The organism is Parapedobacter defluvii, from assembly GCF_014642075.1.
Lineage (GTDB): Bacteria > Bacteroidota > Bacteroidia > Sphingobacteriales > Sphingobacteriaceae > Parapedobacter > Parapedobacter defluvii.
The window spans coordinates 113515-170991 of the sequence record NZ_BMIK01000009.1 but is presented as its reverse complement, the minus strand read 5'-3'; the positions used below and the strand labels follow the sequence as shown (position 1 = coordinate 170991).

The 57477-nt window shown below is 47.3% G+C and carries 58 protein-coding genes; 28 read left to right on the top strand and 30 right to left on the bottom strand.

Annotated features, from left to right (window positions below; all coding sequences use genetic code 11):
- Positions 1-151 precede the first annotated feature (151 nt).
- Both IEX60_RS14245 and IEX60_RS14240 read left to right on the top strand, forming a co-directional pair.
- The gene (locus tag IEX60_RS14245) at positions 152-664 is read left to right on the top strand and encodes an RNA polymerase sigma factor (RefSeq protein ID WP_188751752.1); all 513 of its coding nucleotides are present in this window, start codon (positions 152-154) and stop codon (positions 662-664) included.
- A 14-nt stretch (positions 665-678) separates the two neighbouring features.
- The gene (locus IEX60_RS14240) at positions 679-1767 is read left to right on the top strand and encodes an AI-2E family transporter (RefSeq protein ID WP_188751750.1); all 1089 of its coding nucleotides are present in this window, start codon (positions 679-681) and stop codon (positions 1765-1767) included.
- Here the strand turns inward: IEX60_RS14240 and IEX60_RS14235 are convergent.
- The 8 genes from IEX60_RS14235 to IEX60_RS14200 form a co-directional block, all read right to left on the bottom strand.
- Positions 1748-2764 (bottom strand): DNA topoisomerase IB, encoded by a 1017-nt coding sequence (locus tag IEX60_RS14235; protein WP_188751748.1) that lies wholly within the window; start codon positions 2762-2764, stop codon positions 1748-1750. The two genes, IEX60_RS14240 and IEX60_RS14235, sit on opposite strands and share 20 nt — an antisense overlap.
- 12 nt (positions 2765-2776) lie before the next feature.
- Entirely contained in the window at positions 2777-2974 is a 198-nt protein-coding gene (locus tag IEX60_RS14230) for a hypothetical protein (RefSeq protein ID WP_188751746.1), read from the bottom strand.
- Between the two features lie 157 nt (positions 2975-3131).
- Positions 3132-3506: a response regulator gene (locus IEX60_RS14225; RefSeq protein ID WP_188751744.1), complete on the bottom strand. Its 375-nt coding sequence runs from the start codon at positions 3504-3506 to the stop codon at positions 3132-3134.
- 195 nt (positions 3507-3701) lie between these two features.
- Positions 3702-3950: a hypothetical protein gene (locus IEX60_RS14220; protein ID WP_188751742.1), complete on the bottom strand. Its 249-nt coding sequence runs from the start codon at positions 3948-3950 to the stop codon at positions 3702-3704.
- A gap of 135 nt (positions 3951-4085) precedes the next feature.
- The gene (locus IEX60_RS14215; RefSeq protein WP_188751740.1) at positions 4086-5291 is read right to left on the bottom strand and encodes a Gfo/Idh/MocA family protein; all 1206 of its coding nucleotides are present in this window, start codon (positions 5289-5291) and stop codon (positions 4086-4088) included.
- Positions 5279-6157, bottom strand: a complete 879-nt coding sequence (locus IEX60_RS14210; RefSeq protein WP_188751738.1) for a 3-keto-disaccharide hydrolase — start codon at positions 6155-6157, stop codon at positions 5279-5281. Before IEX60_RS14210 ends, IEX60_RS14215 begins: the two co-directional genes overlap by 13 nt.
- 16 nt (positions 6158-6173) lie before the next feature.
- Positions 6174-9047 carry a PVC-type heme-binding CxxCH protein gene (locus IEX60_RS14205; RefSeq protein ID WP_188751736.1) on the bottom strand — a complete coding sequence of 958 codons (2874 nt, stop codon included), beginning with the start codon at positions 9045-9047 and terminating at the stop codon, positions 6174-6176.
- A 60-nt stretch (positions 9048-9107) separates the two neighbouring features.
- Positions 9108-9977: a sugar phosphate isomerase/epimerase family protein gene (locus tag IEX60_RS14200; protein ID WP_188751734.1), complete on the bottom strand. Its 870-nt coding sequence runs from the start codon at positions 9975-9977 to the stop codon at positions 9108-9110.
- 267 nt (positions 9978-10244) lie between these two features.
- Here IEX60_RS14200 and IEX60_RS14195 point away from each other — a divergent pair, with 267 nt between their 5' ends.
- Positions 10245-11135, top strand: coding sequence for an AraC family transcriptional regulator (locus IEX60_RS14195; protein ID WP_188751732.1), 891 nt, complete (start codon positions 10245-10247; stop codon positions 11133-11135).
- Here IEX60_RS14195 and IEX60_RS14190 read toward each other — a convergent pair.
- From IEX60_RS14190 to IEX60_RS14165, 6 genes are read right to left on the bottom strand one after another with little or no spacing between them, the layout of a single operon-like run.
- A complete protein-coding gene (locus IEX60_RS14190; protein WP_188751730.1) occupies positions 11132-11773 on the bottom strand; it encodes a 3-keto-disaccharide hydrolase in 642 nt (213 codons plus the stop codon). The genes IEX60_RS14195 and IEX60_RS14190 overlap by 4 nt on opposite strands.
- Before the next feature lie 21 nt (positions 11774-11794).
- On the bottom strand, positions 11795-12757 hold the full coding sequence (locus tag IEX60_RS14185; protein ID WP_188751728.1) for a phosphotriesterase family protein: 963 nt from the start codon (positions 12755-12757) through the stop codon (positions 11795-11797).
- A gap of 10 nt (positions 12758-12767) precedes the next feature.
- On the bottom strand, positions 12768-14141 hold the full coding sequence (locus IEX60_RS14180; protein ID WP_188751726.1) for an FAD-dependent oxidoreductase: 1374 nt from the start codon (positions 14139-14141) through the stop codon (positions 12768-12770).
- 9 nt (positions 14142-14150) lie between these two features.
- Positions 14151-14951 carry a sugar isomerase domain-containing protein gene (locus tag IEX60_RS14175; protein WP_188751724.1) on the bottom strand — a complete coding sequence of 267 codons (801 nt, stop codon included), beginning with the start codon at positions 14949-14951 and terminating at the stop codon, positions 14151-14153.
- Positions 14952-14976: 25 nt separating this feature from the next.
- On the bottom strand, positions 14977-15924 hold the full coding sequence (locus tag IEX60_RS14170) for an ROK family protein (RefSeq protein WP_188751722.1): 948 nt from the start codon (positions 15922-15924) through the stop codon (positions 14977-14979).
- Between the two features lie 2 nt (positions 15925-15926).
- Positions 15927-16751, bottom strand: coding sequence for an SDR family NAD(P)-dependent oxidoreductase (locus IEX60_RS14165; RefSeq protein WP_188751720.1), 825 nt, complete (start codon positions 16749-16751; stop codon positions 15927-15929).
- Positions 16752-16947: 196 nt separating this feature from the next.
- Here IEX60_RS14165 and IEX60_RS14160 point away from each other — a divergent pair, with 196 nt between their 5' ends.
- The 11 genes from IEX60_RS14160 (at position 16948) to IEX60_RS14110 (ending at position 25938) form a co-directional block, all read left to right on the top strand.
- Positions 16948-17838 (top strand): SDR family oxidoreductase, encoded by an 891-nt coding sequence (locus tag IEX60_RS14160; protein WP_188751718.1) that lies wholly within the window; start codon positions 16948-16950, stop codon positions 17836-17838.
- Positions 17839-17879: 41 nt separating this feature from the next.
- The gene (locus IEX60_RS14155) at positions 17880-18074 is read left to right on the top strand and encodes a hypothetical protein (RefSeq protein ID WP_188751716.1); all 195 of its coding nucleotides are present in this window, start codon (positions 17880-17882) and stop codon (positions 18072-18074) included.
- A gap of 111 nt (positions 18075-18185) precedes the next feature.
- On the top strand, positions 18186-19529 hold the full coding sequence (gene purB / locus IEX60_RS14150) for an adenylosuccinate lyase (protein WP_188751714.1): 1344 nt from the start codon (positions 18186-18188) through the stop codon (positions 19527-19529).
- Positions 19530-19595: 66 nt separating this feature from the next.
- A complete protein-coding gene (locus IEX60_RS14145) occupies positions 19596-20150 on the top strand; it encodes a NifU family protein (protein WP_188751712.1) in 555 nt (184 codons plus the stop codon).
- A gap of 3 nt (positions 20151-20153) precedes the next feature.
- Entirely contained in the window at positions 20154-20831 is a 678-nt protein-coding gene (locus tag IEX60_RS14140) for an arylesterase (RefSeq protein WP_188751710.1), read from the top strand.
- 57 nt (positions 20832-20888) lie between these two features.
- Positions 20889-21734 carry a transketolase gene (locus IEX60_RS14135; protein WP_188751708.1) on the top strand — a complete coding sequence of 282 codons (846 nt, stop codon included), beginning with the start codon at positions 20889-20891 and terminating at the stop codon, positions 21732-21734.
- 246 nt (positions 21735-21980) lie between these two features.
- Positions 21981-22934: a transketolase family protein gene (locus IEX60_RS14130; RefSeq protein WP_188751707.1), complete on the top strand. Its 954-nt coding sequence runs from the start codon at positions 21981-21983 to the stop codon at positions 22932-22934.
- 29 nt (positions 22935-22963) lie between these two features.
- Positions 22964-23509 (top strand): RNA polymerase sigma factor, encoded by a 546-nt coding sequence (locus IEX60_RS14125; RefSeq protein ID WP_188751827.1) that lies wholly within the window; start codon positions 22964-22966, stop codon positions 23507-23509.
- Positions 23510-23542: 33 nt separating this feature from the next.
- Positions 23543-24256, top strand: a complete 714-nt coding sequence (locus IEX60_RS14120) for a hypothetical protein (RefSeq protein ID WP_188751705.1) — start codon at positions 23543-23545, stop codon at positions 24254-24256.
- A gap of 2 nt (positions 24257-24258) precedes the next feature.
- Positions 24259-24729, top strand: a complete 471-nt coding sequence (locus IEX60_RS14115; protein ID WP_188751703.1) for a hypothetical protein — start codon at positions 24259-24261, stop codon at positions 24727-24729.
- 12 nt (positions 24730-24741) lie between these two features.
- A complete protein-coding gene (locus IEX60_RS14110) occupies positions 24742-25938 on the top strand; it encodes an aspartate aminotransferase family protein (RefSeq protein ID WP_188751700.1) in 1197 nt (398 codons plus the stop codon).
- A gap of 3 nt (positions 25939-25941) precedes the next feature.
- Here the strand turns inward: IEX60_RS14110 and IEX60_RS14105 are convergent, their stop codons facing one another.
- On the bottom strand, positions 25942-27129 hold the full coding sequence (locus IEX60_RS14105; protein ID WP_188751698.1) for a class I SAM-dependent rRNA methyltransferase: 1188 nt from the start codon (positions 27127-27129) through the stop codon (positions 25942-25944).
- 145 nt (positions 27130-27274) lie between these two features.
- Between IEX60_RS14105 and IEX60_RS14100 the strand changes: the two genes are divergently transcribed.
- From IEX60_RS14100 to IEX60_RS14090, 3 genes are read left to right on the top strand one after another with little or no spacing between them, the layout of a single operon-like run.
- Positions 27275-27811 carry an RNA polymerase sigma factor gene (locus tag IEX60_RS14100; RefSeq protein WP_188751696.1) on the top strand — a complete coding sequence of 179 codons (537 nt, stop codon included), beginning with the start codon at positions 27275-27277 and terminating at the stop codon, positions 27809-27811.
- A gap of 20 nt (positions 27812-27831) precedes the next feature.
- On the top strand, positions 27832-28386 hold the full coding sequence (locus tag IEX60_RS14095) for a hypothetical protein (protein ID WP_188751694.1): 555 nt from the start codon (positions 27832-27834) through the stop codon (positions 28384-28386).
- Positions 28373-29434, top strand: coding sequence for a hypothetical protein (locus IEX60_RS14090; RefSeq protein WP_188751692.1), 1062 nt, complete (start codon positions 28373-28375; stop codon positions 29432-29434). The genes IEX60_RS14095 and IEX60_RS14090 overlap by 14 nt, the downstream gene beginning before the upstream one ends.
- A gap of 17 nt (positions 29435-29451) precedes the next feature.
- Here the strand turns inward: IEX60_RS14090 and IEX60_RS14085 are convergent, their stop codons facing one another.
- On the bottom strand, positions 29452-30423 hold the full coding sequence (locus IEX60_RS14085; protein WP_188751691.1) for a DUF8457 domain-containing protein: 972 nt from the start codon (positions 30421-30423) through the stop codon (positions 29452-29454).
- A gap of 135 nt (positions 30424-30558) precedes the next feature.
- On the opposite strand from IEX60_RS14085, the gene IEX60_RS14080 reads away from it, so the two are divergent.
- Positions 30559-31143, top strand: coding sequence for a thymidine kinase (locus IEX60_RS14080; protein ID WP_188751689.1), 585 nt, complete (start codon positions 30559-30561; stop codon positions 31141-31143).
- 161 nt (positions 31144-31304) lie between these two features.
- Here IEX60_RS14080 and IEX60_RS14075 read toward each other — a convergent pair whose 3' ends face one another.
- The 7 genes from IEX60_RS14075 to IEX60_RS14045 all read right to left on the bottom strand — a co-directional run bounded on the left by IEX60_RS14075 (position 31305) and on the right by IEX60_RS14045 (position 41384).
- Positions 31305-31820 (bottom strand): glutathione peroxidase, encoded by a 516-nt coding sequence (locus IEX60_RS14075; RefSeq protein WP_188751687.1) that lies wholly within the window; start codon positions 31818-31820, stop codon positions 31305-31307.
- Between the two features lie 103 nt (positions 31821-31923).
- A complete protein-coding gene (locus IEX60_RS14070; RefSeq protein ID WP_188751685.1) occupies positions 31924-32790 on the bottom strand; it encodes an N-acetylglucosamine kinase in 867 nt (288 codons plus the stop codon).
- A 72-nt stretch (positions 32791-32862) separates the two neighbouring features.
- Positions 32863-34164, bottom strand: a complete 1302-nt coding sequence (locus IEX60_RS14065) for a TolC family protein (protein WP_188751683.1) — start codon at positions 34162-34164, stop codon at positions 32863-32865.
- A 2-nt stretch (positions 34165-34166) separates the two neighbouring features.
- Positions 34167-37277, bottom strand: coding sequence for an efflux RND transporter permease subunit (locus tag IEX60_RS14060; protein WP_188751682.1), 3111 nt, complete (start codon positions 37275-37277; stop codon positions 34167-34169).
- A gap of 11 nt (positions 37278-37288) precedes the next feature.
- The gene (locus IEX60_RS14055) at positions 37289-38353 is read right to left on the bottom strand and encodes an efflux RND transporter periplasmic adaptor subunit (RefSeq protein ID WP_188751680.1); all 1065 of its coding nucleotides are present in this window, start codon (positions 38351-38353) and stop codon (positions 37289-37291) included.
- A gap of 196 nt (positions 38354-38549) precedes the next feature.
- Entirely contained in the window at positions 38550-39872 is a 1323-nt protein-coding gene (locus tag IEX60_RS14050; protein WP_229717569.1) for a gluconate:H+ symporter, read from the bottom strand.
- Between the two features lie 24 nt (positions 39873-39896).
- Complete coding sequence (locus tag IEX60_RS14045; RefSeq protein ID WP_188751678.1) at positions 39897-41384, bottom strand: gluconokinase; 1488 nt, start codon at positions 41382-41384, stop codon at positions 39897-39899.
- Between the two features lie 114 nt (positions 41385-41498).
- Between IEX60_RS14045 and IEX60_RS14040 the strand changes: the two genes are divergently transcribed.
- Positions 41499-42032 carry a hypothetical protein gene (locus IEX60_RS14040; protein ID WP_188751676.1) on the top strand — a complete coding sequence of 178 codons (534 nt, stop codon included), beginning with the start codon at positions 41499-41501 and terminating at the stop codon, positions 42030-42032.
- Here IEX60_RS14040 and tamL read toward each other — a convergent pair.
- Positions 42029-44338: a translocation and assembly module lipoprotein TamL gene (gene tamL / locus IEX60_RS14035; RefSeq protein WP_229717568.1), complete on the bottom strand. Its 2310-nt coding sequence runs from the start codon at positions 44336-44338 to the stop codon at positions 42029-42031. The two genes, IEX60_RS14040 and tamL, sit on opposite strands and share 4 nt — an antisense overlap.
- Before the next feature lie 44 nt (positions 44339-44382).
- On the opposite strand from tamL, the gene IEX60_RS14030 reads away from it, so the two are divergent.
- The 6 genes from IEX60_RS14030 (at position 44383) to IEX60_RS14005 (ending at position 48478) form a co-directional block, all read left to right on the top strand.
- Positions 44383-45138 (top strand): TrmH family RNA methyltransferase, encoded by a 756-nt coding sequence (locus IEX60_RS14030; RefSeq protein ID WP_188751672.1) that lies wholly within the window; start codon positions 44383-44385, stop codon positions 45136-45138.
- A 49-nt stretch (positions 45139-45187) separates the two neighbouring features.
- A complete protein-coding gene (locus tag IEX60_RS14025; RefSeq protein WP_188751670.1) occupies positions 45188-45976 on the top strand; it encodes an SDR family NAD(P)-dependent oxidoreductase in 789 nt (262 codons plus the stop codon).
- Positions 45973-46947 carry an NAD-dependent epimerase/dehydratase family protein gene (locus IEX60_RS14020; protein ID WP_188751668.1) on the top strand — a complete coding sequence of 325 codons (975 nt, stop codon included), beginning with the start codon at positions 45973-45975 and terminating at the stop codon, positions 46945-46947. The genes IEX60_RS14025 and IEX60_RS14020 overlap by 4 nt, the downstream gene beginning before the upstream one ends.
- Before the next feature lie 36 nt (positions 46948-46983).
- Positions 46984-47523 (top strand): hypothetical protein, encoded by a 540-nt coding sequence (locus IEX60_RS14015; RefSeq protein WP_188751666.1) that lies wholly within the window; start codon positions 46984-46986, stop codon positions 47521-47523.
- A gap of 87 nt (positions 47524-47610) precedes the next feature.
- Positions 47611-48135, top strand: coding sequence for a 2-amino-4-hydroxy-6-hydroxymethyldihydropteridine diphosphokinase (folK, locus tag IEX60_RS14010; RefSeq protein WP_188751665.1), 525 nt, complete (start codon positions 47611-47613; stop codon positions 48133-48135).
- Positions 48116-48478 carry an Hpt domain-containing protein gene (locus tag IEX60_RS14005; RefSeq protein WP_188751663.1) on the top strand — a complete coding sequence of 121 codons (363 nt, stop codon included), beginning with the start codon at positions 48116-48118 and terminating at the stop codon, positions 48476-48478. Before folK ends, IEX60_RS14005 begins: the two co-directional genes overlap by 20 nt.
- A 6-nt stretch (positions 48479-48484) precedes the next feature.
- Here the strand turns inward: IEX60_RS14005 and purS are convergent, their stop codons facing one another.
- The 3 genes from purS to rho are packed head-to-tail and all read right to left on the bottom strand — an operon-like array spanning position 48485 to position 50992.
- Positions 48485-48739 carry a phosphoribosylformylglycinamidine synthase subunit PurS gene (purS, locus tag IEX60_RS14000; protein ID WP_188751661.1) on the bottom strand — a complete coding sequence of 85 codons (255 nt, stop codon included), beginning with the start codon at positions 48737-48739 and terminating at the stop codon, positions 48485-48487.
- A gap of 15 nt (positions 48740-48754) precedes the next feature.
- Positions 48755-49441, bottom strand: a complete 687-nt coding sequence (gene pssA, locus IEX60_RS13995; RefSeq protein ID WP_188751659.1) for a CDP-diacylglycerol--serine O-phosphatidyltransferase — start codon at positions 49439-49441, stop codon at positions 48755-48757.
- Between the two features lie 45 nt (positions 49442-49486).
- Positions 49487-50992 (bottom strand): transcription termination factor Rho, encoded by a 1506-nt coding sequence (gene rho, locus IEX60_RS13990; RefSeq protein ID WP_188751657.1) that lies wholly within the window; start codon positions 50990-50992, stop codon positions 49487-49489.
- A gap of 540 nt (positions 50993-51532) precedes the next feature.
- Between rho and IEX60_RS13985 the strand changes: the two genes are divergently transcribed.
- The gene (locus IEX60_RS13985) at positions 51533-52393 is read left to right on the top strand and encodes a BadF/BadG/BcrA/BcrD ATPase family protein (protein ID WP_188751656.1); all 861 of its coding nucleotides are present in this window, start codon (positions 51533-51535) and stop codon (positions 52391-52393) included.
- Between the two features lie 30 nt (positions 52394-52423).
- Here the strand turns inward: IEX60_RS13985 and IEX60_RS13980 are convergent, their stop codons facing one another.
- From IEX60_RS13980 to IEX60_RS13970, 3 genes are all read right to left on the bottom strand, one after another.
- Positions 52424-53110, bottom strand: a complete 687-nt coding sequence (locus tag IEX60_RS13980; RefSeq protein WP_188751655.1) for a metal-dependent hydrolase — start codon at positions 53108-53110, stop codon at positions 52424-52426.
- Positions 53111-53223: 113 nt separating this feature from the next.
- Positions 53224-53529 carry a YbaB/EbfC family nucleoid-associated protein gene (locus tag IEX60_RS13975; RefSeq protein ID WP_188751654.1) on the bottom strand — a complete coding sequence of 102 codons (306 nt, stop codon included), beginning with the start codon at positions 53527-53529 and terminating at the stop codon, positions 53224-53226.
- 102 nt (positions 53530-53631) lie between these two features.
- Positions 53632-54540, bottom strand: a complete 909-nt coding sequence (locus IEX60_RS13970; RefSeq protein ID WP_188751653.1) for a hypothetical protein — start codon at positions 54538-54540, stop codon at positions 53632-53634.
- Between the two features lie 135 nt (positions 54541-54675).
- On the opposite strand from IEX60_RS13970, the gene IEX60_RS13965 reads away from it, so the two are divergent.
- Both IEX60_RS13965 and IEX60_RS13960 read left to right on the top strand, forming a co-directional pair.
- Positions 54676-56823: a TonB-dependent receptor gene (locus IEX60_RS13965; protein WP_188751652.1), complete on the top strand. Its 2148-nt coding sequence runs from the start codon at positions 54676-54678 to the stop codon at positions 56821-56823.
- Between the two features lie 13 nt (positions 56824-56836).
- Entirely contained in the window at positions 56837-57472 is a 636-nt protein-coding gene (locus IEX60_RS13960) for a hypothetical protein (RefSeq protein ID WP_188751651.1), read from the top strand.
- The last annotated feature ends 5 nt before the right edge of the window (positions 57473-57477 follow it).

Genomic DNA, 57477 nt, shown 5'->3' with positions numbered 1-57477 from the left:
GAAAACAACGTTACTAAACAGACAATCCGATATTTGCCTGGTTTGATAGGATAACTATCCGAATACTTAATATCAGTCGGCTTGTGCAGGCTTAGGGGTGAACTGGCTGAGAAATGAGGATATAAACTATAAACGATAAATTCTATAGATTATGAATAAGATCGAATTTAACACCAAAGTCGTACAAGAAGTAAGCTCCCTGAGCAGTTATGCGTTTTATTTTACACGCGATGAGGAAAATGCCAATGATCTCGTGCAGGACACTGTTCTAAAAGCATTTTCTTACTACAATAAATTTAAAGACGACACAAACTTGCAAGCGTGGCTCTATACCATACTGAAAAACACATTTATTAACTATTACCGGAGAAAAGTTAAGACCAACGCCATCATTCTCAAATCGGACACGATCTCTTCTTCTGATTTATACAAAAGTTCATTGCGCAACGGTGCAGAGAGCAAATTTGTCATGGAAGATATTGAAGGCGCTCTTTCCAAATTGGCCGAAGAATATTATTATCCGTTTTCAATGTACTATGAAGGTTATAAATACCATGAAATCGCCGAATATTTCCAGATTCCGATAGGCACCGTGAAAACCCGGATACATGTAGCCAGGCAGCAACTGAAAAAAAAGCTCAAACCTTACGCAATCGGTAAATAAGTGTGCAGCTATGTATGCAAGCTAAGATCACGCGTATTGCAAACATTGTAACCATTGCGACTTTATCAGTCGTTGCCCTCTATTTTGCTGCGTCCTTTCTTATTCCGGTGGTTCTCGCAGCGTTGCTTGCGATGCTATTGGTTACCGTCAGTGATAGGTTAGAAAAAATCGGCATCAACCGTGCAATAGCAGCGCTTATTCCCGTTTTGTTGTTTGTATGTATAGCCGTCGTACTTGGCTTCATCCTATCGTGGCAAATCAATCGTCTTGCTGAAGATTTTCTGGAGACAAAGACTCAAATAACTGCTAAAATTGACATCATACGTAAATGGATCAGCGATACGATCGGAATTGATCCGGATATACAAAATAGCATGTTGCAAGAGCAGGAAAAAAAAGCATCCACCTGGGCGGGCACCTTATTTTTTAACATCATTGACACGGTAAGCAGTGTGATCGTCAACGCTATTTTAGTCGTTGTTTACACCTATTTACTCCTTTTCTATAGGTCGCACTTAAAAAGATTTGCACTGCACATTGTCCCGAAGGATAAAAGACAACACGCCGATGCAATTATCCGTAAATCTGTAACGGTATCGGGCCGTTATCTGATTGGCCTTTTTAACATGATCGCTATCTTATGGATTATGTATGGCATCGGCTTCACGTTGCTGGGACTTGAGGGAGCGCTATTCTTCGCGATCATCTGCGGACTTTTAGAGATCGTTCCTTTCTTTGGTAATTTCGTGGGGAATCTTATCGTCATTATTTCCGTATTAGCCCAAGGGGGTGATGGCCGTATGGTACTGGGAATTATATTCGTATACCTTACCGTACAGTTTTTACAGACGTATATACTTGAACCGCTTGTCGTGGGGCAGCAGGTAAACATTAACCCCCTATTTACCATTATGGCACTGGTAGCAGGTGAATTAATTTGGGGCATTGCCGGCATGGCACTTGCAATCCCCGTCATCGGTATTGTCAAGATAGCATGTGATCACATTCCATCGCTTCAACCATGGGGCACCCTATTGGGGCCAGCCCACTCAAAAGGAAATAAGACCTCACTTTTACGTCTTTTTAAGAGGATCTCCCGGTGACACACCGCAGGAAAGCCAATAGTTGCCTTTCAGCTGCCCTATCCGTTCGGATATTCCGGCCTGCCCGGCTATTTTCCAAATAAGGAAGTAATGAGCCGTCCTCAAAGGCGCTCACCAATCGATCAGGCACATAGTATTGCTTGCAAACCGTACGTGTATTACCCAGACGTTGGGATACGCTATCCAACACCGATAGGATATGAGGTTTGCAATCCTTCTCTCCAATGCCATCGATGCGTTCCGCAAACAACCTTAGCGCCCAAAGGCCAGCATACCACGTACGGTAATCCTTCGAGGAAAATTCAGGATTTGTATAATTTTGGATATAACGGTTGATATCAGCGGCTTTCAGCCGGATGACTTGCTTTTCTTCATTGATATACTGAAATAAATAAGGCCGGGGAAGGTTACGCAGCAGGATTAGCTGTTCGACCAGATCTTTATGGTCAACACTTATCTTCTGCTTAACTCCCTTTTTACCCCGGAATTGAAAAACGGCGGTTTCTCCCGATATCTTCAGATGCTTCTTTTTCAGTGTGGTTAAGCCGTGACTGCCATATTTACGGCGATATTGCTCATTACCGACGCGCATCAGCGTTTCTTCCATGGCCCGCAAAGCTAAGGCAATCACTTTGACTTTGTCAAACGTTTGGCGCCGTAAGTCCTTTGCAATCTGTTTTCTGAATGATGGCAAGGCTTCGCCAAAGGCAACCATACGCATCAGTTTTTCCTGTTGCTTTTCTGCGGTCCACTCCGGATGATAAAGATATTGCTTCCGGCCGTCTTCATCGATCCCTGTGACCTGCAGATGGCCACGCTTACTCGGACTGATCCAAACGTTTTTCCAAGCAGGGGGTATAACCAACGCCCGGAAGCGCTGCAGTTTGCGGGCATCCGTAATCCGCACGCCCCTAACATCCAAGTAACAAAATCCCCTTCCATGCTTTACACGCCGGTAGCCGGGCACGACATCTGGCAAGTATCGAAGCTTCGTCAAATCTGCCCTATCTTAGCCACCTTGACGTTCCTTCTCCGTTTGGTTTTGTGTCCAACTGAAAAGCAAAGCCATTTTTAGATTTTCAAGCATCCTGAAACCCACGGTCTCATTGCTGTTTTCCTCGCTGGCGCGATTTCCCTGATCCTTACCGTCTGCCCGGTAAAACGTTGGCAAAACTGCCTCTCCCCGATTTAACTTTATTCTTTTCATTCGCGAATAATTATTGATTCATTATTGTTACTTCAATGGTATCAGTGAAATCGCTTCGCTAAGTTAGTTTTTAATGGCCTCATGTAACCTACATTTTCATTGGCACCCATTGCTTTCAGTGGTGATAAAGCTCGCGTTTACCCTCGGCTTCCGCAGGTTACATCGCGGGATCACCTTTTGGATAATAATCGTTCACCGCATCGATAACATCGTAAATTTCAAACGGCTTACGAATATAAGCGTTGGCACCGCAATGCTGGGCTATATCGTCAATCTCCCTGACAGCCGAAATCATAATAATGGGTATATTGGCGGTCTCCTCATTCGACCGAAGTTCCCGGCATAGGTTACTGCCCCAACACCAACTTAACCCCTCGTCCATTAGTATCAGCCCGATATCGTTGCTCTTTAATAATTTGTACATAGATTTCCCGCTGTCGGTGATTACTTCATATTCCTCATATTGCATAATTTCTGCAACAATGTCTGCCATATCAGGGTCATCCTCAATGTATAAAATTTTCTTTTTCATCAAGTATTTATAAATCCGTGGTTAATTTTTTCAACTCATTTTCGCCTTTTGTTGAAACATGCCATAAGTTACAGAACGACTGGATCAATTGTAAGTGATTATCAGCTGAAATTAAAAAAGCTTAGCCAAATTTAAAAGGAATACAACTACCCCTTCTAATTGTTTGATTTTTTTTATTTTTTTATTGAGTTGCCGTTATTTCTTCTTCGTGATGCCTTTTTGCAGCCTGTTACCACCTCCTGGTTTTGAGTTTCCCCGCTCACTGCCCGTTCCCTCCGGTACCGTGTTAAGCTGTTCATCCTGAGGATCAATTCCGGCTTCATAGTCCTTCTGCTCTTTTTTATCCTTTAGATCACGGCGTACACGAATTAAGCCTTCACCCTTTTTATCGTTCAGTCGGTCACTGTTGGCAGAAACCTGTGCACTCTCTTTTTTTATTGCCATTGTTTTACGTGGATTGATGATACTTTGCTTATAGTACAATTGCAGCACTTAAAAGTTTCATAAAACGGCTTTCATAAAAATACCCGGCCGTAGCCAGGTATCGGACAAGTATATTCGCCTGTTGCTGATTAACACCTACCGATCATCGGCAGGCTTTTCTTGTTCAACAATATCACCTGTTAGTTTATTCTTCAAGATAACTTTTACCGTACCATAGTGGGTCAATTCCTCTTTAATTAAATAATGGTGTTCGTCATAATCCCTGAACAGATTATCTTTTTCAACGGATGTCTTACCCCGCCACACGTCCAGCACCACCGGCTCCCACTTTTTTGACCGTACTGACTGATAGGCAGCATCCATCACGGCATTCACGATATATCCATCGTAAAATGTTTCGCCGGGCTCCGTACCCCGTTCCATCGAATCGAACATATCGGTAAACATATGCCGATATCCCAGCTCATGTACTTCATCGCCGACAGGGAATAGCCATCCTTCGTTGCTTTCGGCTTTTTCGGCCACATAGGTATTGCCTTCGCCCGAACTGTACATTTCGAAGCCGGTGCGAAGAAAATTATTGATCCATACCGTCCCCGCAGATCCCATTACTTCGTCCCGCAGATCCAGTCCCCCACGGAATGTCCAGCTCACCTCAAACTGACTAACAGCTCCATTTTCAAAACGCACCAATCCGATTGCATTATCTTCCGCATCGATGGGTTTTACCAGCGTGTCTGCCCAGCACATTACTTCAAGTGGGCGAATATCTTTACCAATGTAGCCCCGGCCGATTTCAATGCAATGACAGGCCAAATCAATGATGGCACCTCCGCCAGCGGTTTCCTTGTCCCAAAACCAATCGCTATGTGGCCCAGGATGTGCTTCGCGCGACCGGGTCCATAGAATCTTCCCCAGCGCACCGCTTGCCACATCCGATATGGCTTTCCTCGTTTTAGGAGTATACAAGAGATCCTCCAAATACCCGTGAAAAATACCGGCATTCTCAACCGCGCGTAACATCCTAAGAGCTTCAGCAGCGTTTCTGCCAAGCGGCTTGGTACAGAGAACGGCCTTCTTTGCACGCACACATGCTTCTACCGCTGCCTCGTGCAGGTGATTGGGCAAAGCAATGATGACCGCGTCGGCTTCGGGATCGTTGACTACGTCTTCGATAGAAGTGCTATAGCGGGGAACCCCATAGTCCCGGACTAGCTTTTCAGCGCTCTCCGCCCTTCGCGCATACACCGTGCAGATTCGATCTTTGCTTCTGAGTGACTGGATGGAATCTGCATAAAACCGGGCGATGAAACCCGCTCCCAATAACGCTAGTTGTGCCATAGTTTACCTCCTTCCAATGAACTGGTGGACGGGATTTCCCTGATCCAAATATTGCGAAAACTTATCTCGCTGCCATGCTCCTGTAATTCGATAGCTGCTTTGCCATGCGGTTCATAATGCGGAATGCCAATATATTGGATTGTTCCCTGGATTTCAAAGTGATTTAATATCAATACCCCGTTATGGACAACGGTCACATAAGCGGGTTGCACCACGGTCCCATTATAGCGGAAACGAGGTGCGGTATAGTATATGTCAAACGTGTTCCACTCCCCGTTTTTCCTACTTGCATTTACGTGCGGAATAGCTTGTTTATACACACTTCCCGTCTGGCCATTCGAATAAAGCGATGTTCCGCTATTGTAGGAATCGAAAATCTGGATTTCATATCGACCCTGCAAAAATATACCACTGTTACCGGAATTGGTGGGATGTTCACGGTCCGTGGCGTCCGTCGGAAGCATAAATTCAATATGTAGTTGGCAATCGCCGAACTGCTGTCGTGTTTTCAGGTTTCCCGTTCCCCGTTTGACCTTCAATACATGATCACGTACCTCCCATTGACATTCAGAGCCGTCTTTTGCCATGACCCAATTCTTTTCGTCGCCATCCATACCAAATAACACAATGGCATCGGAAGGTGGTTTCATACCTTCTCCCGGGACGACGCTAGGAGGAACCGGCTCCCAAATTTCCGTAGCTTCCGGTTGCGAGAAATCCTTGATTGTATCTGCGGCCTCATTTATGGAAATGTGCTGGGCGTAGCCCCAGCAGCTCCAAAATGCCAAAACCACCAAAAGTACTGCTCGCCTTATGGGAGCGCTTCCATTGCTCCGCACCGACCAAAAAATCGCGTAATGGACCATTATATTAAGTTTTTAATTAGTCATTCAGCTCTTTGTCATTCATTGATAAGTAGGCACTGATATCTGCCGCATCCTGCGGTGTCAAGGGTATATAGCTGGGCGGTGGCATGATACTCGTATTGAGATGCCGCCTTCCGGCCACAGCTTCACCGTCTATGACATATTGCTTGCCGTAAGGATCCATGATGGTCACCACCGGGCCATCCGACAGCATCAACCCATAAAGTGCCGCCCCGTTCTTCAACAGCACCAGGTACGGTTCGGAACCGAATGCCACGGCAGCTGCAGGGTTTATAATCCCGTCCAGTATTGCCCTGCGGTCAAAGCGGGTATGGATGTTGGACAGATCAGGTCCGATTTCCCGGCCGATGGAACCTATTTTGTGGCATACAATGCAGTTTGCAACGAACAGTGTCTTTCCCCGCTCCGCATCCGCGGGCAACCCCGCCACTTCTTCCAGGTCGTAAGAACCGGTATCATCTGCACCGAAATAATGGGCGGCAAGGGCTCTGAAATTCCGGTCGTCATCTGCCAGTACCCGGTCCCTTAACTCCGCCTTCAATGAATCCGGCAGCAACCCTGCAGCGGCGAGTTCGATCAGGTAGAGTTTACCCGTTTTGCTGGTTGCCAGTTGCAGTGCCGCTTTCCGCTTATCATTCGGGCTCCCGCTGTCATCCCGGTATTGATTGTAATACCCCAGTGCTTCGGGCTGTGCGTCCAGCAGTTTATCCAGCGGTGATTCCCAATCCCCCAGATAGGGCCTCCAGTCATTGGTTTTCCGGAACTGCAGCCACCATTGTGCTGAACCGGCGATGTCCTGATCGGCTGACGCAAGCAACCCGCGCATGGATACCGCCGCCTCCCGGGTGGGGATGAAACCAAGGGCTACGACCGCCTTTTTCCGGACGTCCAGATCAAGCTTTTCATTTAATGCCCGTTGCTTCAATGCGTCCGCCGCCTCGTCGGGATGCAGTTCCCATACGATCGCTGCAAAAGCTTTCGACCAGTTCTCTGGTTCGGGGTTTCCCGCGCGGCGCAACAGCGCCGCGTATGCTTCGCTTTCTTTGCCTTCCATTGCGACTCCCAGTGCATTCAGATAGAAACGGTCCTCGCCGTCGAAGCCGTCGACCAGCTTCATGATCACGGGACTGCTTTGTTCAAAAGGTATATCCCGGATCGCAATGGCTGCCTCCCTTCTCACGGCGGGCGAGGGGTCATCCGCTATCCTATCGGCGTACGCCAGTAAATGACCGCTGTCGACCTGCCTCAGTACCCGCAGCGCCGTTATCCGGATCTGCGGGTCATGGTCTCCCAGCAATCCGACGATTTTATCGATACCCTCCCGGCCTAGTTGGCCCAAGAGCCAGACGGTACGGGCACGGTGATAGGGGTTTTCCGATTCCAATAGTTTCATCAGTTCAGGCAGGATTTCCGATCCCTGCGCCTTCAGCTGTTCGAATCCCTGATTCCGAACATTAATCGCCGGGTTCAGGAAGGCAGCAATCTGGCCGGAAGTCTGATCCAGGTCGATTTTCGGGGTAATCAGTTTCTTATTTTTGGGTGCAATCCGGTAGATACGCCCATAACCGACGGAATCCATCATCTGGTGCCCGCCCACGATGGGGTCATACCAATCTGCCACATAGATGGCCCCGTCCGTTCCGATGGCTACGTCGCTTGGCCGGAACCACTTTTTCGTATTTTCGTCGACATTGTTCCAACGGTAAAATTCGTCGTCCACACCGGTGGAAGAGATGAACGGGCTTCCGTCCGAAAGGTCATAACCTGCACCTTCCGGCGTGGGGTAATACCCGAAAATCGCGTTTCTTCCCGCATCGGCACTGAGCAATATGCCCCGGTAAGCCTTACCGAGCGCATCGCTTTCGTTGACCACGATTCCCGTGGGGGCACCGGGGCCGTAAATCTTTCCCACCGGCATGACACCCGGGTCTTCCTGATGCCAATGGGCGGTCTGTATGGTCTGACCAGGTCTTCTTTCTGCCCGCCAGGTCCGTACGCCGGTCTCACTGAAAAAACCGGCATTACCCCCCTCCATGATCCAGCTGGTCCGGCAGGCATCCACCTCATCGTCGTTGTCGCTCTGCCACATATTACCGTACGAATCAACCGCCACCTCATACGAATTGCGGAAATTATGGCCCAATACTTCCAGACCCGTACCGTCCGGATTGATCCGGAATACCAATCCCCCGGTCCATATCCTGCCATCATCGCTCCGCTGGGCGGGTGTATTTTCTCCGTTGTACGGCGATCCACCGGTGTACACACTCCCCGCACGGAGTGTCCACCCGTTTTTATCCGTAACTACGTGGGGCCCCGCATTACCCACGGCGAAATACCATTTGCCGTCGGGTCCGGCCACACCGGTATGCAGGCCGTGATCGTGGTCGAGACCGCCGAATCCAGTCAGGAATACCTCCTTATGATCCGGCCTGTCGTCCCCGTCTTCATCTGTATACACAATCACGGAGGGCGAACACGATACAATCACTTTGTTTCCGATAACCGATATACCCAGCGGCGATACAATATCCTTATCCTGGATGAATACCTTCGAGCTATCCGCAATACCGTCCCCGTCAGTATCTTCCAGGATCATTACGCGGTCTCCGGCGGCATGGGTAAGGTGTCTGGCTGAATCATTATTGAAATTACGGTAGTTTACCGCTTCGGTTATCCATATCCTTCCCCGGATATCCACATCCATATTCGTCGGGTTGTAAAACATCGAGGATTCAGCCCAGACCGTCGCTTCCAGATCGTCCGCAACGAACAGTTTGGCTTCCGTCTGTGGCGCATTTCCCTGTTGGCAGGCGGCCCAGGCCCCTATTAGAAAGATTCCTATAAGGCTTATATAAATTCTATTCATTACCGTTGAACCGTTTGTTTGTTCTATCCTATGCAACTTTTGTTGAATGGAATCCGTTTGTCAGCCGAATACTGACCGGATGTATCGGGTATTTGCCAAATAAGCCTCGTTCACATCCATTCCGGCAGGCACCCCTCCCTCCAGGACAACCCACCCCCCATAGCCAATCCCGTCCAGTGCATGCCGCACTTTCTTAAAATCAATTTTTCCCTGCCCGAGCAGGGCCCCGTTTTCTTTGGCGTGGACTTCGCAAATATATTCGCTGCCCAGCTGTTTCATTTCGTGGTAGATATCGTATCCCATTTCGGTAGCGTTTGCCACATCGTAATATACACGTACATGTGAGGAGCCGACCTCACCGATGATAGCCAGCAGTTCATCGGCGCTCAGCCACGATTCGATGCCCAATATGACATCCTCTTTCTCGGCCAGCGGTGCAACTTTCTTCAGCCGCCTGATCACTTCTGCAATGCCCGCCCCGTCTCCCCGGATGTCACCTTTGCCGAAAAATGCGAGCAGCACAACCCGGCACCCCAACGCTTTCGCAGCGTAAATACTGCCACGTACCCATTCCTCGGTCTCGGGTTCAGATTTATAAGGAACGTTGTTGAGTTCACCGATAGCAAGACTGGATATTTTGACCCCATGGGCAGCAACGGCCTCCAGGTAAGCTTGCTGCACAACCTTGCGCCGCAGGTGCATTCCGTTTTGAACCGTTCCCAAACTCACCTGTACACCGTCCAGCCCCAGTATACCGGCCAGTTCGAGCGCACCCGTATCGCACTGCTTGCCGATCGACCAGTCACACGCCCCGATGCGGTACCGCCGTTTGTTGCCGGTCCCAAACCCGGGCCACGGAACATTCACCGCAGCGAGGACCGCCCACGCAGCAAACCCTTTCAGTACAGTCCTTCTATCATAGATATTCATGCTGTTCAACATTTTCCTGTATGATGGCTTCCGATCGGCCGTCTTATTCAATTGGTTCCCTGAAGTCAAATATAGGCAGGCCTCAAATTTCGTTTTGATACTTTTTGATCGGTTCATGCAAATATTTTGACTTAAACCTGCAGATTATTAGCAAAAGTGGTATTTTAGTGAAAGAAAGAGGAGTTTACTAACCAACATCAATTATAACACGGCTATCGTGCTACCCGCTGAAAAAGGGAAAGATACTGACAATTACAAGCATTTCTCATGAAACCGAGGCAAGAAAAATTGATTTTAGATCCGAAGTACTCGTTTGTTCTGCAAAAGGATGTCTATCCGTATTATCCAACTCCCTGGCATTGTCATCCTGAATATGAATTGGTGCTTGTCGTAAAAAGTACGGGCAAGCGAACCGTGGGAAATCATGAAGAGCCTTTTTTTGACGGTGATTTGGTGCTATTGGGCCCCAATCTGCCACATTGTTATCAAAATGATCCTGCTTACTATGAAAACAATCCATCGCTTACCGCTGAAGCGATTGTCATTCATTTCAACGAAGATTTCCTGGGAAAGGAATTCTTCAATATTCCCGAAATGTCACCGGTTAGAAAACTTTTCCACAAGTCACAGTGCGGCTTGAAAATCATCGGCGAAACCCGGCAGCGCGTGGCAGACATGATGCACGAAATGTTCAACTTAAACGGATACAAACGAATATTGCAGCTGCTGAGCATTCTTGAAATTTTAGCACTGAGCGAAGAGGCCGTTGCATTGGCAAGTCCGGGCTATGTGCAGCAGCATACGGTGGCCGACAACGACCGGATGACCAAGGTTCATGAATACATCATGGCAAATTTCCGTAAGAACATCGGGCTTGCAGATGTAGCCAAGGTTGCCAATATGTCCGTCCCTACGTTTTGCCGTTTCTTCAAGTCCTGCACGCGGAAGGCATTCTCAAGTTTTCTCAACGAAATCAGGATCGGCTACGCCTGCAAACTGTTAGTGGAAGAGAATTACAATATTTCGCAGATCTGCTATGAGAGCGGGTTTAACAATATGTCCAACTTCAACAGGCAATTTAAGCGAATAACGGATAAGTCTCCGTTGCAATATAAACAGGATGCGCTTTCCGATGTCGCTTACCTCACCAGCGCCTAAGGGTTTAAGTCGTCGGGGTTTTCCATGATCAGGATGTCCTTGAACCGGACGTCCATGTCCATGTTTCCATGCAATTGTAATCCGATCAAGCCACTCGTCCTTCCCGGGTCATCGTGAAGCTCGGCCGTTTTATAACCATTGAGGAAAACCGCCAGGTCTCGTCCCTTGCAAACGATCACCATTTCATTCCATTCATCGGGTTTATACCATTTTTTGACATCTTCGGGTGTAGGCTGTACCACCCAGTTCCGTCCCCCGGTTTCGTATAATCCACCCGCATCTTTTTCCGGATCTATTTCTGCCTGAAGTCCGTAGACGTGGACGGGATCATCAACCTCCTCAACCCGGAAATACACACCGCTGTTGCCTTCGATGGCCTTGTAAACTACTTTTAATTTAAAATCGTCGTATATACCATCGTGCAGCAAAATCCCGTGAAGGGGTTCGTCGGCAGAACTTTTACCCACAATACATCCATCTTCCACCTGCCAGGTTCCTCCGGGAGAAGCATGCCAACCGTCCAGATTTTGATGGTTGAAAAGCGGCTGCCAATCGGTAGAGGTATGGTCATTTTGTGGGCCGCAAGAATACATAGCCAACAGAAAGATACAAGAAACAAAAATAGACAGTTTTTCCATGGTGTTCTTTATTATTTCCATTCAATGATTTGCAAATGTGTAAAGCGCTGCGGGATTCCGGATAAATATCCGTTCATAATACCGGCTTAATCCCATTGACTCTAAATCCCTCTTAAAAGTAGTTAACAAAAAATCAAGTCCCGGCGCGCCTCCATAGGATTTCCAATAGCTATGCTTGGCAGCATCCATTCCCATGGTAATCTGATCGGGAAAATCCCCGAGTAATGCTTCCAGCAGCTGATAGGTCCAATTGGCTTCTTCCTTTTTCCACCGGAATGCGCTGTCATATTCCACACAGACACCGGTTTCCAGGAGTGCGTTATGGTAGCCAACATCCGGATAGCGGTCTACATGAGAAATTACCACATGCCTTAGATCGGCCCCCAATTTTTCGAATAGTTTTACCTGCTCGATCGCATGCTTACCAGCATTTGTGTGCGTCAGGATGGGCACTCCGGTCTCCCGATGTGTATTAACCACTGCGTGGAATATTTTTTCCTGGTGTGCCGTGATGTTTTCGTCTCCCGTAGCTAGCTTAATCATCCCCGCTTTATAGGGAGTGCGATCCACATATGGGCCGTTGTAATCGTGCGCATCGATACCCAACGTCACGTCTTCGATAAAAAGCTGTGTAAGTTGATTTTCGGTATACACATACCGCCAGTGATTGGGCGGGTAATACATTTCCAAATGGATACCGGTGGCGGCGATGATGTGCACGCCGGTATTGCGCGATACCGTTGCCATCTTATGGATGTTCCTGCCGCAATTGGCGGGCATGGTATCCACCATGGCCCGGCCTCCGGCTGCATAAAAAGCCAATAATTCCTCGGAGATCCGATCGGTATCGTTAAGCAGAAACAGGGGATTCTGCAGCGTAGGAAAACTTTCCTCGATCACAATGTGCTCATGGGAATAGGTAAGACCCAGGTTTTGGGGCGCTATATCCCCCATTACCGTCCGGACAAAAGTTTGTGCCTTCATCTGTCAGTCCTTATTTATTGTTTGCCCAACCGTGCCGGCTGGTATCGGCGATCCGTTTGGGCACCTCGAGGATAGCCCCTATCTCGGTCAGCCTGTCATGCAGCATGGTTATATTCATTTCATCGGCAGCGATATCCCGGTCGAGGGTGATTGCCGCTGCCAACCCTGCTGCTTGCCCCATGGACATCGTCTGTGCCATGGACCGACAGGAAGCATGTGCATCGTGCGTGGCCGAAAAACATCGCCCGACCACCCAGGCTTGTTCACTGCCGCGTGGCACAATTGTGCCGTAAGGCACACCGTATACACCATCGTTCGGAATGTATTGCCAATACGTTTCATCTGCTCCCTGATCCCCTTTTCGGTGGTCTTCAATGGGAGCGCCGCACAGAAAAATACGGTCGTGCGGAATATCTCCGGCCATACAGTCCGCTTTGGTAAGACGGGCCTCTCCATACACCCGTCGCGTTTCGCGGACACCGATCTGATGAGACAGCCCAATGATCTGGGCGGCCCCATAACCCGGAATTTCGTTCCTGAAAAAATCCTCGTAGTTAAACGCTTGTTTTCTTCCGGTTATTTCGGCACGTGTCAATTCCGCAGCATCCAATGCATGCAAATCAGATACTTTTACTGCAACCGTCGACACACATCCTTGCTGGCACATTTCATGCACCGATCCTTCCTTCCGCGGTAATGCATATTTCCCCGATTCATACGCCGCTTTCATCCGTTCGTTCAACAGTTGCTTGCCACCCGCTTTTTTAAACGTATCCAGGTCGACGTTGCTCATGCGGAAGGTGGTTGTCATGCTTTGCGCAGGCTCGATCTCACCGGCTACTTCATACCCGAAGCCAGCAAGGTGGCAGAAATCGGCATCGCCGGATGCATCAATCACCCGTTTTGCCGCGACCTTACAAAAACCACCCTTATTCCAGAGTATACAGAGGTAGCGTTCGGTTCCTTCCCTTGCAACGTCAACGAGGGTGGTATGAAGCAGCAGTTGAATGCCCGCTTCCACGATTTTCTTGTCCCACACATATTTGAGTCGCTCGGGGTTGTAATTCACACCGGTGCCAGCTCCATAGGTATTAGGTCGTAGAAACATATCGCCTGTTGAAGATAACGCATCTACAATCGTGTCCGGCAATCCGGACACCACCTTTTTGGGTTCATCGCCGGGCGTAAAAAAACCGTAGAACGTATCCAGCATCTGGGTTGATGTACCGCCCGCAAAACCGTACCGCTCGATGAGCATGACTTTGTGCTTTCCTGCATGCGCCGCTGCAAGAGCCGCCAAGCATCCTGCTGAGCCTGCTCCGATAACCAAAATATCCGTGCGGGTCAATAAAGGAACCTGTTGATGATTGATTAGCGTTGTCATAGTCCAATATCATACGTTTCCATTAGGGTTAGATTCACCCACCGATTGATACAGGCGTGCTAAACGATGGGCATGTTCATCGTAGGCCTTTTCAAAGAGTTGCGCCGAGCGTTCGGCACCGACGGTGCTGGCACCGCTTAAAACCGTAGGCGGATGCCCCGCCTCGGTAAGTAAACGTGCCACTTCCGCTTTCAGTGCATTGATCATCACTGCTCCCCCTACTGTCGAACCCGGAGAAACCGGGGTCTCCAGTCCCGGAATTTTCACCATGGCATCGCCCAGCGGTGCCCCCGAGTCCAGCACTAAATCGGCAAAGTCTGTCAGTTTTTTGCCATCCGGCCGTTTACTTATACTTTGCTCGGCATGTTTCCTCGTTACCAACGCGACAACCCGTATGCCCTGTTCCCTGAAACAGGCGGCCATTTCAATCGGTACTACATTGCAGCCGCTGGATGATATGATGAGTACCGTATCCTGCGCACTCAGATCGAAATTGCGGAGTATCCGGGCCGCTAGTCCCGATACGTTTTCCAAAAACATGGCTTGCCGCTGACCATTGGCACCGACCACCAAATTGTGGAACGTCAGCGAAAGTTCCACAATGGGATTAAACCCGGGAAATGAACCGTATCGGGGCCACATTTCCTCAGCCATGATACGGCTGTGACCCGAACCGAACACATGAACCATACGTCCGGCCAAAATGGTTTCAGCAAACCAGGTGGCGGCCACTCGAATTTCACTTTTTTGATCTTCGATGGCCGTTACAATCTCCCGGCATTTTTCTATGTAATCCTGTATGACATCCATCTCCTTCTATCGTAAAATGTTCAAATCAAACCGGCAGCGTAACGTCAACGTCATTGCCACCGATTATGCCCATTTTTAAAAATGCAAAACCAGCCGCACCTACTGCGCCCGCCATATCCGAATAATGCGCTTGCAATACGGGTGTTTTCCGGCCTGCGTTTTTCCACGCATACACGTCCATAAAGTCGGCTAACGGTTTATACAACGCATCGCTGGTATGGGTAATTCCTCCTCCCAGTATAAAAAGGTCAGGCGATAGCAAGTTGTTCAGGGAGCATAAACCCAACGCCAATTTACGGACTGCATTCAGCCACACATAGGTAGCAAAATGATCTCCACCCTTATAAGCTTCTACCAAATCATTGGTTGATGCAAATCGTCCAAAAGACCTTTTAAATATGGTTGCGCTTCCAATCGCATCCTCCAGGGTTCCGGGCATGCCTGTGATACCGGCATCTTCACGATCAACATCCAGCGTCATGTGTCCCAAGTGGCCGGCCATCTGATCCTTACCCTGATACAGCTTTCCGTCGATCAGGATACCCCCACCTACCCCCGTTCCCAGTGTCAGCATAACTACATTCTTTGATCCTTTTGCTACACCAAATCTAGCCTCGGCAATCAGTGCCGCGTGTGCATCGTTTAACACCCAAACGGACTTCTCCCTTAAATAATCAGCCCAAACAAAATGCGCCAGCCCCTCCAACCTTTCCGGCATGAGCCGTATTGCGGAATTGGCAGCGTTAGGCAAACCCGGCGCCGCTATTCCAACTGCCGCCACAGCACTTCTTTTTTTCAATTCAGCCACCATTTGAAAGATGGCCTTTTTCCAACGTTGACCGTTGTCTTTTTCTCCTCCAAAACAGTTGGTAGCCTGCGTCATCCGATGGATAATCTTTCCAGACATGTCTACCAAAGCCCCCTTTATATTGGTTCCTCCCAAATCAATCCCTATTGCTGTAGCCGTACCCATAATTAATCATTCCTTGACTGAAGCTGACCATCACTTAGTGCCCATCCACCATCGACAGACAATACTTGTCCGGTCGTAAACCTGGAGAGATCCGACATAAAATAACATGCAGCACCATCGAGATCGGAGGGATCGGCAATTCGGCCGCCACCAAGGGGCTGTTTGGTCTGAATAAAATGCATAATTTCAGCGTCTCCAGCCGCTCTTTGCGCCATAGGCGTGGCCACAAGACCTGGGGCAATCACATTAACCCGGATATTGTGGGCGCTGTAATAAGCTGCGATGGATTTCGAAAAACCAATGATAGCGGCCTTGGCAGCCGCATAGGCATGAGTAGCGAAATAATGGGATGCAGGTGCATCAGCCAATACCGATCCCATGTTTAAAATAGTGCCCCCTCTTTTCTCACGCAAAAACGCCCGTACCGCTGCTTGGTTAGAGAACATTACCGACGTCAGGTTCAAATTTAATGTATGCTGCCACCCTTCCGGCGTGATTTCATGCAGCGGCCCATCCCCCATCTTCCGGCCACTGCCACCCGCTACGTGATAAAGCCCATCAAAGCCACCCCAAGCCCGTATACACAATTCGATTGCTTCAGCAGCGGTTCCGGCTTGCATAGCATCTCCCGGAAAAATCAGTCCCGAACCTGCCAATTCATTTTCCGCATGCTCGTTGTTAACGGGATCCCGCCCAACGGAAACCACTTTTGCCCCTCGCCTAACAAATGCTTTTGCTGCCGAAAGGCCGATGCCAGCCGTTCCGCCTATAATGACGATTTTCTTGCGGGCGAGCGGGAGTCGATCATTTTCTGATTTTTTCAACATAACAAGGACTTTGTGTTATCAAAGGAGACCCTATACAGCAAAAATACATGGAGACCGACGAGCATTTTGATACTTTCTGATCGGTTTTTACACATATTTTAAGGTTAAGCCGAGGGTTGATCTCATAAAAATGAAACCATCCAAAGACTCGATTGTTAGCCTGAGAAACAAAACGGCAACATAATAGAAAAAATCCATGACGACAGATAAAAAGACGGACCCAACGGCCAAATATCCCAAGCCACCCTTCCCGCGGAGACCACAAGAGGTTCCCGGAACCGAGGGAGCGATGGATCCAAAAGCGGATCATGGTGAGCAATCGTATCGCGGCAAAGACAGGCTAACAGGTAAAGTGGCCCTTATAACCGGCGGCGACTCGGGCATCGGAAAGGCGGTGGCCATCGCATTTGCCCGGGAAGGAGCTGATATTGTGATCAGCTACTTAGACGATACGGAAGACCGCGATGCACAGGATACGCTGAAATACGTCGAGGAAGCGGGCAGAAAAGCGCTATCGGTAAAAGGTGATATCAGTTCGGAACAACATTGTCAGAAGATCATTGAGACCGTCCTAAAAGAGTTCGGTAAAATCGATATTTTGGTAAACAATGCCGCGTACCAAATGTCCCGTGAGACCTTACAGGATATCCCAGCATGGGAGTGGGAAAAAACATTTGCCGTCAACATACACAGCATGTTTTACCTTTGTAAGGCTGCACAACCGCATATGCCGCCCGGTTCAAGCATCATCAATACCACCTCGGTGAATGCTTATGAACCCAATCCTACGCTGTTGCCTTATGCGGCCACCAAAGCGGCTATCCAAAATTTTACGGCCAATCTCAGCCAGATATTGCTGGAACAGGGCAAAGGTATCCGCGTGAATGCCGTAGCGCCGGGACCGATATGGACACCACTCATTCCTTCAACAATTCCCGATCACGAACATTTTGGCGAAAATACACCCTTTGAACGACCGGGCCAACCCGTGGAAGTAGCACCTGCCTATGTGTTTCTTGCTTCGGATGAGGCTAACTACATCTCAGGTGCAACGCTTCCGGTTACCGGTGGACGCCTCACTATTTAATGGTATTTTATTATTCATTTTACTCATATAAAAACAATCGTATGAAAACGCTTAGATTAGTACTAGTTTGCGGATTATTAATCGGAATGGCTTCCTGCGGCGGCCCCGGACAACGACAGGACACCAATGACACACCTCCACTTTCGGATTCAATTGGCCAAGATACGGCAACATGGGGCGATACAACCGATACGACCATGAGGACCGACTCATTGGGTAGCCCGTCGCTTCCATGACCGGATGAGTGACGAAATTAGTTCCATCCCACTAGCGGATGTGTCATTTCTGCGTTCGTATTTCGCATTTCGCCGTTCAAATAGCTACCTTTGCGGAAAACTATTTTCAGTATGACGTTATCACCGCTCATGGCTGTCTCTCCGGTGGATGGTCGTTACCATCAGGCGACACACGAGTTAGCCGGTTTTTTTTCAGAATATGCCCTGATCAAATATCGTGTATTTGTAGAGGTTGAGTATTTCATCAGTCTTTGTCATTCAGGCATTCCACAGCTAATTCATTTTGACGGTAGCCTTGATGATAAATTGCGCGATATCTATCGGCATTTTTCGTTGGAAGACGCCCAGTGGATCAAGGAAAAAGAAAAGGAAACTAATCACGACGTAAAAGCGGTTGAGTATTTCCTAAAGGATAAATTTGAAGTGCTGGGACTGACTGATTCACTGGAATTCATTCACTTCGGGCTCACGTCACAAGATATCAACAATACGGCTATTCCCTATTCGTGGAAGGAAGCAGCCACCCAGGTATATATCCCGCAACTGGAAAGCCTGATTTCCACATTGGAAGAATTGGCACTTGAGTGGGCGGTGATCCCAATGCTGGCCCGTACACATGGACAGCCTGCGTCTCCTACCCGGCTTGGAAAAGAAATCCGGGTATTTATCGAGCGATTGAACAACCAACTGACGTTGTTCAAGTCCATACCCAACGCCGCCAAATTCGGCGGTGCTACCGGCAATTTCAATGCGCATAAAGTAGCCTATCCCGACCAAGATTGGATTGCTTTCGGCAACGCCTTTGTGAATGAAACGTTGGGATTACAGCGTTCTCAGACGACTACCCAGATCGAACATTACGATTACTTCGCTGCACAATGTGATACGTTAAAACGTATTAACAATATTTTGATCGATCTCTGTAGAGATATCTGGACCTATATCTCCATGGACTATTTTAAGCAGAAAATCACAAAGGGGCAGATTGGTTCTTCAGCTATGCCGCACAAAGTCAATCCCATCGATTTCGAAAATGCAGAAGGCAATTTGGGAATAGCCAATGCCCTGTTTGAACATTTGGCGGCAAAACTACCGATATCCCGTTTACAACGTGATCTAACGGATTCCACGGTGCTACGCAACATCGGTGTACCTTTGGCCCACACCCTGATTGCCATCAAATCTACGGTGAGGGGGCTAAAAAAATTGATTCTCAACGAGGCGGCGTTGAAAGCCGACTTAGAACAGAATTGGGCGGTCGTAGCCGAAGCCATCCAAACCATTCTTAGAAGGGAGGGATATCCCAAACCCTATGAAGCACTCAAAGAGCTGACACGAACGAATGATGCGATTACCGAAGCCACAATCGAGGCATTTGTTGAAACCCTGAATGTGAGCGATGACGTAAAAACAGAACTAAAAGCGATAACCCCCTGGAACTACACGGGCGTCTAACCTTTGACGATACGTTGACTGCAATGTTCGAGGAATATTAATATCTTTGTAAAAAACGAGGAAAAAATGGCAACGATCAACGTTTATACCGAATATACACCCAATCCGGCAACCATGAAATTTTTGGTCAATAAGTTATTGATCAATGGAAGCTTGGATTATCCCGATCGGGAAAAAGCTCAGGACTCTCCATTTGCACGGGAGCTATTCAAGTTCAACTTTGTCAACGGTGTATTTTTCGCCAGTAATTTTGTGACAATCACCAAAACTGACGATGCTGAATGGGAAGACATTGAAGGCATCCTGAAAGACTTTGTAAAAGGTGCTGTTGAGTCGGAGCTTAAAGTACAGGAAATCTCAAAAGACGAGGATGTCACCTTTGAAGGCACAGAAACTGAAATCAAAATACAGCAGATTCTGCACGATTATGTACGCCCTGCTGTAGAGCAAGATGGAGGTGCCATTCATTATAAGTCTTTCGATGAAGGTACTGTTGTGGTTGAGTTGCGTGGTTCTTGCAGTGGATGCCCTTCTTCCACCATTACACTTAAAGCAGGTATCGAAGGATTATTAAAACGGATGGTACCGGAAGTGCAGGAAGTCGTAGCAGAAGCAATGTAATCAATGGTGATCAGGGCATTTGCTGTTTTCGGGCTTTTCATCGCATTAGGTTGTGGTAATTCCTCCCGTACGGGTGTTGAGGGACAATCGGCCGAAGTGCAACCGGATACCCTGATCACTCCATCGGAAACTAAAAATATTTTATTTTTTGGGAATAGCCTAACCGCGGGGATGGGGTTGGAAAGCCAGATGCTGGCTTTTCCGGGCATTATCCAGCATTGGATAGATTCGCTCGAACTTCCCTACCGCGTAATCAACGCCGGCCTAAGTGGTGAGACCTCCGCTGCCGGCAATGAACGTATTGATTGGCTGTTAAACGAAAAAATAGACATATTTGTATTGGAATTGGGTGCCAATGACGGCTTACGCGGCATACCTACGGAAGAAACCCAAAAAAATTTGCAGCATATTGTTGACAAAGTCACCGCCAAGTATCCCGATTGTAAATTGGTATTAACGGGTATGATGGTGCCGCCCAGTATGGGTGGCGACTATGGTAAGGCGTTCACAACCATTTTTCCCACATTGGCAAAAAAAAATAACATGGCTTATGTTCCCTTCTTGCTGGAAGGCGTAGCCGGCGAATCCAAACTAAATCAATCTGACGGTATCCATCCAACTGCAGAAGGACATCAAATCCTAGCTGAAAACGTGTGGAAGGTATTAAAACCCCTGCTGTAGCGCAGAGAAGTTACCGTAAAATCTTAACTTTGCGTCAAATCGAATAATAACCATATAATGAACGAAGACATCACGAAATTAGAAAAAATCGCATCGCAGGTCAGACGGGACATCGTACGGATGGTCCACGCCTGCCAATCCGGGCACCCCGGCGGATCATTGGGCTGTACTGAATATTTCGTTGCCCTATATTTCAGTGCCATGGAGCGAAAGGAAGGATTTGATATAAACGGTATCGGAGAAGATATCTTCTTTCTGTCCAACGGACATATTTCACCCGTATTTTACAGTACACTGGCGCGTGCAGGTTACTTCGGAGTGAGCGAGCTGGCAACCTTCCGTCAGATCAATTCACGCCTTCAGGGGCATCCAACCACGCACGAAGGCTTGCCCGGCATACGCGTGGCATCCGGCTCCCTCGGCCAAGGGCTGTCTGTGGCTATCGGTGCGGCACGTGCAAAAAAACTCAATAACGACAACCATTTGGTATATGTGTTGATGGGCGACGGCGAACAGCAGGAAGGGCAGATCTGGGAGGCCGCCATGTATGCTCCTTTTAATAAAGTTGATAACCTCATTGCTACCATTGATTACAATGGACAGCAGATCGACGGCTCTACCGAGCAGGTACTGTCGCTTGGCAATCTCCGGGCAAAATGGGAAGCTTTTGGCTGGGATGTTCTTGAAATGAAGGGCAATGTGATGAGTGAAGTGTTGGCAGGATTGGCGGAAGCCAAATCCCGTACGGGAAAGGGTAAACCTGTATTGATTCTGATGAAAACGGAAATGGGGAACGGGGTGGACTTTATGATGGGGTCACACAAATGGCATGGCGTAGCACCCAATGACGAACAGCTCGCCGCAGCACTCGCCCAGTTGGAGGAAACACTCGGAGATTATTGATTAGACGTTAGACAACAGATCTCAGACATCAGACAACGTTTAGGCAATACAGAGTCTGACACCTCTTATCCAAGTTTCATATCTGACGTCTTATATCTCAAATCTTAAAAACAATGAAACCATCATGATTTATTCAATCACACAAGGGAATGAATAAACGGCTTTGCCCTCTTGAATGCCGTTTAAAACATACGCTGATGAAAAATCTGATAGCTTCATCGCCGTTAAAAAGCAAATTATACACAGATGAAAAAATACACATATACAGATAAAAAGGATACCCGCTCTGGATTCGGAGCCGGTTTATTGGAAGTAGGCCGGAAAAACGAAAATGTCGTGGCGCTTTGTGCCGACCTGATCGGTTCGCTGAAAATGAATGATTTTATCAAAGAATTTCCCGAACGCTTCTTTCAAGTAGGCATCGCGGAAGCTAATATGATGGGGATCGCTGCCGGGTTGACCATTGGCGGAAAAATCCCGTATACAGGGACTTTCGCTAATTTCTCCACAGGAAGGGTGTATGACCAAATACGCCAATCCATCGCATACTCCGATAAAAATGTAAAGATCTGTGCTTCGCATGCGGGCCTAACACTTGGGGAAGACGGGGCAACCCACCAAATCCTGGAAGACATCGGACTGATGAAGATGTTGCCCGGCATGACGGTGATCAACCCGTGCGATTACAATCAGACCAAGGCAGCCACCATCGCCATTGCAGATCATCACGGGCCCGTGTATCTGCGCTTCGGCCGTCCGGTAGTTCCCATTTTTACAGCACCCGATCAAAAGTTTGAAATCGGCAAAGCATGGATGGTCAACGAAGGCAAAGACGTAAGTATTTTTGCCACAGGTCACCTGGTATGGGAAGCCATCCAAGCAGGAGAACAATTGGCTGAAATGGGAATCGACGCAGAAATCATCAATATCCATACGATCAAACCCCTTGATGAAGAAGCAATTTTGAAGTCGGTAGCCAAAACCGGATGTGTGGTCACCGCCGAGGAGCATAACCGTTTAGGTGGACTTGGCGATAGTGTAGCCCAGGTACTGGCAAAAAACAATCCAACTCCCCAAGAGTATGTTGCCGTAAACGACAGCTTCGGCGAAAGCGGTACTCCCGCTCAGCTGATGGAAAAATACGGCCTGAATGCGGCTAATATCGTTGCTGCTGTCCAACGGGTGATTAAACGCAAATAAATACCCACGCAGGGAAAGTGCAGCAAATGATGGAAGATGCACAGATACTGGATAAATTTGCCGACAAGCGTACGCGTGACGAGGCGTTTGCACAATTGCTAAAGAAATATCAACAGAAAATCTATTGGCATGTGCGGCGCCTGGTCATCGACCACGATGATGCGGATGATCTGGTACAGGACATTTTTGTTAAAGTGTGGAAAAACCTTGGAAACTTCCGGGAGGACGCACAATTATATACGTGGCTCTACCGAATAGCCACCAATGAATGCATTACGTTTCTGAACAAGAAAAAGCAACGTCAAAACGTATCGCTAGACGATGAGAGTTCGGCTTATTTAGCCGACTCATTGACCGACACCAATTATTTTAACGGTACGCAAGCCCAATTAAAATTGCAACAAGCCTTGCTTACACTTCCCGAGAAACAGCGCATGGTGTTTAATATGAAATATTTTGATGATCTAAAATACGAAGAAATATCGGAAATCGTGGGTACCAGTGTAGGAGCATTGAAGGCCTCTTACCACTTGGCCGTGAAGAAAATAACGCAATTTTTTGAAGCAAACGATTAAACCTTCACGTAACAAAAACATCTAAGAATTACCATGAAGGAAAAACACACATACCGCCCAATCGACACTCCGGACAAATCCCTGCCCGAAGTGTTACGTGTGAATCCGTATACTGTCCCAGACGGTTATTTTACGGACCTTCAGGAATGCACGCTGCAACAATGCAGATTGATCGAAGAAGTACAACACATAAAGAGTATAGGGAGCGTACCTACCGGTTATTTCGATCAATTGGGCGATCGTATTCTAGCAAAAATCAAAGAACAACAGCTGAAGGAAACGATTACGGAATCAGGTTTTTCCATCCCTGACGGTTATTTTGACCAATTGGAAGAACAGTTATTACTCCAACAGAAGCTGAATGAAAATGCCTCGGATTCAGGTTTTTCGGTTCCGGCATCTTATTTCGAAACCCTGCAAGATAACCTATCCCGCCAGACTTACCAACAACAGGAAATACCCATCCGAAAAATCAGCCGACCAAGGTGGATGGCTTATGCCGCTGCTTGTATCGCGTTGGTAGCCAGCATTGTCGGCGTTACTCGGTTGGCAGTTGAAGACCAGCCTGCAACATCCAGCCATTTGGCATCGGTATCCGACCAGGAGATACTCAACTATTTGGAGCTTTACGGTACGGACAATGACATGATGTACATTTCGGAACAGCTCGATGACTTCGACGAGCGTGTCATCGGCGAGAGCATTAGTGAAGAGGATCTTGAGGCTTACCTTAATCATACGCTGTAGAAATGACCGCAATAAAACAATTAAGTTTTACCACCGTTATGTTGCTGTTTTCTGTTATTGCAGTGGCACAGGAAACCAGGGCACAACGATTTGAGCGAATCGAAGCGGAGAAAATTGCTTTCATCACGAAGGAACTCAATCTCACTCCATCGGAAGCCCAGAAATTCTTCCCGGTATATAACCAGTATTTCAGGGAAATATCTACGTTGAAACGTGAGCGACGCAGTGACAAGACACCTTATACCCCGAATCTTCAAAGTCAAAAGTTGCCAAGCAATAACCTCAATCCCTCTAACCGGGATGTACTTGCCTTTGATGCCAAGGAATTGGAGGTAAAGAAAATCTATCGCAAACGCTTCTCTGAAATAGTCGGCCCGGCCCGGGCTTCCCGGTTTTTTGAAGTGGAAGAAGAATTCCGCAGTTATCTACTCCGGGAATTGCAACACCGGCGGCGCGATAGGGATAATGAATAACCGCAGTGGCACATGCTTAGCAACAGGCAGCTTTTCTTATTAAACACGGCCCAAACTTCCCACTCACCGAGACTCATCGAAATTGAGCGTGCCGAAGGAGTATACCTGTATGGACCCAACGGCGAAAAATATATCGACCTCGTATCGGGATTTGCCGTAAGCAACATCGGACACCGCCATCCCAATGTGCTTCAAGCTATAGCTAGCCAGCTCGATAAATACCTGCATGTGACCGTTTACGGTGAATTTATACAGGCTCCGCAGGTACAGTTTGCCACTAAGCTGCTCTCGTTACTCCCCAACCACCTCAATACCGTCTATTTCACCAATTCAGGCACCGAAGCTACGGAAGGTGCGATGAAAATCGCAAAAAAATACACCCAAAGACGCGAGATCATTGCGGCCGAAAAAGCCTATCATGGAAGTACCCAAGGGGCGCTAAGTCTAATCGGCAACCCGGAATATCATTGTGCCTATGCTCCTCTCCTACCGGAGATCAAATTCATCCGTTACAACGTTGTCGAAGACGTTAATCGGATTACCTCAGCTACTGCAGCGGTAATTCTGGAAGCTGTACAGGGCGAGGCCGGCATCCGCGTACCCGACATAGATTACATGCAGGCTATCCGTAAACGGTGTGACGAGACGGGTTCGCTCCTAATTTTTGACGAAATTCAAACTGGGTTTGGTCGTACCGGCCAACTCTTTGCTTTCGCACATTACGGTATTGTTCCCGATATTCTCCTGCTCGCCAAAGGCATGGGAGGAGGAATGCCTATCGGGGCATTTGTTGCAAACAAAGCAGTGATGGATGTTATTACTGACAACCCGATCCTGGGTCACATTACGACCTTTGGCGGACACCCGGTAAGCTGCGCAGCAGCACTGGCATCACTCAATGTAATTTTGGACGACCAATTGACGGAAGGAGTGGAACGAAAGGCACAATTATTTCGGCAACACCTGCAACACCCACTGATTCGCGAAGTACGTGGTCTTGGGTTAATGCTCTGCCTGCAAATGGATAACTTTGCTCAGGTGGAACAAATCAGCCAATATTGTGCGGAAAACGGTGTGATTATCGATTGGTTTCTCCATTGCGACACGGCACTGCGTATAGCTCCGCCCCTTACCATCAGCGATGACGAGATTCAGATGGCTTGCAAGGTAATACGGGATGGCATCGCTTTTTCTCAACAGGTTAACTAGCCATCATACCACACGGCAAAGCAATCCTTTTAGGTATTCCCCTTCCGGAAATGAGGCGCGTACAGGATGATCATCCGATTGTGTAAATTGCCGTATAAATTGAATTTCTTTACCTGCATCCAAGGCAGCCCACGCCAATATTTGTTTAAACGTTGCCATATCCATGGCAGCCGAACAAGAGAATGTGGCCAGCAAACCGCCCTGCTCCAATAAAAGCAGTCCCCGTCGGTTCAAGTCTTTATACGCACGCGCTGCCTTTTCAAGTCTAGATCGCGAGGGTGCATATTTGGGTGGATCTAATACAATCAAATCGAACCGTTGACCGCTATCCGAAAATATCCGAAGCTGCCTGTTTACATCCGCCTGTATGGCTATATGCTTGCTTTCATCAAAGCCATTAACTGCTACATTCCGCTTCAGCGTTTCCATTGCCAATGCCGAGCTGTCAACACTTACAACCGATGCGGCCCCGTGAGCAAATGCATTCAAAGAAAATCCTCCCGAATAGCAGAAACAATCCAACACCCGCTTACCGCAGGCGTAATGTGCTGTATATAAACGATTATCCCGTTGGTCACAATAGAAACCGGATTTCTGTCCTTCCGCGATATTTACCTGATAGCGAATACCATTTTCCTTGATTTCCAGCCACTCTGGGGGAAGGTTACCCGATAACACGCCGTTTGCAGGCACCAACCCCTCGTGCTGGCGCGCATTGGCGTCGCTACGTTCGTAAATACCCTGTGGATTCAGTAATTGATTCAACTCGTCTGTTACCAGCTGCTTGACCCGCTCAACTCCAGAGGCGTGAATCTGGATGGAAAGGAAATCGGCATATTTATCAACAATCAGTCCGGGCAGAAAATCTGACTCCGCAAATATAAGGCGTACGGTGTTGGTATCTGAAGACCGCAACAAGGGATTTCTAGCTTCTACCGCCCGTCGTACACGTACACGCCACCAGTCCTCGTCAGGGAACCGGTCAACGTCCCACTCGATCAGCCGGACAGCTACACGCGACTGCCCGTTATACAGACCATAAGCGATAAATTCATCTAAATGGTCAACTACCCGCACTACATCCCCATCCTGGGGTCTCCCTCCGCTTTCCGCCACCGCACCGGAAAATATCCAGGGATGCCGTTGATGGGCAGCTTTCGTCTTGTCCTTTTTCAATTTAATGGTATGCATCGCTGCAAACTTAGAGAACTTTCAGTAACTTTTCTCCAATAATATGCAACATGCGTTCAATCGGCTGCGTCTATTATATAAACAAGTTAAGATCAAAACAGGAAAAAAGAATACGGCAATGTTGAACGTTAGACGAAGTACATAATTGGAAACTTCATTCAATGATAAGCATTATGAGTTGGTAGTAGCCTGTAAACGGGGCGACCGCCAATCCCAATTCAAACTATACAACCTGTATGCAAAGGCGATGTATAATACGGCGCTCCGTATTGTTCAGGACGAGGCGGAAGCCGCCGATGTATTGCAGGAAGCATTTGTGGATGCGTTCACCCGTTTGGACAGTTTCCGCCAAGAGAGCACATTTGGGCTGTGGATGAAACAAATTGTTGTCAACAAATCGATATCGGCACTTCGGAAACGGAAACTGGCATTCCAATCCTTGGAGGAGAGTGAACAAATCGCCGATGAGACAGCCGAAGAAGACAATTTGGAGTGGCGGGTAGAAACCATCAAAACTGCAATCAGCCAATTGCCTGACGGTTATCGACTGGTACTTACCTTACACTTGCTGGAGGGATATGACCACGAGGAAATTGCCCATATCCTCCGCATCAGTGAAGCTACCTCACGGAGCCAATTTCTCCGGGGAAAACGGAAACTGCTAGCTAATTTGAGGAACTGAATGAACTAATAGGAGGAGAGATGAAAAGGAACTTGAAAAAATTTGTAACAGAAAACAGGACGGCATTTGACAGTGCACATCCACCCAAAGAGCTTTGGCAACGGATTGAAAAAGAACTGGAAGAGCGGGAAAAATCAGCCGACCAAATAACGGTCCGAAAGATGTTAATCCGTGTGTTCAAAGTGGCAGCAATCACTTTCCTGATCGGAACGGCTGGTATTCTGGTGTATTTTTACGGAAAGAAAAATGCCTATGAAGATTATCGCCACATTAATCCGGAACTGGCAGCTGAGCAGCAAACTTACAGCCAATTGGTGCTGCAGAAAAAGGATTCGGTTGCCATCATCGCGACTAAAAACCCCTCGCTGCACAATGAATTTTCAAAAGCGCTCAGCCAGATAGAAGCCAACTATGAAACGCTTAAACAGGAATTTGCAAACAGCCCCAATAAGGAGTTGACCTTAGCCGCAATGATACGTAACCTTCAAGCGCAGATTGAGGTGCTTAGCCAACAAATGGAAATTTTGAATTATCTGGATAAAAATGAAAACCAAACCAAAAATGAACAAATTTAACACATACATTTCAATGGCAGCTCTTGCCTGCCTATACAGCACACAAACAATTGCTCAGCCGATCGTCGATGATGTTGAACAAATTGCGTTGCATATTCAGGAGGAAGTAATACAGTCCATAGCTTCCATTGATTTTGTCTCGCCGTCTCTTTCTTTCCAAAAGGAAAAGGTTATTGAAAAAGTATATCCGGTCAACAGTAGTCACCGGCTTTCGATCGACAATCGATACGGCAAAATTTCCATACACAACTGGAACCGCAATGAAGTAAAAATAACGATCACAATACGTACGGCTGAAAATTCTGAAAAACGAGCTCAGGATGCCTTGGACCGTGTACAGATCGATGAATCGACCTCGGGAAACACGATCTCATTGAAGACGAACATTTCCTCTTCGGACTCCAACTGGTGGTCTTCGCTGACCAACGGAGGCGGCGACCGAGCCTTAAACATAGACTACGAAGTGTACATGCCCAAGCGAAATGACCTAACCCTTGCCAATCGATATGGACCGATTGAGCTAGACGATCGTGATGGTAAGGTCTCGCTATCTGTCAGCTATGGTAGCTTGCGGGCAGGTCGGCTGAATGCCAATGACAATTCTCTTTCGGTTGCCTATTCAAAAGCGGAGATCGACTACCTGCAGAATGGTGACGTCTCTGTAAAATACGGCGGATTCACCCTATCGGAAGGAGAAAAACTTACGCTTGCAATCAGCTATAGCGGTGGTGAAATCGGTCAGATCAATCAGGAAGCAGATATCGCTTTACGCTACGGTGCACCTTTCAAAATAGGGCTTGGCCCGGCCATCAAAAAAGTCAATGTAGCTGCATCTTATGCCAAAGTAAACATTGAACCGGCGGCTGAAGCAACGTTCAATTTCAACGTCGCGGTAAGCTATGGTGGATTCGACTACAATCAAAACCGTGTCAGCATCAGCAACAGCTCTGAAGGCACAACATCAAAAAGTTATACGGGTTATTGGAACAAATCCACGAATAACTCCGTAAACATCAGTTCACGCTATGGTGCCGTTAGTCTCAAATAGCGTTAACGTAGAAAAAGTTATCCAAACCGTTTCCGTAGAACGGCATAAAGCTTATCCACTGCAACGGGTTTATCGGCCCAATTATTTTTTTGGGCATAATTCGCCTGCAAGAATGCATCGGCTGATGCAAAATCATCGTAGCGATTAAGCAATTCAATGGCTTCGCTATAAGCCAGGCTATACCCATTGAACAGATCTTTAATGAACAATAATTTATCATTAAGGCTAATGGCAGATTTAATATCTGCAATCCGTTCGGTTTCTCCGCGCTGCGCCGACAGCAACGGATGAACACCCGTCGTCGTCTCTCCCCTCCGTTGGGCCGAAATGCGTTCGTTTAAAGACAAGGGTCTTGTCGGTCGCTCTGGCTCGACCTGCACCTCCTTGTTTTCAATCGTTACCTCATTGACCACTTCCTTCACCTCATTAGCTACTTCCGCGGCTTCCGTTTCGCTCCGATCGCCGCTGTCTTCCTCACTTTCCGCATCATCTGCCTCTCCTGCTGCCTCTTCATCTGAACCATCTGTATTTAAATCATCCGCGCTTTCATTGTCTTCTGCATCCACAGGTAATACCTCTTCCGAAGATTCGGTTTCATTTTCCTCAGCATTAATCTCAATTGGCGTAACTTCCTCTTCCGTATCCGCTTCGCCGGCTGATTCATCGGATACTTCTGACTCTGCTGCTATTTCCGATTCCGCCGGACTCACCTCCTCTATCTGCTCTGCATGTATCTCGTTTTCCCGCTCGGAATCAATAGTGGGTGTAAATACTGTCTCCTCCTTGGATTCCAACTGTTGGGAAGTGTCATTTTTCAACAGCTTGTTATAGATGGTTACATGCGCAGCGAAATAATTTACGGTTGCTTCGAAAAGATCTCCTTTTAGATCATCTGAAGCAGTAGCATGGTCTGCTAATTGCTCAAACTGGTGGTTGATATCTTGCAGTAATACGGTAATTTTCTCTAAAATCTGCTGTTTTGTCGCCATATTCAATGAAAAGTTTTTATTTTACACCTAGGGCAAACTGTCCTTCTATAAAAAGTTTAGCCAAAATTAACATTAAATTCTGATATTAGCAGCCCTCGAAAGCAGATATATTCACACAAAAAGGAGAGATGTTTCATGTTATTTTCGGAAGACCGGCTCGTGCGCAAAGATGCTTCGTATGGCAGCATCGAAGTAATCTGTGGCTCGATGTTTTCGGGTAAAACGGAAGAATTGATTCGTAGAATGCGGCGTGCTCAATTAGCCCGACTCGAAATAGAGATCTTTAAACCGGCAATTGATACACGACATCATCACGAGATTATTATATCACATGACAGCAATCGCATACCGTCCACATCCGTAGACAGTTCATCCGCTATCCTGTTATTGAGTAGCGGAACCAAGGTGGTTGGCATCGACGAGGCTCAGTTTTTTGACGATGAGCTACCGGAGGTTTGCAATCAACTGGCCAACAACGGAATCCGTGTGATCGTCGCCGGGTTGGATATGGACTTCAAAGGACGCCCATTCGGGCCCGTACCCGCCTTAATGGCAATAGCTGAGCATGTCACCAAAGTGCATGCTGTTTGTGTACGTTGTGGAGCACCCGCAAATTACTCATATCGCATCGTTGAAGAAGAGAAACGGTTCTTACTGGGAGAAAAGGAAAGCTATGAACCGAGATGCCGGGCGTGCTTCTATCGGGGGCGAAAAACTTAACTTTTTATTAAAAAATTTTAATTTTATATAAAAAATAAATTACAAACTATTTTCGACGGTTATTCGTTATAGTTATCAAAGGTTAAGAAACAACGTACTTTTCATAATTTAGGTTTATAATTGGTTAGTTTGAAAGCCTCCTGCCTATCAGGAGGCTTTTTTCATAGCTTACCGGTAAGTTCAGCACTCATCGGTTCTATTTTGCTTCGGAAACGGTGAATGAGATTTCCTTGTTCATCGATCAAGAACTTCTCAAAATTCCACTTGATTTCACCCGTAAAATCTGGGTTCTCCATTTCGGTAAGGTATTTAAATAAAGGGGAAATATCTTCACCGGCCACGCTGCTTTTCTCCGCCAATAAAAAAGTCACCCCAAAGTTTTTTTCACAGAAGCCTTGGATTTCGTCGTTGCTCCCCGGCTCCTGTCCACCGAAATTATTAGCCGGAAAGCCAATCACTACTACCTTATCCGCATATTTTTCCGAAAGCTCCTGCAAGCCCGCATATTGCTTCGTATATCCGCATTTGGATGCGGTATTCACAATCAACAACTTCTTACCCTTAAATTGAGACAAATCCACTTTTTTCCCATCAATAGAGGTAATACTGAATTGATATACATTTTCTGCCGGGTTGACCATCAGCACGGCCGCTAACACTAAAAACAATGATTTCATCTGTATATAATTTTATTTCATCGGTCAGATGGAGCTTATCCTATTTAAAATTTACATTTCGTTGTGTGATAAAAATGAAATTTTAAACATGGACGGTTCATAACTACAGTTGTATTTCGTAATTTTTTTCCCGTTGAATAATGTAATGAAACAGCTCCTCAATCGGGCGCCGCAGCACTTTTCCAATTTTAACTCCATGCTCTTCACATACCTCACGCAACTGTTCCATAAAATGGAATGCCACCGATCCCACAAAGTGACACACATAATCCCTGTAATCGGGAAACGGCTTAATGTTCGTAACGATAAATTCCGTAAACCCCGCCTTGAGCAGTTCACTCACATAGGGATGATCTATATGGTCGCTCAGGAATACCGCAAAGGACGCTAAATACGCATTAGGAAATGCGCGCTGATAGACATTTTTGATCACTATTTCCTTATTGATCCGATATTTCGTACGGAATGCTGCCATAAGATCTGCAGGCATTGTATCATACAAAAAACTGGTTACCAAATGCTTTCCGAACCAAACACCCGAACCTTCGTCGCCCAACACATAGCCGATCCCCTGGCGGGTGGGTAGAACCTCTTCACCATCAAAAAAGCTGACATCAGATCCTGTACCCAACGTAGCAATATATCCTTTCCGGTTGCCACAGGTTGCATAGGCTGCCCCCACCAAATCGGTTTCCACCGAAATAAAGGCATGGGTAAACAACTGCGATAACGCATTTGAAACCATCTCCCGCCGATCGGGGCTGGTACAGCCTGAGCCAAAAAAATAAACTTCACTTACACGGTCTGCATACGGCGTGATTTCCTCTGCATTCTGTATGACCTTCGCAATGTCCTTTTCATTCACAAAAAAAGGATTTAGCCCTTTGGTCGTAAACGCCAACCGCTTGCCATCAGGAAGCGCCAACATCCAATCCGATTGTGAAGATCCACTATCTGCTACCAATATCATAAAATATAGTGTTTATGCGTTAGCCTCTTTTGGGATATCAAACTTACATAAAATTTCAGAAAAAAACCAATGTCACTTCATCTTCAACGTTCCTGCAATTTGATGTAAGGTGATTTCGGCCAATTTCGCTTGGTATTGGGCGGTACTGAAGCGGGCGACGGCATCCACAAAATTACGCTGGGCTTCACGGAATTCCAGGGGAGCAATGCTTCCCAGTTTAAATTTTTCAAGGGTAATCTCCATATTCTGCTGGGCGATGTCCTTATTTCGTTCCTCCAGCCGTACTAATTCCAAATTCATCAAATAGGTTTGGTAAGCCGCAAGTAATTGTGCTTCGATGTTCTGCCTGACCTTATCGACTTCAATCTCCGCGGCTTCCATTGTAAATTCAGCATTCCGCTCGTTTCGTCGCTGCTGGAATCCATTGAATATATTCATAGAAGCCGAAATACCATAACTGAACCCATTATTTTTTGACTGCGTGGAGAAGCCCAATGCGGTTTGGGATTGTGAACGGGTATAGGCCGAAGAAAGGTTGACAATGGGGTACCGCTCTCCTTTTATGCGTTTCAATTCCAATTGTGCAATACGGTGATTAACAATCGCAGATTGCAGCGTCGGATTTAATTCTTTTGCCTGTTGACTTAATACATCATAGTAAAGGTCATTGCCGATAACGATGGTATCTGCAACACTGAATACCATATTTACGTCGCGCGCAAGGAGCTCATTGAGCCGTATTTGCGTACTTCTAAATTGATCTCGCTGCCTCAGGAGGTTGGTTGTATCGGTATTGAGATCCACACTTGCAGCTAGGACTTCCAACTTGGAGGCCCTTCCAATCTGATACCTGTTTTCCGCTGTCTGATGCCGGAATGCCGATAAATCCAGCGCTGTCTGCGTTGCATTGATCAGTTGCTGCTGCTGTACCAGATCAAAGTAGCTACTTACCACGTCATAAACCGTAGCCAGTATGGAAGCTTTCAGATTCGCGTCGCCTAATGCTTTTAATTCTTTCAGCTGCTCATAGCGGGTAAACATTTGAAGTCCATCAAAGATAGTCCAATCCAAACTCGCGCCATATGCAGACGAGCGAGTCCTATTCCCACGCACGGCACGGGTCTCTCCGCTTAACAGCGTCTGCGTCGTGTTCTGAATGCCGGCCGCCGCAGATACATCCGCGCTGACCGATGGGAGCATGCCGGCATTTCCTATGCTCACGTTATTATCGGCAATGGCCACGTCTTTTGACACCAAACGGATGTCATAATTATTTTCTAATGCAATGGCGACTGCCTCCTCCAGGGTAAGTTCTTGTTGTGCAATCCCCAAAAAAGGGAATAGGTAGCATACAATACAAATAAGTCTCTTCATAATTAATGGGCACCTGCCATCACTTCTTCCTCGATACGCTTGGCTTCTTCCAAGTCTGGATTCACTTTGTGTTCTCTGGACCATAGGGCGTAAACTGCCGGGATGATATACAGTGTAAGGATCAGCGAAAATAGGGTTCCTCCGACGATTACGACACCCATGCCAACCCGGCTTGTGGCCGCAGCACCCAACGCCATGGCAATAGGCAATGCGCCCAACGAAATTGCCAAACTGGTCATTAATATCGGACGTAGCCGTGCTTCGGCCGCCTCCACAATCGCTTCCCGCACCGGCTTACCCCGCTCTTTCAACTGATTAGCAAACTCCACAATCAGAATCCCATTTTTGGTAACCAGCCCGATGAGCATGACAGTACCGATCTGACTAAAAATATTCCATGATTCTCCAGTGATCCACAACGACAGCATGGCACCTGCAACCGCCATGGGGACTGTCAGAATAATAATAAACGGATCCAGAAAGCTTTCAAACTGGGCAGCAAGAATCAGGTAAACCAGTAACAACGCCAAGCCAAATGCAAACAACGTATTGGAGCTGCTTTCCCGGAAATCACGGGACTCCCCGCCTAAATCCACGGAGAAACTATCATCCAGCACTTTTTCAGCGATGCGGTCCATTGCATCAATTCCATCTTCAATGGTTTTTCCTTTCGCCAATGAGGCAGAAACCGTGGCAGACATGAAACGGTTGTTGTGATACAATTGAGGTGGGCTACTTTTTTCCACCATGCTGACAACGTTATCCAGCTGAATCAAATCTCCGGAGGAACTGCGAACAAATATCGTCGCCAAATCCAGTGGCGAGCTGCGATCCGTATCGGAGAACTGGCCGATAACCTGGTATTGTTTACCATTCATCAAGAAATAGGCAAAACGTTGCCCGCTTAACGAAAGTTGTAAGGTCTGCGCCACGTCAAGCACAGACACACCCAAGCCCTGTGCCTTGTCCCGGTCAATGCTGACATTCAGCTCGGGTCGATTGAACTTCAGATCGACATCGACGTTCACGAAGGTCGGATCGACCGTTGCCAGGTTCATAAACTCAGGTATCTTTTCCTGCAATTTCTCAAAATTCGGCGCTTGTATGATGTACTGGATGGGCATGCCGCCTCGGCGGCTAACCGAAATCGTGGGTTGCTGCGAGATGAATGTCCGCGCTTCGGTAAACTCGCGGACTTGCCGGGTCAGGGCCTCGGCAATTTCTTCCTGCGAGCGTTCTCTTTCTTCGGGTGGTACCAGACCGATACGCATCATTCCGGTGTTGGGCGAACCTGTTCCTGAAAAACCGGGCGAGGTGTTCACCATATTTACCGATTTCTCGGGTACGGAGTCATTTACCAATTGAATCATTTTCAGCATGAAACGATCCATGTATTCAAATGTGCTTCCTTCGGGGGCAGTCACACTGGCCCGAAGCAGGCTGCGATCCTCATAAGGTGCGGTCTCTTTCTTCAGGTGTACCCAAAACCATGCAATTAACCCAAAACAAATCGCCAATACGGGAAAGCTCACCCATTTTGCCTTCATAAAACGCTTCAATGAGTTGGCATATCCGGTGGTCATTTTGACAAAATAAGGTTCCGTGACATTATACAGCCAAGAATGTTTAGCTCCCCCACTCCGCATTAAATAGGCATTGAGCATCGGTGTAAGTGTCAATGAGACAAATGCCGAGATTAAAACCGCAGCTGCAATCACCACGCCGAACTCTCTAAATAACCGACCCACGAATCCTTCCATAAACATTACCGGCAGGAATACCGCCGCCAACGTAACAGAAATAGAAATGACCGCAAAGAAAATTTCATTAGCCCCTTTAATCGCGGCCATAATGGGCGACATCCCTTCCTCCACTTTTTTATAGATATTTTCGGTCACCACAATACCGTCATCGACCACCAATCCCGTTGCCAGCACAATAGCCAGCAATGTCAGCACGTTGACCGAAAAACCCAGCAGATACATCACAAAGAAGGTCGCGATTAAAGAAACCGGTATATCAATCAACGGACGAAAAGCGATTCCCCAATCCCGGAAAAAGACAAAGATGATAAGTATTACCAACACCAATGCAATGACAATCGTTTCGCCTACTTCCAACACGGACCGTTTTATAAACAACGTATTGTCCATCGCCACTTCCATCCTAATGTCATTGGGCACTTCATTTTTCAATTGCTCAAATCGCTCATAAAACGAATTGGCAATGTCGATATAGTTTGTACCTGGCTGCGGAATAACCGCCATGGCTGCCATCACTGATCCCGATTCCCGGAATTCGCTTTCCAGATTCTCCGGGCCGAGCACCGCATTACCGATATCCCCGAATCGAATAATCCGATCGCCTTCGGAACGGATAATCAGGTTATTAAATTCCTCCTCGGTAGTCAAATTGCCAATGGTTTTAATCGACAATTCGGTATTTTCTCCAACTATTTTCCCCGAAGGCAACTCCACATTTTGACGGTTCAGTGCGTCACGGACATCAAGCGGTGTGAGGCCATATGCCGATAAACGCATCGGATCGATCCACAACCGCATGGCATATCGCTTTTCACCCCAAATCTGCACCGAACTTACACCGGGAAGTGTCTGTAGCCGCTGCGCAATGATATTATCTGCAATATCGCCCAATTCAAGTGGCGAACGTGTCTCACTTTGTACCGTCATCACAATGATCGGTTCTGAATCTGCATCGGCTTTTGAAACCACCGGTGGAGCATCGATATCCTGGGGTAAGCTCCGCATTGCCTGCGACACCTTATCACGCACGTCATTGGCTGCCTCCTCCAGGTTCTTACTTAGTAAAAATTCGATGTTGATACGGCTAGATCCCTGGCTGCTCGATGAAGATATATTGCGGATACCATCAATTTGATTGATGGAGCGCTCTAACGGCTCCGTGATCTGAGATTCGATGATATCCGGGTTTGCCCCTGCATAGTTTGTACGTACGGATACAATCGGCGGATCAATGGATGGAAACTCGCGTACACCAAGAAATGTATATCCGATGACACCGAATAAGATAAGCACGAGATTCATCACGATGGTGAGAACCGGCCTTTTAATACTAATGGTGGAGAGACTCATGGCCTTGGATTTTAATCGTGTTCAACAACCTGTGCACGTACGGGCATATCATCTTTCAGCGACATGATACCGGAGACCAAGACGGTATCGCCAATATCTACACCGCTTGTAATCAACACATCCGTACGGGTACGGTTTTCTGCTTCCACAGGTGCCGCCTTGGCTTTTCCATCCTTAAGTAAATACACCTGCTTTCCATTTTGTACAGGAATTACTGCCTCCGTCGGCACCAATACCGCATCCAACACATGATCCAGCGGAAGCTCGATGCGTGCAAAAGAGCCGGGAAAAAGCTGTTCTCCCGGATTTTCTGCCACCGCACGGATACGGATGGTACGTGTTGTCGCATCTACGCCCGGTTCAATGGCGTAAATGTCTGCACGATACCGGGCATTCGACCCACTCACACCAAAATAAATCCCTTGTCCTACGCGGATTTGGCTACTGTATTTCTCCGGCACCGAAAAGAGAATTTTAACCGGATTAATACTCAACAGGTTAGCTACCACGGTAGCGGGCGTAAGGTATTCGCCTTCTGAAATAGACCGGAGCCCTATGCGGCCGCTGAAAGGAGCACGTACTGTCGTCTTGGCGATCTGCGCCCGGATGAGTGCAGTCTGCGCTTTAGCCGACTCGTAATCGGCATGTGCTACATCATACTCCTGTTGGCTGATCGCCTCCTTTTCCAACAGCAAACGGGCTCTGTTTTCGTTATCTTCCGCCAGTTTCTCGGTACTTTGCGCCTGAATAAGCTGTGCCTGTAACTCTGAATCGTCTATGCGTAAAAGCACCTGACCCTTTTGTACCATTCCTCCTTCATGGAATGAAAGCTCACGTACAATGCCCGATACCTCGCAACGTATCTGTACCTGCTCATTGGGTTCTATCGAACCCGAAAGGGTGATCATATTGGAAAATTCCCGGGGTTTTACAACAATTGCGTTAACTTCCATTGGACCTCCTCCACTGGTTTGAACAGGCGGTGCGATTTTTGCCCTGTCACTTCGTGTCAGGCGATAACTTACAAAGGCCACAGCAACGATCGCTATCGCAATATATAGGTATTTCTTCTTCATTTTAGTATCTGAGTGGAGAACCGGGTATCCCCATTTCTTCTTAACGCATAAAAATACGCCTTTTGCGGGCCAAAACTACAGGAACCCCTAAGTATTTTACCGCTGTATCACATTTTTTACTGAACTGGGTTTGCATAAAGTAGTTCAACAAGAGGAGTAATCCGATTCCTCATCCATGGACGATCCTAGCAATCAGCTATGCAACATAATTATTCAGTACCAAAACCCCTACAAGCCCTACAATGGAAACAATTGTCTCCATCAGTGACCACGATAAAATGGTATCGCGGATGTTCAGACCGAAATACTCTTTAAACATCCAGAAACCCGTGTCGTTAACATGGGAAAACATCAGCGACCCTGCTCCCGTAGCTAACACCATCAGCTCCGGACTCGTATGGGTAGCCTCAATCATGGGTAAGACGATGCCAGCCGCCATCAGCCCAGCAACGGTCGCCGAACCCAGCGCCACCCGGATGGCGGCAGCAATTGCCCACACCAAAACCAACGGCGAGAGCGATAAGCGGCTGGCCCACGTAGCGATATCATCACCTACACCGCTGTCTACCAGCACCTCTTTGAAGGCGCCGGCAGCACCGATAATAAACAAAATGATCGCAATGCTACGCACGGATTCTTCTAGGCTGTCCATCACCTCCTTCATGGATTTTCCACGCGAAATCCCCATGGTAAAGACAGCCACAAACACAGATATTAGTAGTGCGATATTGGGGTTCCCAATGAAAGTAACGGCTGCCAACACGGGTGAATCTTCCGGGAGAACAAAAGACAGGGACGAAGCCAACGCTATGAGCAGTACGGGTAGCAAGCCCGTAAACAAGCTGGTCCAAAACCCTGGGATATTTTCTTCAGCGGGCAATTCTACGTTGGTGAACTGCACAGGTGGATTGGGTTTGATACCTTTCAGCGTCCAGGAAAAAAAAACACCGCCTAAAAGAATCGCTGGAATTGCCACCGCTATTCCGTAAATAAGGGTTAGGCCCATATCCGCATGATACATTGCACCAATTGCCGTCGGCCCCGGATGCGGCGGCAGATAGCCATGGGTTACAGACAAGGAGGCAAGCATCGGCAGGCCCACATAAATAAGCGGAAGTCCTGTCTGCGCAGCGATGGCAAAAATAAACGGTACGAGAATGACAAAACCAACATTATAAAACATCGGAATACCAACGGCAAACCCAATGAGCACTACCGCCCATTGCACATTCTTCGTTCCGAACACGCGGATCAGACTCGTGGACATGCGTTGTACCCCTCCCCCATCGGCTATCAATTTACCGAGCATAACTCCAAACCCCAGAATCATGATTAATGAACCCAGGGTACTTCCAATTCCCTTTTCGATGGAGGCGATCACATCTAAAACCGGCATACCGAGGGCGACACCAACCGCCAGGGAGGTAATGAGCAATGAAAAAAAAGCACTGAGTTTGAAGACAATTACCAGCAGCAAGAGTAACAGTATACCGCCTACAACGACAATCACAGGTATCATATCAAATTGGTTAGCTATGTATAATTAAAATTCGTCCTTTACTTTGTCATATAGCCGCTCAAATCGGCCGAAATTTTCCATATATATGCGATGATTGCCCACATGGGGTGCATAAACTTTTTGGGGTGCTTCATCTTCAAATTCGCTGAAATCACTCAGCATACCGAACGCTTTCAGTACCGTCATATAGGCACCCTGTGCAGCACCCTCCACATGATCGTGTACAATCACCTGCTTATTAAACACATCAGCCAATAACTGAACCCACAGGGTTGCCCGCGCAAAGCCTCCGCTGGCGTGGATCACCTGAATCGGTCCGGCAATTCCATCCAGCACTTTTCCCACGCTATACAGACCATAAATGATGCCTTCGAATACAGCTCTCGTAAAATAAGATCTGCGGTGATGCATCTGCACACCAAAAAACAGACCCTTAGCCTCCGCATTCCAATGGGGTGCACGTTCACCTGCAAGATAGGGCAGAAAAATCAATCCCGCTGCCCCTGCAGGTACCGTTGCCGCCTCTTCGGCGAGTGCTTCGTACGGGTTAGATCCTGATACCCCTGACACTCCAAAAGTATCTTTATACCACTGAAGTACCACTCCACCGCTGTTGACGGCCCCACCTAACACGAACATATCGGGGGTAAGCACATAACTGAATGTACGGGCTTTCTCATCGGTTACCGGAATGTGGGACATCATCCGTATGGCTCCGCTTGTTCCAATGGTAACCGCAGCGTCGCCGGGCGTAATCGCATGGGATCCCAAATTAGCCAGGCATCCGTCACTGCCTCCGATGATAAAAGGTGTATCCACCGGAATACCCATTTGCCCGGCCACCCGCTGGTCCATACCCGAGATTACATAGGTTATCGGCACCGGCTCAGCAAGTTGCCCAGGGGAAATACCTACCAAATCCAACGCCGGGCGGTACCAGGTTAATGCATGGATATCAAACAACCCCGTGGCAGAAGCGATCGACTCATCAACCACATAGCGCCCGAAGAGCTTAAAAAAAACAAATTCCTTAATAGAAATAAACTTATATGCCGCATTGAAGACCGCCGGAAGGTGCTCGCGCATCCAACCCAGTTTGCATAGTGGAGACATGGGGTGTATCGGCGTACCAGTTCTGGAGTATATATCGAAACCGTCGGGGCTTGCTTTCAGCTTGCTGGCAAAGGGTTCACTGCGTGTATCCGCCCAAATAATACAGTGGGTCATCGGTTGGTGCTGTTTATCTAAGGCAATCAGGCCGTGCATGGCACTGCTGAAACCGACTCCTGTTAACTTAACCCGGTTTAATCTGCTGTTAACCGATCGCACCGTAGCAGCAATCGCGTCAATGACCGCTTTAAATAACACTTCCGGCGATTGCTCGAAGTGCCCCGGTTGCGGATTCAGAATCGAATAGCCTACATGATGCTGGGCAAGCACCTTGCCCGCATCACCAAATGCGATTGCTTTTGTGCCGGAGGTACCGATATCTACGCCTATAATATAATCCATGAACACAATGTTCAGCTTATAACTGGAAATGCATGTCGTCTGCACAAATATATAAAAATGCCTAACTCTTGCGTTTTTTACTTAACATTGCAGGGTCCATTATCAATAAAGTGTATGCGGATCTATCTTTACCTGTTGACTCTTGCATTGTTTCCGGCACGGTCTCATGCGCAGGATCGCAACAACATCAATCATTTTATCGTTAAGGAAAACCTCATCAAGAATGGCAAATTGGCCATCATTGCTACCGATGCCAACGAAAACCCGCTTGATTCCATTTCGGGAACCTATCAGTTTGTGATCAACGGATTCGAGCAGACGTTGAAATTCAATGACGGTGTTGCCATCACGCCACACGCCATTGAGACATCGGCGTTCGTATTCATTAAACACCGCAATCAGCAAGGCTCAAACGGACGGCTTTATTACGTATTGAAAAACGACAACGGTCTCAACCCGATTGTTATCAACTGGTATTATCTCATCCTCATTCCGGCAATTATCCTGCTAATTGCCTATCTATTTAAACGGCTGATGATTTTGGCGGTTGTAATTTTAGTAGGACTCTTTATTTTCAACTATAGCAAAGGTTTGAATCTGGAGAATCTGTTTGAAACCCTGGTACATGGCATCAAAGGGTGGTATTAAAACGGCATTCCAATGCCAAAATTATACTGAATAAAATTATAACGATCGGGCGCATTGGTAAGCCGGTATTGGTTTTTAAATTCCCGGCTGTTAAAAAGCTCCGAAATCACCCACTGTTTTGTCCCATCAAACTGCGGATCGCGGACTTTCATTCCGGCATCCAACCGGATCACAAAGTAATCCAGATCAAAGCGGAGACCTGCCCCCGCCCCCAATGCAATTTGTCCGAGAAATTTATCAAACTTAAATTCGCCGCCGGGGTTCAATTCATTTTCCCGGATCCGCCAAATGTTACCGAAGTCAGCAAACGTTGCAGCCTTTAATTTTGCGCCGAAGATATCGTTTACCAGCTTAAAACGGTATTCCACGTTTCCCTCTAGTTTAATCTCCCCGAGCTGATCCAGGTTACGGAGATTCAGGCGTAAACCAGGATCTAGCACCTCACGATTATAGTTACCAGGCCCAAGGGTGCGTGCCTGCCAGGCTCTCATGCCGTTCATTCCACCTCCGAAAAAGCTTTTTTCAAAAATCAGTAAACTGGAATTATTACCATATGGAACCGCTACCCCGGGGTTAAGCCGCATCACCAATTGACGGTCGCCTCCAAGGTACCGGTAGTACCGCAAATCTACTTCCGCTTTTGCATATTGAAGGTACGGAACTCCCAGCACTTCCTTCTCTCCGTCCTCATTCCGTTTGAAATTGATCACCTTACTGGCTAGGCCCAATACATTGCCACTGAGATCCAGTGCCCCACGGAAATACAGAAAATCGGCAAGTCGCGAAAGTTTAGCTGCATTGACGGCATACGTATATTGCGAGCCCAATCCAAAATAAGCGCGGTTGTTGCTTCGCACGTAGAGCAAAAAACCCTGATCAATCAGTTTTTGTGCAAATTCTTCATTTAATTGCCCATATCGGTATTCCAGCACCAACGGAGCAAATGTATGCTGTCTGTAGCGGCTGCTATACCAATTGTAAGACAGGGTCCCGTTGAAATAGCGGTTGGAATAGGTCTGAAATTGGTCGAAGGCCTGAATATTGGCCGAAAAAATAGTGCGGGGCAATCCATTGCTGACGACCGGAGGAATATTAAATGGCGTAATCAACCGGGGAACCGTAATATTGACCCCGATCTGAAAATCGTTATTGAATACACGATCCAACAAATTTCCCGGAAGCCGTGAATCGAACAAGACGCCATAACGTAATTTAACCTCCAGCTGCTCAAGACCGCCGAATAAATTACGATGTGTAAAGGTATTTCCAATGTTGAACCCGCTCATCCCGGCATTAAACGTATATTCCCCTTCTATCTGATTACCCATATACGCCCTGGGAATCAATTCATAATGTACATTTAGCCGGTTTGTATCGGGTTTGTCATACGTAATTTTCACACTACGGAATCCATTCAATTCATAAAGCCTATCGTAGGTAAGATCTTCTTTATCTACGTTATACCGGTCTCCTTGCTGATGAAAGAGATAACGTGCGATGGGTGTCGGTCTGAAGCGGCCTGTGTAATCTTCAAAATACAGCCCGCCAGTTAAATTAAACGTTTCGGGGCTTTGCAGATTCAGTTCCGGACGGTCATGCCGGACGGTTACGAAACTGCTATCCACTACAAATTGAGTATGGACCTCCCTACCTTCTGGATTGTCAACAATGAGCTTCACGTCCGCTTGATTATTCTTAAGAGCGGTATCCACGTCAACCCGCATATATTGCCTTAAGTAGTCATAATATCCCTCCTGTCGCATGAGGTGATAAATTCGCTCCCGCTCGACGACCAGTGAATCCTCATCGTAACGCATTCCCGGTCTGATCTGGCTAAAGCCCACTTTCCTTTCGGCATACAATTGGGCTACTTGGGGGTCGGCAATATCCACCGCTATTTTGCGGAGTGTAAATGGTTCCCCTAGTACCGCACGGAAAAAAACATGGGCTCGCTTGCCGTTAGTGACAATCTCGTTACTCACCGATGCATTGAAATAGCCCTTGGATCTTAAGTACCGGTTAATCTGCTGTGTGGAAAAATCAACCAACGCGCTGTCCAAAATATGCGGCGGCTCACCTACATTACGTATATTCTCTATCCGGTATCTTCCTTTTTTGGCATTCGCCAAATTATAAATAAATAAGTTGATGCGGGAATTCGGACGGATATCCACGGGTATATAGGCATGTGCCTGCTCTTCCAGTGATGGATCGATTCCCGTGATTGCCGTCTTGGTAACCAAAGCCTGCCCCTCCTCCAACAACCGGGTCGAACGGCATGACGTGGAAAATATCAGCAAAAGCATTATACTTGCATACGCAAAAAGACAATCCCGTTTAACCATTGACAATGCTATCAAAACCGCAAATCCGTACCATCACCTCACTTCAACATAAAAAATTCCGAAGAGAACATGGGCTGTTTGTTGTAGAAGGCGCGAAATCAGTCATGGAATTCCTCCATGCTGACCATTCTGTGAAACATATTTTTTACACCTCCCAAGCGGCTACAAAGTTGATTAAAATCCCGCAAAATATAAAATCGGAGGAAGTCAGCAACGACGATCTCAAACGCATCAGCTCGCTGAAAACGCCCCAGGGTGTCCTCGCGCTGATCGAGCTACCCACCTATCCGCCGCTTACGGGAGAAATGCTGCACGACACATTCCACCTGGTACTCGACGATATACAGGATCCAGGCAACCTGGGCACTATCATCCGTACGGCCGATTGGTTCGGCTTTCACCGTATTATCTGCTCTACAGGCTCGGTGGATGCTTATAACCCCAAAGTCGTACAAGCTAGCATGGGGTCATTAGCCCGGACACAGGTATACTACACAGACATCGCGAAGCTCACACGCCAGGCATCGGTCCCTGTTTTCGGTGCTATGCTGCACGGATCGTCAATTTATGAAACCGATTTTGGCCACGAAGGCCTGATTGTTCTTGGCAATGAAGGCAAAGGCGTCAGCGACTTGGTTTTATCACATATTCAGCAACCTGTGACCATTCCACGCATTGGACGCGCAGAATCACTCAATGTAGCTATTTCCGCAGCGCTCTTTTGTGCCGAATTGGCGCGAGGTGGAATGACCATGCAGTAGAAGAGCCAACCAGTTGGAGGTAAGGAATTTTGTCGTATTTTTACGACCAATGGAAAAAACGTATGCATTAATTACAGGGGCAAGCCAAGGGTTGGGGAAGGCTTTTGTTTTAGAGCTGGCAAAAAGAAAGATCAATCCCATTTTGGTTAGCCTACCCGGAGAAGGATTGGCGTTCATTGCTGATGAGGTTAAGGCATTGGGAATGGAGGCACATTGTTACGAAACTGATCTCACCCAAAAAGAAAACATCGTTGCATTGGCCGATTGGGTTAATGATCGTTTCCCCCTCAGCATCCTGATCAATAATGCGGGTTGCGGTGGTACCCAAAGTTTCCGTAATGCCAGTGTGGACTACCTTGACCGCATCATTCAACTCAACGTAAGAGCCACTTCTCTTCTTACCCATCAATTGCTTCCCAACCTCAGCAGGCAAAAATGTGCATACGTACTTAATGTGGGAAGCGTGGCTGCCTACAGCCCGATCGGATATAAAACCGTTTATCCGGCATCCAAAGCATTTGTTCATAGTTTTACCCGGGGGCTTTATCAGGAATTTGCGGATAGCAACGTGTTTTTCAGCGTTGTCAACCCCGGACCGATGATGACCAACTCAGACTCCTGCTCCCGCCTGCAGCAACAGGGACGTTTTGCTACGATGGGTCTCCTTTCACCTGAACAGGTAGCTGCCATATCCATCCGGCAATTGTTCAAGCGGGATACACTTATCATGCTCAATTGGGTAAACCGGCTCACCTGGATGGTTATGAAATTTTTACCGATCTATATCCGGCTGCCGTTACTGACCAATGCCATCAAAAAGGAAATTAGCCGCGCATGAATGTACTGGTTACCGGGGCAAATGGCCTGCTAGCTACTAACACCATCCTTGTACTCCTATCACGGGGCTATCGGGTAACAGGCCTCCTCCGTAACACAAATAAATTCCTTTTACCCTCCCATCCCAATCTCCGATTGGCGGTGGGCGACATTACCCACCCCGAATCATTGGAAAAAGCCGTAGTAGGCTGCGATAGCATTATCCATTGTGCGGCCACTACCGATCAAAACTTGCTCCGTTACGAAGCCTACCATCGCATCAATGTAACCGGAACCGAAAATGTCATCCAGGCCGCATTGAAGCACGCCGTAAAAAAGATCGTATATGTAGGCACCGCCAATACATTTGGTTATGGCTCCTTACAGGTACCCGGCAACGAAACCCTGCCTCCCAAAGCACCTTTCAGCCAGGCGTGGTACGCAAAAAGCAAATTAGAGGGCCAACAAAGAATCTTAGCCGTGGGGCATCAACTGGCTGTTACCGTCGTCAGCCCTACCTTCATGATCGGCCCATACGACGGGAAACCCAGTTCGGGCGCTATTATCCGGATGGGGTATGGCCGGAAACTGATTTTACATCCTCCCGGCGGTAAGAATTTCGTAAATGTAGAAGATGCCGCAGCCGGTGTGGTAGACGCACTTGAAAAAGGAAAAAATGGCGAAGCTTACCTCCTGGCCGGCGAAAATCTCACCTACCGACAATTTTTCAGGAAACTGGGTGACCAAACAGGACAGCACGCCCTCCTTGTACAGATACCACGTGCCGTTCTGTCAACAGCGGGATATTTGGGCAATTTCATGCGCTTCCTGGGTATTAAGACGCCCCTTTCATCCGTCAACATGAAAATTCTTTGTGTACGGAATTACTATGCTAACCAAAAAGCCCGGGCCGAACTAGGGACTACCTTTCACCCGATTGAAAGCGGCATCAGCAAAGCCATCCACTGGTTTAAGACACAGCGGATGCTGTAAAAGCACATTTGGTATAACCTTTGCACGATTGGGATTATGAAACGATTTTACATACCCGCAACCCTATCCGTCGTCATTGCCTTGATCATGTCTATCAATGTCAATGCACAGTCCGGAAAAACTGAGATCACACGAAAGAATTCATGGATTAAAACTGGTTTAAACATCGGTCTACCCATCGCTCAGCTGGCAGATCAAAGTAATTTCACGCTCGGTGGAGAAGTAAAAGGCCAATTGATGTCTACCCCCAACTGGGGGCTGGGATTGGCGTCAGGATATACGCATTATTTCCCAAAAGAAGGGCATGAAAATTTCGGCTCTATACCAGCGGCCGTATTTGCCCGCTATTATCCGGCAAGACAGGGTTTCTTCATCGGTGCCGACCTCGGTTATAGCTTCCAGACAGGTAGTCAACTCAATGGAAACGGCGGAATGTACGCAAGACCGCAGGTGGGTTACCACAACCGGCTTTGGAATATCTTTGGATTCTACAACGGTATCTTCCGTAAAGAAGCAGACGGGAGCCACATTCAATACGTAGGTATCGGTACAACATTCAATATTCTTTTTGATTAAGCGTCATCTGTTGTTAAATTAAGGGCAATTGCCAATCTTTTCATTATTTTTGCTCCCCAACATACCCAGCAATAGCGATTCATGCAGATGTCGGCGTCAGGTACAACAGATACATATCTTTTATTGGGCACCAATATGGGCAACCGCGAAGCGCTGTTAACACAGGCACGTGCGGAAATCACCGATGAGATCGGCAGCCTTACCCGTGTTTCTTCGATTTACGAAACCGCTGCCTGGGGAAATGAAAATCAGCCCAATTACCTCAATCAGGTAATCCAAGTAACTACCCAATTACCCCCTTTCCGGCTTTTGGAAAAAATACAGGCGATTGAAAAGAAAATGGGCCGCAAACGACACATCAAATGGGAGGCCAGGTTAATTGATATCGATATTCTTTTTTACGGGGATTACATCATTAATATGCCAGACCTGAAAGTGCCCCACCCTCATTTGGCCGAACGTAACTTTGCATTGATCCCATTGCAGGAAATTGCGCCGTTTCTCGTCCATCCACTATCAAAAAAAAACATTACTGATTTAGTAAAACAAACGACAGACCGGTTGCCGGTAAACCGTTATAAAACAGAAACACATGAGCAACATAAACTTTGAATATGCCAACATGGATTATCTGCAGGACTTATCAGGCGGGAATACCCAGCTGATTAAGGAGATTCTGCAACTGTTTATCAAACAAACACCACCAGACATAGCACTTCTCGCATCTTATCTCGAACAAGGAGACTGGGAAAAAGCCTATAAACAGGCACACCACATCAAACCCACACTTGCCTATGTAGGCGCAAACGGAATACGGGCTGAGTTACAAGAAATTGAAACCTTGGCAAAAAACAGACAGGACCTCAACCAGCTTCCTGCCAAGCTCAACACCATTACACCGAAACTTGAAATTCTTTATGAGGAATTGAGCGCCTATCTACAGACGCTTGATTGATTGCCCTTATACGAGCTCCTTTATTTCAAAGTCGTAGCTTTCCATAATTAAGTTGGCCAGCAGCTTCCTGCACGCCTCCTCTACTTTCTGGCGTGCAGTCGCTTCGTCTGGAGCATCCACTTCCAACGTAATATGCTTACCAATGCGGACATTGCTGATTTCCGTGAGTCCCAGGTTCTTCATGCTCCCGGTTACCGCTTTCCCTTGTGGATCCAGAATTTCTTTTAAGGGCATCACATTGATTTCTGCCAAAAAGTTCATATGCTACTTAATTTTTCAACGCGCTTGCGCTGTTCGCCTAAAATGGATAAATGAAAACAAAAAATACAGCACCAGTATAACCGGAACCGCCGCAAATTTAAGCAAACCAATGCATACTGCACTCAAAATTATAAAAATGAATTTCCACCTGTTTTTTTGCCACGACATCGATTCCAGTTTCATTGAAAATAGCCGGATGTTGCTCACAAGCAGCGCACTGGTAACGACAATACTGCCCAGTATAAAAGCAGGGTGGTGAATGAGGCCGCTGTACGTTTCAGCCAGGAAAGGCAGAGAAACCACATAAAAGGCATTCATAGGGGTATTAAGCCCGATAAAGTCTGTAGTCTGACGGTCATCAATATTGAATTTAGCCAAGCGGATCGCAGAAAATATGGTTACCAAAAACCCGAGGTAAAACAGGTATTCACTTTGGGGGAATGCCGCAGTCAGCAGTGTATAATATATGGCTCCCGGTACCAAGCCGAAACTGACCACATCGGCCAATGAGTCCAGTTCTTTACCAATCGGGGATTTGACATGCAGTGCCCGGGCTACCAATCCATCCAGAAAATCAAAAATTCCAGATGCGATCACACAATAGGTAGCTAGCTGAAGCTGAGCTGTCAACGCAAATGTCACTCCAATACAACCACTGAACAGATTTAGGCAGGTGATGAAATTGGGTATATGCCTTTTCATAATCGATGGGGGTATACCGTTGGATGGATACCCCCATTCCAATGATTAACCATTCATACTAATGAGAAACTCCTCATTGGATTTGGTTCCACGCATTTGTGCCAGCAAGAATTCCATCGCCTCAGTCGAATTCATGTCTGCCAAATGATTACGCAGTACCCATATCCGTTGGAGGGTTTCACGGTCATTAAGCAAGTCATCTCTCCGGGTACTCGAAGCAATGAGGTCGATTGCCGGGAATATCCGCTTATTGGAAAGCTTACGATCCAACTGCAACTCCATGTTACCGGTACCCTTGAATTCCTCAAAAATAACTTCATCCATTTTGGAGCCCGTATCAATCAGGGCTGTAGCCAGAATCGTCAGGGAACCGCCATGCTCGATGTTACGTGCCGCTCCAAAGAAACGTTTGGGTTTGTGCAACGCATTGGCATCTACACCGCCGGAAAGGATTTTTCCGGAAGCAGGTGCCACTGTATTATATGCGCGGGCCAAACGTGTGATGGAATCCAACAGGATAACCACATCGTGTCCGCACTCGACCATGCGTTTTGCTTTTTCCAATACGATGTTAGCGATTTTAACATGCCGCTCGGCAGGCTCATCAAACGTAGACGAAACTACTTCTGCACGTACACTACGAGCCATATCCGTCACCTCTTCCGGGCGTTCGTCTATCAGGAGGATAATCAAATACACTTCTGGATGATTTTTCGCAATCGCATTGGCCACATCTTTAAGCAACATGGTCTTACCCGTTTTGGGCTGGGCTACAATCAGACCCCGTTGTCCTTTACCGATGGGTGTAAACAGGTCCATGATGCGCGTAGAATAGTTTCCGGTACCTGTAAACAACTTCAACCGTTCGGTCGGAAACAACGGAGTGAGGAAATCAAATGGCACACGATCCCTAACATCGGCGGGATTCTGTCCATTGATAGCCTCGACGCGTACCAATGGGAAATATTTTTCCCCTTCTTTGGGCGGACGGATACTTCCCCGCACCGTATCGCCTGTCTTCAGCCCGAAAAGCTTAATCTGTGATTGAGACACATAAATATCATCGGGCGAGGTGAGGTAATTATAGTCGGACGAACGGAGAAATCCATAACCATCCGGCATAATTTCCAATACCCCTTCATTTACAATGACATTATCAAAATCAAGACTAGCAGTCGGCCCTTCTATTTTACTTCCGTTAGTAGCGGGTTTCGGCGCTGCCTGTGCCTGTTCGACTCGTGATTCTGTAGAAGAAGACGTTGCCGTTTCCCTACCTTCATTTGTATATTCTTCTTTCGTACTTCTAACAGTGATCGGCTCGGCAGTTTTAACCGTACGTGTACGTTTCCTCGGCTTATCATCTGTCGACGGTGCTTCCGTAGCCTCAGCCACTTCTTCTTTGGCGGCGTTTCTGGCTTCTTCCTCACCCGTTTCAACAATCTTGCTAACCAATTCTTGTTTCCGGAGCTTGTCTGCATCCGGAATGCCGATCAGCCTAGCTATCTCACGCAACTCAGATACGAGCTTCGCATTCAATTCATTAATATTCATCAACTACTAAATATAACTAATAATAAGGATTTGCTTTTATACACAGAAATTTATCCACCGTGTTCCGCCGCACATTAAAATAACAGTGTTTCAGCATTTGGTCTTCAGAAATCTAAGATTTTCGATGAAGTATTAGGATAAACTTTGAGAATACTGCGCAAAGTAAAGGATTACATTTTGAATTTCAAAAAAATATTAAAAAAACACCACTACCTAACTAAAAACAAAAAACATACCGCTCATTTTTGTGATGTACGAGAGGAAACGCAACCAACAACAAACTGATTGTATATCAGAAAGATAAAATAGATTATCTGTTAAAAAAAACACAAAATCACGGAAAAAGTTTGAATTATTGATATAAAAACCACTATGTTAGGCAAAAATTCAGGACCCTCTTTGACAACAGGCACAGCGGGTCTTTTTTAAATAAGCTAGTAGATAATGTTATTTTTTTTCCGGGAAAACTGTATTTTCGGCGCATATTATCAAACGGAATATCATTGAACAAAAAAAATACCAAAAACTAACACCCAACAAATGATTATTATTGCAGACGGAGGATCGACCAAAACCAATTGGTGCTTGCTGGATGACGCTGGAAAAAAGGTGTATTTCAATACTGAGGGTTACAATCCCTATTTTGTAAACAGCGAATACATCGTAAATTCACTGAAAAAGGGTCTTCCCAAAGACCTGCCATATGAACGGGTCGCGGAGGTAAACTATTACGGTGCAGGTGTACATAACGAGGAAAAAGCAGCCATTGTTGTCGAAGCCCTCAAGCAAGTATTCGTAAACTCCCATGTATTTGTAGGACACGATCTACTCGCCGCTGCAAGGGCGTTACTTGGCGATCAAGCTGGGTTTGCAGCCATCCTGGGTACAGGAACCAACACCTGCATCTATGATGGCAAGGGCATCGTGCACAACATTGATTCAGCCGCCTATATCTTGGGAGATGAAGGCAGCGGCTGCTATATCGGAAAAAAACTACTGACCGATTACATACGTGGTTATATGCCGGAAGACGTGCGGGCCATATTCTGGGAAACCTATAAGCTTACCCCGGATGATGTGATGGATGCCGTTTATACCAAACCCTTGGCCAATCGTTTTTGCGCAAGTTTCAGCAAGTTTGTCTATGACGTGATGGTGAATATCAACTATTCCCGCGGACTGGTACAAACGTCTTTTGACGACTTTTTCCGCAACTTGGTTTCCCGCTATCCGGACTACCAACGCTATACCTTCAATTGCATTGGCTCCGTTGGCTATAATTTCAGAAACGTGCTGGAAGAAACGGCTATCCAATATAACATGAAAGTCGGCAGGATCCTCCGGTCGCCCATCGATGACCTGGTACAATACCACATCAATCACAAGTCAGTCACGCAGTAGCGCAGACACATACAAATGCAGGCGCCGGCCTCATAATAAGGTTAATTCCTCGCCGATTTCAAGCAGGTGAAGATCCAGTCCGGCGTCTGCAAATTTTTTCTTAGCCGTATCCCTATCAATGGTAATCGGCGGAAACGTATCGTAATGGATCCCTACCACGTGCCTGCAGTTGATAAACCGGCAAGCGGTAATCGCGTCATCCACATCCATGGTAAAATGCCCGCCGATGGGCAGAAATGCCCAATCGATCCCCGCATTTTCTAATAGCTTCATTTCTATCGTCAACGCCGTATCGCCTGCGTAATAAAGGGTTTTACCACCGCTCTTCAGCACATATCCAGCGGGAACTCCCGCATATTGCCCATCCGGAGCGGCATTCGTATGCAATGCATACACCATTTTGATCGTTCCGAAATCCGCTTGCACCGTGCCGCCGAAATTAAACGGAATAATTTCAGATTCGGGAATATCCTGCCGATTCACCCACATGGCTGTTTCTACAATTGCCATGACCGTTGCCCCGCTGTTTTTCTGAATGGCCACCATATCCGCCACATGGTCTTCATGGGCGTGGCTCAAAACAATGTAATTGGGTTTCAGACTGCTGATATCGATGTGGGCAGCCTTTGGGTTGGGGCTGATAAAAGGGTCGAATAAAACTGTCGCACCTTCCAGCTTCAATAACACACTCGAATGTCCGTAATAGATTGCTTTCATTCGTAAATAGTTTATTTTAATGGCCTCATGGAACCTACATTTCGTCACCTTTTGCGTAAGGTGCTGACATGGTAGGTTTCATCAGAAAATAAATTGTTTTTAATTCCAAATAATCACTGGCCGAACAAACCACCTAAGCCCCCCAACATATCCTTCGCCGCTCCCTGCATCTCAGCCTGACTGATCTGATCGGCTTGCTTTAATGCATGATTGACCGCTACGGCGAGGAGCTCTTCCAGTTCTTCCTTGTCTGCATTGGATAAGAATACCGGATCGATACTTATTTCAGTGACCTCTTTATTGGCCGTAGCAGTCACCTTGATGAGTCCTCCCTCCGCTTCGCCGGTTACCGTAATCTGATCCAGCCTTTTCTTTATCTCTTCCGCCTTTTGACGGGCCTCAAACAATTTATCAAACATGTCTTTTAATCAATTTGACCTCTAAAGTAAAAATATGAACTGAAAATGAGATCATTTGTTTTAATTTTTTACGCCCTCTCAGATTACCACGCACCGTGGCTGTCACGTTTGTTCTGCCCTCCCCCGCACCCGTAGATAAACCACGCTGTTGTGAGGAAGTCCCAATGTCGTAGCAGGCTCGATATCCAGCAGATTTTGAAGGTACACGCTGATAATACCCGATAATACCCGTCTGCGCGATTCCTCAAACTCGGGCATGACGAAAAACTTACCCAGCCGCAACGTCCCGTCAGGCCCTACCAATACCGAAAATGTATAATAAAAATCTTTATAAGCATTATTGATAACAATATCGTATTCAGGGTATAGGTATTCATAAGCCGATGACTGGCTAACCAGTTCCAGGCTATCGTATTGCCGCTGTTTAACTTCCAATATAGGACTCTTGCTAATCAATTTCGGATAATTCTTCGAAGAAAACGAGCTATCTACATCGGTAAGGTTACGGTTTGCCCGTGCTACCATCTCCTGCACAAACACGGTATCGCGCCTACGCGGTTTCCTTAGCTCCGGCAGCGGTGTACCCAGTTGTTGCAGGTAATCTTTTGAATAGAACCGCATGTATACATTGGAGCGGATTTTATTGACTTTCAACCCGTCCAGACTTAGCCGCTGAAGCATGATGCTATCCGGATGCAGGTCGATCACCTTCCAGCTTTCCCTCGCAAAATGAAAAAAAGAATCGTGATCGTGGGTAATCTGGAAGTTAAACGAAGAATCGCTGCCGGGTACGTAAATCTGCACCGCATCCTCGCGTGTAAATTTCACATGCCATTCTGCTTCCTGTACAAAGCCGATCGAGTCGTAGGCTAAGCCATTGTCAAACGAACGCCTTGTTTCGTAAAAATCAATGCCAACGATGGGCGCAAAAGACGGGCGCCGGGGGTCCTCTTCTTTTTCATCGGTACCTGAACAACCTACGATATAGCCGCAGAAAGCAAAAAAAAGCATCTGACAGCATCCTGCTAATAAACGTTTCCGCATGGGCTGCTAACCTAACACAATTGCATGTAATATGCAATAAATTTTACTGTTACATAATCCCTCCATCAAAAGCCCTTATCTTTGTACCAGTTTATTCGGGGCATGAAACGCCTTTCACTTCTCATATCGGTTATTGTATGTTTGGGCTGCTCATTAAGGGTTTTTGCACAAAACAGGATCAGTGGCCAGGTATCTGATCGGCAGGGCACTCCCCTCATAGGTGTAAATGTCTTTATCAAGGGAACCATCGAAGGGACCTCAACCGATGAGTATGGACAGTTTACCTTCCAAACGAACATCACGGGAGATACGGTAATTGTTTTCCGGCACATTACCATGGAAGAAAGGCAACTTCCACTGCGGATACACACAGGAATGCCGGCACTTTCCGTAACAATGAAAGAGAAGAGAAAGGAGCTGGACGAAGTGGTGATTACAGCGGGCGATTTTGGAGTCGGCGACCGGAAACAAGCTACGGTGATGAATACCATGGATGTCGAAACCACGGCAGGAACGGACGGAGACATCACCGGTGCATTGCGGACACTGCCAGGCACGCAGCAGGTGGGTGAAAGCGGACAACTTTTTGTGAGGGGTGGCAGTGGTGATGAAGCCAAAATCATGATCGATGGGCTGGATATACCCAACCCGTTCCTTGCTAGGGTTCCCGACGTGGCACAGCGCAATCGCTTTTCGCCGCACCTGTTCAAAGGCATCGTTTTCAACACCGGGGGCTATTCCGCACAGTATGGCGGTGCACTGTCTTCAGTACTTGCGTTGGAAACCAACGACCACCCGTCCAAACCTTCTACCGTCATTGCGTTGATTCCATATGGCGGCCAGATCGGGCACGACTTCCTTGATGAAGAGCGTCGCATATCGGGCGGTATTGACGTAGGTTATTCCAACTTCGGCCCCTACTATTCCCTTATTCCACAAAACGTCGATTGGTTGAAAGCACCGGAGAGCGGAATGATCACCGCAAATTTCCGGAAGAACACCGGTAAAACGGGGATGCTGAAATGGTACGGATACGGCAATATGCTCCATCAATCCATCAATTACCCCGATGTAGAATTGCAGGGGAAGCCCTTCCCTTACACGGCGAGGAACAGCAATGCCATCTCGTTGCTCACTTATACCGGAAAGCTGAACGAACGCTGGCGCATGTATGCCGGGTACGGCTTCAACTTCAATCGGGACCGCATCGAAAACAACGGTGCAGATTCGCAGACGGCAACATTCCAGCATCAGGCACGGCTGTGGTTTGTCGGAAAAATCACCGATTGGGCAACACTCCATGTAGGCGCTGAAGGATACGATTTCCGGGCAGACATAGACTCCCTGCAACATGCGGAACAATTCCGCTGGCAGGACAACGAATGGGGTGCCTGGGCTGAAACGGACCTGCGGGTCACCCCGGGGTTGATGATCCGCCCGGGCGTACGTGTGGAACACAGCAAAGCGCTCAACACGTACGTGCTGCTACCACGCATATCTCTTGCCCACCGGACAGGAAGATACAGCCAGGTAAGCCTTACGGCAGGCGACTATGCGCAAAAACCAACGTATATTTTCCTGCAAAGCGGTTCCGCATTGACCTATGCGCGAGCTACACACTACGTTGCCAACTTCCAGTATTCCCACCAAAACCGTATTTTTAGAATCGAATCTTATTATAAAAATTACCGGAACTTATTGACAACGTCTCCACAGATCGCCAACAACGGGCATGGCTATGCCGGCGGCGTCGATATTTTCTGGCGGGACTCCAAAACGGTCAACGGCTTCGATTACTGGATTTCCTATACCTGGCTGCAAACGGAACGGCGTTTTATGGATTATCCCATCCGTACCACACCCACCTTTGCCGCCCCTCACACGGCTCACGTGGTTGCAAAATATTTTTTCCACCCCATCGGGCTGTTTATCGGCGGCTCCTATTCGGTAGCCGCCGGGCGTCCTTATTACAATCCGAATGACCCCACCTTTTTGGCAGATAGAACACCCGCCTACCACAATCTAAATGTAAATGCCGCATTACTACGCCGATGGGGCAAAACATTCAATACGTTTGTATTTGCTGTCAATAACCTTGCAGGAAGCCAACAAGTTTTCAGTTACAGGTATTCAGCAGACGGAAGCTATCGCCTACCCGTAACACTGCCTTACAAGCGCAGCTTCATGGTCGGATGGTTTATCAGCATCGGTCAGGACCGATCGCAGGAAATTCTGGAACAATTACCGTAAATTAAGAAACAAAATGCCAAAGCAAACAATTTCAACCCTTATTTTAATGGCTTGCCTCACCCTGGCATATGCCCAAACCGATAGTCTCCTGTCTAAGCGTGTACCTATACTTGATACCGCCCGTTCCGCAACCACGCTACAGCAGCTTGCCAACGAATTCGAACGGATCGCGCTGGCAGACGAAGGCAGTTGGTTGGCCCATTACTATACCGCCTATGCCTACGTAGAGCTTGCTTACCAAACCAAAGGCGATCAGATTGATACCTACTGCGATCAGGCGGAGATTTACCTGAAGAATGCCGAAAAATTACAGCCGGCACACACCGAAATTTACGCACTGTACGCCTATCTATATGGTGCAAGGGTCAATGTCAACCCCATGTTGCGGGGAGCCAAAATGGGTACACAAAGCGAACAGTACATCAATTTGGCCATCAAGGCAAACCCCGACAACCCACGCCCGTACCTCATCCGGGGAATGGGTAAGTATTACACCCCCAAGATTTTCGGCGGAGGTAAAGAAAAAGCGATACCGTTCCTGGAAGAAGCATTGGAAAAGTTCAGCACCTTCAAACCCCAGCCGCCGTATGCGCCGAACTGGGGCAAACCACTGACAGAACGGCTATTGCAGGATAGCCGTAAAGAGTAATCCGG

What these genes read in the sequence shown, in the direction of transcription:
- IEX60_RS14245 (WP_188751752.1), top strand. Translation starts at nt 152, where the DNA reads ATGAATAAGATCGAATTTAACACCAAAGTCGTACAAGAAGTAAGCTCC.
- IEX60_RS14240 (WP_188751750.1), top strand. Translation starts at nt 679, where the DNA reads ATGCAAGCTAAGATCACGCGTATTGCAAACATTGTAACCATTGCGACT.
- IEX60_RS14230 (WP_188751746.1), bottom strand. Translation starts at nt 2,974, where the DNA reads ATGAAAAGAATAAAGTTAAATCGGGGAGAGGCAGTTTTGCCAACGTTT.
- IEX60_RS14225 (WP_188751744.1), bottom strand. Translation starts at nt 3,506, where the DNA reads ATGAAAAAGAAAATTTTATACATTGAGGATGACCCTGATATGGCAGAC.
- IEX60_RS14220 (WP_188751742.1), bottom strand. Translation starts at nt 3,950, where the DNA reads ATGGCAATAAAAAAAGAGAGTGCACAGGTTTCTGCCAACAGTGACCGA.
- IEX60_RS14215 (WP_188751740.1), bottom strand. Translation starts at nt 5,291, where the DNA reads ATGGCACAACTAGCGTTATTGGGAGCGGGTTTCATCGCCCGGTTTTAT.
- IEX60_RS14210 (WP_188751738.1), bottom strand. Translation starts at nt 6,157, where the DNA reads ATGGTCCATTACGCGATTTTTTGGTCGGTGCGGAGCAATGGAAGCGCT.
- IEX60_RS14205 (WP_188751736.1), bottom strand. Translation starts at nt 9,047, where the DNA reads ATGAATAGAATTTATATAAGCCTTATAGGAATCTTTCTAATAGGGGCC.
- IEX60_RS14200 (WP_188751734.1), bottom strand. Translation starts at nt 9,977, where the DNA reads ATGAATATCTATGATAGAAGGACTGTACTGAAAGGGTTTGCTGCGTGG.
- IEX60_RS14195 (WP_188751732.1), top strand. Translation starts at nt 10,245, where the DNA reads ATGAAACCGAGGCAAGAAAAATTGATTTTAGATCCGAAGTACTCGTTT.
- IEX60_RS14190 (WP_188751730.1), bottom strand. Translation starts at nt 11,773, where the DNA reads ATGGAAAAACTGTCTATTTTTGTTTCTTGTATCTTTCTGTTGGCTATG.
- IEX60_RS14185 (WP_188751728.1), bottom strand. Translation starts at nt 12,757, where the DNA reads ATGAAGGCACAAACTTTTGTCCGGACGGTAATGGGGGATATAGCGCCC.
- IEX60_RS14180 (WP_188751726.1), bottom strand. Translation starts at nt 14,141, where the DNA reads ATGACAACGCTAATCAATCATCAACAGGTTCCTTTATTGACCCGCACG.
- IEX60_RS14175 (WP_188751724.1), bottom strand. Translation starts at nt 14,951, where the DNA reads ATGGATGTCATACAGGATTACATAGAAAAATGCCGGGAGATTGTAACG.
- IEX60_RS14170 (WP_188751722.1), bottom strand. Translation starts at nt 15,924, where the DNA reads ATGGGTACGGCTACAGCAATAGGGATTGATTTGGGAGGAACCAATATA.
- IEX60_RS14165 (WP_188751720.1), bottom strand. Translation starts at nt 16,751, where the DNA reads ATGTTGAAAAAATCAGAAAATGATCGACTCCCGCTCGCCCGCAAGAAA.
- IEX60_RS14160 (WP_188751718.1), top strand. Translation starts at nt 16,948, where the DNA reads ATGACGACAGATAAAAAGACGGACCCAACGGCCAAATATCCCAAGCCA.
- IEX60_RS14155 (WP_188751716.1), top strand. Translation starts at nt 17,880, where the DNA reads ATGAAAACGCTTAGATTAGTACTAGTTTGCGGATTATTAATCGGAATG.
- purB (WP_188751714.1), top strand. Translation starts at nt 18,186, where the DNA reads ATGACGTTATCACCGCTCATGGCTGTCTCTCCGGTGGATGGTCGTTAC.
- IEX60_RS14145 (WP_188751712.1), top strand. Translation starts at nt 19,596, where the DNA reads ATGGCAACGATCAACGTTTATACCGAATATACACCCAATCCGGCAACC.
- IEX60_RS14140 (WP_188751710.1), top strand. Translation starts at nt 20,154, where the DNA reads ATGGTGATCAGGGCATTTGCTGTTTTCGGGCTTTTCATCGCATTAGGT.
- IEX60_RS14135 (WP_188751708.1), top strand. Translation starts at nt 20,889, where the DNA reads ATGAACGAAGACATCACGAAATTAGAAAAAATCGCATCGCAGGTCAGA.
- IEX60_RS14130 (WP_188751707.1), top strand. Translation starts at nt 21,981, where the DNA reads ATGAAAAAATACACATATACAGATAAAAAGGATACCCGCTCTGGATTC.
- IEX60_RS14125 (WP_188751827.1), top strand. Translation starts at nt 22,964, where the DNA reads ATGGAAGATGCACAGATACTGGATAAATTTGCCGACAAGCGTACGCGT.
- IEX60_RS14120 (WP_188751705.1), top strand. Translation starts at nt 23,543, where the DNA reads ATGAAGGAAAAACACACATACCGCCCAATCGACACTCCGGACAAATCC.
- IEX60_RS14115 (WP_188751703.1), top strand. Translation starts at nt 24,259, where the DNA reads ATGACCGCAATAAAACAATTAAGTTTTACCACCGTTATGTTGCTGTTT.
- IEX60_RS14110 (WP_188751700.1), top strand. Translation starts at nt 24,742, where the DNA reads ATGCTTAGCAACAGGCAGCTTTTCTTATTAAACACGGCCCAAACTTCC.
- IEX60_RS14105 (WP_188751698.1), bottom strand. Translation starts at nt 27,129, where the DNA reads ATGCATACCATTAAATTGAAAAAGGACAAGACGAAAGCTGCCCATCAA.
- IEX60_RS14095 (WP_188751694.1), top strand. Translation starts at nt 27,832, where the DNA reads ATGAAAAGGAACTTGAAAAAATTTGTAACAGAAAACAGGACGGCATTT.
- IEX60_RS14090 (WP_188751692.1), top strand. Translation starts at nt 28,373, where the DNA reads ATGAACAAATTTAACACATACATTTCAATGGCAGCTCTTGCCTGCCTA.
- IEX60_RS14085 (WP_188751691.1), bottom strand. Translation starts at nt 30,423, where the DNA reads ATGGCGACAAAACAGCAGATTTTAGAGAAAATTACCGTATTACTGCAA.
- IEX60_RS14080 (WP_188751689.1), top strand. Translation starts at nt 30,559, where the DNA reads ATGTTATTTTCGGAAGACCGGCTCGTGCGCAAAGATGCTTCGTATGGC.
- IEX60_RS14075 (WP_188751687.1), bottom strand. Translation starts at nt 31,820, where the DNA reads ATGAAATCATTGTTTTTAGTGTTAGCGGCCGTGCTGATGGTCAACCCG.
- IEX60_RS14070 (WP_188751685.1), bottom strand. Translation starts at nt 32,790, where the DNA reads ATGATATTGGTAGCAGATAGTGGATCTTCACAATCGGATTGGATGTTG.
- IEX60_RS14065 (WP_188751683.1), bottom strand. Translation starts at nt 34,164, where the DNA reads ATGAAGAGACTTATTTGTATTGTATGCTACCTATTCCCTTTTTTGGGG.
- IEX60_RS14060 (WP_188751682.1), bottom strand. Translation starts at nt 37,277, where the DNA reads ATGAGTCTCTCCACCATTAGTATTAAAAGGCCGGTTCTCACCATCGTG.
- IEX60_RS14055 (WP_188751680.1), bottom strand. Translation starts at nt 38,353, where the DNA reads ATGAAGAAGAAATACCTATATATTGCGATAGCGATCGTTGCTGTGGCC.
- IEX60_RS14050 (WP_229717569.1), bottom strand. Translation starts at nt 39,872, where the DNA reads ATGATACCTGTGATTGTCGTTGTAGGCGGTATACTGTTACTCTTGCTG.
- IEX60_RS14045 (WP_188751678.1), bottom strand. Translation starts at nt 41,384, where the DNA reads ATGGATTATATTATAGGCGTAGATATCGGTACCTCCGGCACAAAAGCA.
- IEX60_RS14040 (WP_188751676.1), top strand. Translation starts at nt 41,499, where the DNA reads ATGCGGATCTATCTTTACCTGTTGACTCTTGCATTGTTTCCGGCACGG.
- tamL (WP_229717568.1), bottom strand. Translation starts at nt 44,338, where the DNA reads ATGCTTTTGCTGATATTTTCCACGTCATGCCGTTCGACCCGGTTGTTG.
- IEX60_RS14030 (WP_188751672.1), top strand. Translation starts at nt 44,383, where the DNA reads ATGCTATCAAAACCGCAAATCCGTACCATCACCTCACTTCAACATAAA.
- IEX60_RS14025 (WP_188751670.1), top strand. Translation starts at nt 45,188, where the DNA reads ATGGAAAAAACGTATGCATTAATTACAGGGGCAAGCCAAGGGTTGGGG.
- IEX60_RS14020 (WP_188751668.1), top strand. Translation starts at nt 45,973, where the DNA reads ATGAATGTACTGGTTACCGGGGCAAATGGCCTGCTAGCTACTAACACC.
- IEX60_RS14015 (WP_188751666.1), top strand. Translation starts at nt 46,984, where the DNA reads ATGAAACGATTTTACATACCCGCAACCCTATCCGTCGTCATTGCCTTG.
- folK (WP_188751665.1), top strand. Translation starts at nt 47,611, where the DNA reads ATGTCGGCGTCAGGTACAACAGATACATATCTTTTATTGGGCACCAAT.
- IEX60_RS14005 (WP_188751663.1), top strand. Translation starts at nt 48,116, where the DNA reads ATGAGCAACATAAACTTTGAATATGCCAACATGGATTATCTGCAGGAC.
- purS (WP_188751661.1), bottom strand. Translation starts at nt 48,739, where the DNA reads ATGAACTTTTTGGCAGAAATCAATGTGATGCCCTTAAAAGAAATTCTG.
- pssA (WP_188751659.1), bottom strand. Translation starts at nt 49,441, where the DNA reads ATGAAAAGGCATATACCCAATTTCATCACCTGCCTAAATCTGTTCAGT.
- rho (WP_188751657.1), bottom strand. Translation starts at nt 50,992, where the DNA reads ATGAATATTAATGAATTGAATGCGAAGCTCGTATCTGAGTTGCGTGAG.
- IEX60_RS13985 (WP_188751656.1), top strand. Translation starts at nt 51,533, where the DNA reads ATGATTATTATTGCAGACGGAGGATCGACCAAAACCAATTGGTGCTTG.
- IEX60_RS13980 (WP_188751655.1), bottom strand. Translation starts at nt 53,110, where the DNA reads ATGAAAGCAATCTATTACGGACATTCGAGTGTGTTATTGAAGCTGGAA.
- IEX60_RS13975 (WP_188751654.1), bottom strand. Translation starts at nt 53,529, where the DNA reads ATGTTTGATAAATTGTTTGAGGCCCGTCAAAAGGCGGAAGAGATAAAG.
- IEX60_RS13970 (WP_188751653.1), bottom strand. Translation starts at nt 54,540, where the DNA reads ATGCTTTTTTTTGCTTTCTGCGGCTATATCGTAGGTTGTTCAGGTACC.
- IEX60_RS13965 (WP_188751652.1), top strand. Translation starts at nt 54,676, where the DNA reads ATGAAACGCCTTTCACTTCTCATATCGGTTATTGTATGTTTGGGCTGC.
- IEX60_RS13960 (WP_188751651.1), top strand. Translation starts at nt 56,837, where the DNA reads ATGCCAAAGCAAACAATTTCAACCCTTATTTTAATGGCTTGCCTCACC.